The sequence below is a fragment of the Leisingera sp. SA32 genome (genome assembly GCF_056033425.1).
Map to the genome: position 1 here is coordinate 1 of NZ_JBVYHB010000017.1, position 57,289 is coordinate 57,289.

Consider the following 57,289-nt stretch of genomic DNA (forward strand, 5'->3'; position numbering starts at 1 on the left):
TGGAACGCCCCCACTGAAGTGGTCCACCTTTTGGGATAGAATTATCCCGTTTTCAGGAGGACGACGAGATGGCCGGCAAGCGAGAGAAGCCCGAAGATATCGTGCTGAAGCTGCGACAAGTTGAAGTGCTGCAAGGGCAAGGCAAATCAGTTCAGGAGGCCGTGCGGCAGATCGGAGTGACGGTTCAGACCTACTATCGATGGCGCAAGGAGTATGGCGGCATGAGCCGCGATCAGCTCAAGCGGCTGAAAGAGCTGGAAGCTGAGAATACCCGGCTCAGACGAGCCGTGTCGGATCTGACACTGGACAAGATGATCCTGGCCGAGGCCGCACGGGGAAACTTCTAAGCCCTTCCCGCCGCAGGCAGTGCATCAACCATGTGCAGCAAACCCTCAGCGTATCGGAGCGCAGGGTTTGCCGCACATTAGGTCAGCATCGCTCTACGCAGCGCAAGGTGCCCTGTGGTCTACCGGACGAAGCCCGGCTGACCGAGGACATCACCGCGTTGGCCGAAGAGTTTGGCCGCTATGGATATCGCATGATCACTGGGCTGCTGAACAACAGCGGCTGGCATGTAAATCACAAGCGCGTTGAACGGATCTGGCGGCAGGAGGGGCTTAAAGTCCCGCAAAAGCAACCCAAGAAAGGCCGACTTTGGCTGAATGATGGTTCCTGCGTCCGGCTGCGGCCGGAGCGCCCGAACCATGTCTGGTCCTATGACTTTGTTCAGGACCGAACCCACGACGGGCGGATCTTCCGCACGCTGAATATCATCGATGAGTTCACGAAGGAGGCGCTGGTGATCCGGGTCAAACGCAGGCTCAATTCAACGGATGTGGTCGACGCATTGACGGATTTGTTCATCCTACGCGGCCCGCCGGAATACATAAGGTCGGATAATGGTGCAGAATTTATTGCCAAGAAGGTGCGTGCCTGGATCGATGCCGTCGGTGCGAAAGCCGCATTCATCACCCCCGGCTCACCATGGGAGAACGGCTACTGCGAGAGCTTCAATGCCCGTTTCCGGGATGAGCTGCTCAACGGCGAGGTCTTCACCACGTTACGCGAGGCCCAGATCCTGATCGAACGCTGGCGGCGTCACTACAATACGGTCAGGCCCCACAGCGCCTTAGGATACCGGCCGCCAGCGCCCAAGAGCATTGTCCCGATAGACCAAAGGCCGACTATGCACTAACATTCAAACTGGACCACCCGATGGGGGCACACCAGAGCGCTTCAATGCGTGACCATATCTGAAACCCGCATGGACCGGGCCAGATACACAGAATTCATGACACTCCCTATCAGAAAGATCGAAGTTTTTTCTTCGTGCTGCGGATGATTGGCCAATGTTGATTTCGAGAAGCAGAAACGAAGTGGGCACAACGCAAACGCTAACCTTAGGACCACGCACAGGCTTGAAGCTGCCACGAGCGGCAGACGCGCAACAAACAGGAGGACCAACATGCTGCGCACGCTCCCCACGAAGACCCTGTCCGCAGAACCGCAAATTGCCATCACCCGCACATTCGTCGCCGAGCACGGAACCGCCCTGTGCAACGCCGCGGGCAGGATCGCCGGCGAGGCGGGAACAGCTCGCGTTCTGCGCCTCATGTCGATGCTGCGCGAGGCACCACGCCTCGACCGCACACTGCGCCACAGGTTGGTTGATCTTCACCGTCTGCTTTCATTGGACCCTGTCGTCGAGTCGAATGAACCTGACTTTTCGTCTTGGATCCTCCTCGACCCAGCCAGCGAGGAAGTCGAAGACCTCTGCCTGCTCACCGACCGACTCTATGATCTTTTGATCGACATCAGCGTTCTGGATGCGGAGTGGGAGAGACAGGCGCTTGATCTCCCGGCTCAGAAGGCCGCCTGACATGCGGAACCGGCCGCGTAGTGCGCGCGGCCGGCGACACTCTTCTGGGGCCACAGCGCAAGATGCCCGAGAGGAAAAGAGCATCGTTTCAGCGGTAGCATGAACAATAAATTGCCCCGCACGGCAGATTTCTTCTTCGTCTCTGAAAAGAACGACCAATGTTCTTTTCACCAGCACCACCACCAGCCTCTGCAACCGACTGAAAGGAACAAGCCCCCAAGGATCTCCCGAACGCAGCGATGATGACGCCGATGAATAGGCACGCCAGCACCGTTAACGCATGCAAGGGAGACAGACATGCTCAACACCAACACTACGAATATCAGCCAGGCCCGCTTTGATGCGGTCGCCGCGACCGAAAGGCATCTGCGCCGAAATGGTGCCAGTCTGTGCGATCTGCTCGACGCGCTTGACGATCCCGCGGGCTTCGAAGCGCTGTGCCGTCTGCATAGCGCCTTCAGCCATCCTTTTCCAGACGCGGATGCCGTCGAAGACGCGGTGCATGATATCACCCGCTTTCTTGCGGATCAGTCGCCATCCTCGCTCGACCGCATTGGATCCGAGCGCAGCTTCGCCGCGTCCGACATGGCGCGGTGGCATGGAGCGCGGATCAGCGAAATCCACGGGAGATTTCGCCATGCCGAATGATCTGCAGTGCGTGTTGCAGGTTGTTCGAGAAAAGCGACTTAGAGATTACCCTGGCTCATTCGGGCCAGAGCAAGATATTTGCGATATCACGCTCTGGCTGAACCAGAAGTTTCCCATATCGAAAGCGCGTTTGCTGGTTGATCGGCTTTACACTCAAAGCAGCCGCGAAATCTTAGGGCTTTCGGTCACCGGAATAGCCTCACAGTCCTTGTCGATGGCCCCAATCGCTTTGGAGGCCTTCCTGGCTTTGGGATATTCGATCCAGAAGGGGAGCGGAGATAGCTTTCGATGCCCCTCTTGTTTTGGGCGTCATTCAAAGCATGACGCAATCAAAGCCTTCGCACGCATCGAAAGCGCGCTACGCGCCCAGCGTTCACGATAGAAACACTGAAAAACGATATCAAAGGGCGGCGCGAGCCGCCCTTTTCTCGTTGCCACACCTGAACTGGGTTCAGGTCTTAAACTCAGGGTATGGTGTTGTGCTGATACGCCTCTTGATACTCGGGAGACTTCATCAAAGGTAGCCCAAGGATTGATCGGTCTGGCGTTGCGGCTGCACATTCGGATGGCTCTGGTGGACGGAAAAAACAAGAATGTTTTTTGGTGGCCACAACCCCGCCCCATATCCCCCCCTGACAGGCTCGAACGCCCATTTAGCCCATAAGGGGGCCTGAAACGCGAAAATCGGGCGTTTCCGCCCGATTGACCTTTTTTGCTTGCGAAATGGACATCTCAGCCCGGCCGATGGCTATTTATTGGTGGTCAGATCACATCTTGTCCCGCCCCCGATCAGCCGCACTTCGAATGGCCGCAGCTGCGGCAGGTCATGCAGCCTTCGACCATCTGCATGTCGAACTGGCCACAGCTGGGGCAGGCCTTGCCGCGCGGCAGGGTCAGGTTCACCACCTCGGCCGTGGGATCGGACTTCAGCCCCATGCCCTCGCCCTCCAGGAAGCCCGTCTTGACCAGGTGGGTCTCGATCACGCCGCCGATCGCCGCCAGGATCGACGGGATGTACTTGCCCTGCACCCAGGCGCCGCCGCGCGGATCGAACACCGCTTTCAGCTCCTCCACCACGAACGACACGTCGCCACCACGGCGGAACACGGCCGAGATCATCCGGGTCAGCGCCAGCGTCCAGGCGTAATGCTCCATGTTCTTGGAGTTGATGAAGACCTCGAAGGGGCGGCGGTGGCCGTTGATGATGATGTCGTTGATGGTCAGGTAGATCGCATGCTCGGAATCCGGCCACTTCAGCTTGTAGGTGTGGCCCTCCAGGCTCTGCGGGCGGTCCAGCGGCTCCGACATGTAAACCACCTCGGCGCCGTTCTCGTCCACGTCGGCCTCATGCGGCGCATCGGCGCTCTCGCCCGGCGCGGTGTCGGCGCTCTCGCTCACCGACAGGACCGACCCGGTCACGTCGTTCGGACGGTAGGTGGTGCAGCCCTTGCAGCCCTGGTCCCAAGCCTGCATGTAGACGTCCTTGAAGTCATCGAAGGAGATGTCTTCCGGACAGTTGATGGTCTTGGAAATCGAGCTGTCGATCCATTTCTGCGCCGCCGCCTGCATTTTCACATGCGCCGCAGGCGAGAGCGTCTGGGCGTTCACGAAATAGCCGGGCAGCTTGGCGTCATCGCCGAACTTCTCGCGGTACATCTGCACCGCGTAGTCGACCACTTCTTCCTCGGTGCGCGAGCCGTCCTTCTGCAGCACCTTGCGGGTGTAGGCATAGGCAAACACCGGCTCAATTCCCGACGACACGTTGCCCGCATACAGGGAGATGGTCCCGGTCGGCGCAATGGACGTCAGCAGCGCGTTGCGAATGCCATGCTCACGGATTGCATCGCGCACGTCTTCGTCCATGTTCATCATGTTGCCCGACGCCAGATACTTCTCTGCGTCGAACAGCGGGAAGGCGCCTTTTTCCTTGGCAAGGTCCACCGACGCCAGATAGGCGGCGCGCGCGATGCTGTGCAGCCATTCGTCGGTCTGACGCGCGGCTTCGTCGGTGCCGTATTCCAGCCCCAGCATCAGCAGCGCATCCGCCAGGCCGGTAACACCGAGGCCGATGCGGCGCTTGTTCTGGGCTTCCTGCGCCTGTGCGTCCAGCGGGAACTTGGACACATCCACCACGTTGTCCATCATCCGCACGGCGGTGGCGACCAGCTCCTGCATCGCCTCCTGGTCCAGATGCGCATTGGTCTCGAACGGGTCGGCCACCAGCCGCGCCAGGTTGATCGACCCCAGAAGACAGGCACCATAAGGCGGCAGCGGCTGTTCACCGCAGGGGTTGGTGGCGCAGATGTTCTCCACGTAGTTGAGGTTGTTGGCCTTGTTGATGCGGTCGATGAAGATCACGCCCGGCTCGGCATAGTCATAGGTCGCCTGCATGATCTTGTTCCACAGGTCGCGCGCCTGCACGGTGTGATAGACCTTGCCGTCGAACTGCAAATCCCAGGAGCCGTCTGCCTTGACCGCCTCCATGAAGGCATCCGTCACCAGCACCGACATGTTAAACATGCGCAGCCGGGCCGGGTCGGATTTGGCGGTGATGAAATGCTCGATATCCGGGTGGTCGCACCGCATGGTCGCCATCATCGCACCGCGGCGAGAACCGGCCGACATGATTGTGCGGCACATCGCATCCCAGACATCCATAAAGCTCAGCGGGCCGGAGGCATCTGCCGCCACGCCCTTCACATCCGCGCCGCGCGGCCGGATGGTGGAGAAGTCATAGCCGATGCCGCCGCCCTGCTGCATGGTCAGCGCCGCCTCTTTCAGCATGTCGAAGATCCCCGACATGCTGTCCGGCACGGTGCCCATCACGAAGCAGTTGAACAGCGTTACCTGCCGCGCGGTACCGGCACCAGCGGTGATCCGGCCTGCGGGCAGGTATTTGAAATCTTCCAGCGCGGTGTAGAATTTCTCTTCCCAGACATCGGGCTTCTGTTCGGCACGCGCCAGATCGCGCGCGATGCGCCGCCAGCTGTCCTCGACCGTCACATCGATCGGAGTGCCATCCGCCTGTTTGAAACGGTATTTCATATCCCAGATCTGCTCAGCGATGGGGGCGGCAAAGCGGCTCATGTGTCGATCCTTCGAGTCGTTCGGGCTTCATGCAGAATGGCTCCGCAACGGCTGCTCTTTCCGGGCACCGTGGCGAATCCATTTTGGGTTAAGGCTTACTTGCAGCAAGCGCGCAGGGAAACACAATACCTTGAAGTCAGCGATCCGTAAACTACTATATACGGACTAAGCTCTGGACGACTCTGTGGGGAACTTGTGGATAAGTACGTGAATCTCGTAAAGCTTTCGGTGGGCACCGAAAGTGTTGACAGCCTGATGGCCTGGCAAGAGGTGCGCCGCCGTGACCTGCCCGGCGGCCTGCCGCGCCATGTCACCCGCATGTGGCCCAAGCGCGAAGACGAGATCCTGAACGGCGGCTCAATCTACTGGGTCATCAAGGGCTTGATCCAGTGCCGCCAGCGCATCCTGCGGCTGGAGGAGCTGCGCGGCGAGGACGGCCTGCGCCGCTGCGCCATCGTACTGGACCCGGAATTGCACCGCACCCAGACCGCCCAGAAACGCCCGTTCCAGGGCTGGCGTTACCTCAAACCCGAGGACACCCCGGCCGATCTGCCCGCGGGCAAGAAACAGGAAGATCCCCTGCCCCCGGAGCTGTCTCAGGCTCTGGCCGAGATCGGAGTTATCTGAGACCTGCCGCCCCCCCCCTTGCGGCGGTCTCGCCAGCGCCGGGCGACAGCCCGGCGCCCGGCCCAACCGGGGGGATGCCATCTGTGATGGCACCCGCCCCGGGCGGGAGCGCCCCACCGAAGCGGATCTGGATCGACAAGGGCGGTCTCCCGGCCCTTTCGCAGGCATAATGGAGCCTGACGGCGTTGGGCCCGGCCCGCGCCTCGCGCGGCGCGGGTTGCCTCACGCATCCGGCCGCGTTGCACACCGCCGCCGGGGCAGACGGTCGCCCGCCTGCCCCGCAGCAGCCCGCCACATCACTTCAGCAGCGCCAGCAGCTCCTTGGCAGCCTCCTCGGAGGAGGCCGGGTTCTGGCCGGTGACCAGCTTGCCATCGACCACTACATAAGGTGCCCAGTCGTCGCCCTTCTGATACTCCGCGCCCTTGGCCCTCAGCATGTCCTCGACCAGGAACGGCACCACATCGGTCAGCCCCACGGCCTCTTCCTCGCCGTTGGTGAACCCCGCAACCTTGCGGCCCCGGACCAGCGACTGGCCATCGGCGGCTTTCACATGGCGGAACACGCCCGGCGCATGGCACACGGCACCAATGGGCCGGTCCGCGGCGGCGAAATCTTCCAGGATCTTGCGGCTGTTCGCATCCTCGGCCAGATCCCACAGCGGGCCATGGCCGCCGGGATAGAACACCGCGTCAAACTGGTCAGCCGAAACGGCAGAGAGTTTCTGGGTGTTCGCCAGCGCCTTCTGCGCGTCCTGATCCTGCTTGAACCGATGGGTGGCCTCGGTCTGGGCATCCTCGGTGTCTGATTTCGGATCCAGCGGCGGTTGGCCGCCCTTGGGCGAGGCGAGCGTGATCTCAGCACCGGCATCACGCAGCACGTAATACGGGGCGGCGAATTCCTCCAGCCAGAACCCCGTCTTTTCCCCGGTGTCCCCCAGCTGATCGTGCGAAGTCAAAACCATCAGAATCTTCATATCCTGTCCTTTCAGTTGAGGTGTCTCCACCCCAGCTAAGCCCCGGGAACAGAATTGGAAGCCGGACGCCCAAAAAAAGGGCGCCCGGCAAGCTCGTGAACCGGCGGACAGGCGCCTATCTTCGGCCTTCCAGCAGGTCCAGCAGCGTGTTCAACGCCGCCTTGTCCTCGGTACCGTATTTCGCCACCCGGCTGCGCCACAGGGTGGCTTGCGACTTCAGCACCAGCCCGTCACCCAGCAGTTTCAGGTGGTTGGCCCGCAACGTCTCACCGGTGGAGGTGATGTCGGCGACCATCTCGGCGGTCTCGTTCTTCACCGTGCCTTCGGTGGCGCCCTGGCTGTCGACCAGCTGGTAATCCGCCACACCCGCATCGGTCAGGAACTCGCGCACCAGACGGTGATACTTGGTGGCAATCCGCAGCCGGTGGCCATGCTGCGCGCGGAAGGCCGAGGCCGCCGCATCCAGATCGTCCAGCGTGTCCACGTCGATCCAGCATTGCGGCACCGCCAGCACCAGATCCGCATGGCCAAAGCCCAGCGGCGCCAGTTCCTCGACCTGCTGTTCGAACCGCGGCAGTTTTTCCTGCACCAGATCGGTGCCGGTGACGCCCAGGTGGATCCGCCCCGCCGCCAGCTCGCGCGGGATTTCCCCTGCCGACAGCAGCACCAGTTCCATGTTCGACACGCCTTCGACCGCGCCGGCATATTCCCGGTCCGAGCCGGTGCGCGACAGTGTCACGCCGCGTTTGGCAAACCAGTCGAATGTCTTTTCCATCAGCCGCCCCTTGGACGGCACGCCCAGCTTTAGGGTCATGCGCGGGCCTCCTCAAGCTGCACCATCAGATAGGGGCGCAGCACGCCGCCCACCGCCGGGATCTCCTCGCCCTGCCCCAGCTGCCGGGTCAGCGCATCATAGCGTCCGCCGCTGGCAATCGGCGGCAGGTCCGGGCGCGCCTCGGCATAGAAGCCAAAGACAAACCCGTCGTAATACTCCATCGAGGTGCGCCCGTAGGAGGCCTCGAAATCGAGGTTCTCCACGTCCACCCCGCGCGCCTTCATCGCCGCGGTGCGCGCGTCCAGCCGGTCCAGCGCAGGGTTGATCTGCGGCAGGTCCACCGCGATGTCGCGCATCTGCTCGGTGGCAAAGGGCACCGTTTCGCGCACCGCCATCAGCGCTTCCAGCGCCAACAGCTCATGCTCCGCAATCGGCGGTGCCTTGGCGTCGGCGCGCAACGCATCGACCCGCGCCTGCACCTCCGCCGCGCGGCGTTTGCCCAGGTGCGGCGCAGATCCGGTCAGGTCGCCCTCGGTCTCCAGCAGCTTCTTGCGGGTGTCCGGCACCGGGGTGCGGCCTGCAAAGCGGTCCAGCAACGCGCGGAAACGACGCGGCCGCCAGATGTGGCGCATCAGCGCCGCCTTGCGCTTGTCGGTGGTGTTCAGCCCCTGAACCGCAGCCATCAGGATGCCGATGTCACCGGTCGCCGCACGCAGCGGCAGGCCGCGCACCTGCAACGCAAACAGCGCAAACACCTCGGCATCTGCCGCCGCCGCATCGTCGCGGTCAAACACCTCATAGCCCACCTGAAGGTACTCATTGGGCCGTTCTGGATAATGCTCCTGACGCCGGAACACCTTGCCCGAGTAGGTGTAGCGTGCGGGCTCCGCCCCGTGACGCATATGCGCTTCGACCACCGGCACAGTGAAATCCGGGCGCAGCATCTGCTCGCCGCGCAGCGCGTCTGAGGTCACATAGGCGCGGCCTCGGATATCTTCGCCATAAAGGTCCAACAGCGTGCCCGCCGGTTGCAGCAGCGGCACGTCCACCACCTGCGCGCCCGCGGCCTCGAACCGCACCCGCAGCATGGCCGCCTTGGCCTGCACCCTTGCCTGTGCCGCGGCCTGGTCACTGTCCAAGTTGCGGGCCTGTATCAGGGATGTATCGGTCATCGTTCAGCCCTGCCCGTCCAGGATTTCACGCACCTTGGCCACCAGATCCGTGCGCGGGACCTCGAATTGGCTGGGGCGTTCCTTCCATTCTTCCAATGTGGCGTTTTCTGCGATCTTGGCACCAAGGATCAGATCCTTGATCTGCACCACGCCGTTTGCCTTTTCGTCGCCGCCCTCGATCACGGCCACCGGGGAGTTGCGCTTGTCCGCGTATTTCAGCTGGTTTCCGAAGTTCTTGGGGTTGCCCAGATAGACCTCGGCGCGGATGCCCGCGTTGCGCAGCTCTGCCACCATGGCCTGATAATCGGCCATCCGGGCGCGGTCCATGACCGTCACCACCACCGGGCCGCTCGCCTCCGCCGTCAGACGCCCCTTGGCGTGCAGCGCCGCCAGCAGCCGGTCAACCCCGATGGAGACCCCCACCGCAGGGACTTCCTGACCGGTGAAGCGCTTGACCAGCCCGTCATAGCGCCCGCCGCCGGAGACCGAGCCGAACTGCCGCTTGCGGCCTTTCTCATCCAGGATCTCAAAGGTCAGCTCCGCCTCGAACACCGGGCCGGTATAATAGCCAAGGCCGCGCACCACAGAGGGGTCGATCTCGATCCGGTCCTGGCCGTAGTTTCCGGCAGCCAGCAATTCGCCGATCTGTTCCAGCTCGGCAATGCCGTCCTGGCCCACCTTGCTGTCGCCCACGGCAGCGCGCAGGTTGGCAATGGTGCCCGCGGTCTCTGCCGCCTTGGAGGTGAGGAACGCCAGCACCGGTGCCGCCTGATCCTCCGACAGGCCCACCCCGTCGATATAGGCGCCAGAAGCATCCAGCCGCCCCCTGGTCAACAGCTCCCGCACGCCGGTCTCGCCCACCTTGTCGAACTTGTCGATGGTGCGCAGCACGTCATCGCGCTTGGCGTCGCCGTCCTCCAGCCCCATGGCCTCCAACACGCCGTTCAGAACCTTGCGGTTGTTTACCCGCACCAAATAGTCGCCGCGCGGAATGCCGACAGTTTCCAGCGTGTCCGACAGCATCGCGCAGATTTCCGCATCGGCCGCCATCGAGGACGTGCCAACGGTATCCGCATCACACTGATAGAACTGGCGGAACCGGCCCGGACCGGGTTTCTCATTGCGCCAGACCGGCCCCATCGCATAGCGGCGGTAAGGCGTCGGCAGATCGTTGCGGTGCTGCGCGTAAACCCGCGCCAGCGGCGCCGTCAGGTCATAGCGCAGCGCCATCCAGTCGCCGTTTCCATCATCCTCGGTTTCCTGCCAGGCAAACACACCCTCATTGGGGCGGTCCACGTCGGGCAGGAATTTTCCCAGCGCTTCCACGGTTTCCACCGCCGAGGATTCCAGCGCCTCGAAGCCGTAATGATGATACACACCCGCGATGGCCCGCAGCATTTCTGTCCGCTGGGTCACCTCCGCACCGAAATAGTCACGGAACCCCTTGGGCGTTTGCGCCTTGGGGCGGGGCTGTTTCTTCACTTTGGCCATCTGAGGCCTCCTCACGGGTAGCGGTTTCACTCGCGTCGCGGTCTAGCGGATGCAAGCCGTGGCGGCAAGAAGGAGCCGCGGCGCGGCGGGAAGGCAGACCGCAAGGGGGACAAAAAAACCGGCCCGCGGCACAGCCGCCTTCCTCTGGCAAAAACGATCGCCGTCAAAGCCCCGCGTGTTTTCCTGGAAAACCCGCGTCAGCGCCCCCAGCCCCCATGGACCCCGGGCCGGGCAGGCCCTATGACATTAGCGCACCGCACAGGAGACCTTTCATGCAGCATCTGGAAGAGCAAATCGCCCATCTGACCCGCAGCGTGGAGGAGATGAGCGACGTCATCGCCCATCAGCAACAGGAAATCGACGTGCTTACCCGCCGCGTCGCCATGTTGATGCAGCGCGAGGCCGGGCGCGAGCAGGAGGGCAGCGGCGGCGTGGTTCTTGGCGACGAACGCCCACCGCACTACTGACCCGGCTGCCCGGCCCGGCGCGGACCGGGTCCAACCGGACCCGTCCGGAGCGCCCAACGCGGCGCGGCGCGCGTACCACAACTCTCGCGAATACTTTGCGCGCGCGTAGAAACCGCTTGCGTCTTTGCCGCTCCGTCACGCACGTTGAGGCTGAATTAGCCTTGGCGAAAGGTTGCAAGTGTATATATGCGTTCGGGAAACGCACGGAGTTGGATGACAGTGGCGACAAGTAACGCAGATTTGGTACGCTTTTGGTTTGAAGAGGTCTGGTGTCGTGACAATGATGCCGTATTGCACGACATGTTTTCAGACGAAACCGAGGCCACCGGTCCGGTCTCCAACCTGATGGGTCAACAGTTCAGCGCCTCTGATTTTGTCAGCACGATGAAGGCGTTGCTGGGCGGCGCGCCGGAGTTCACCTTTCGCGTGTTCGAAGAAGCGGGGCCTTGGGTCATCACCTGTTTCGATGTGCATGTGACCAGCCATCCGCAACGCCCGCCCTTCGATTTTGACGGTCAGATGATCTTCAAAGTCGAAGACGGCAAGATCACCGCGATCCATTCCAGCCTGAATTACATCCAGCTGTTCGAGGGGCTGGGCCAGATGCCCCCCGACACCCTGCCCGTCTGTCTCAGCGGATCTGAACTGGTCTGGAAGTAACCCGGCAACCTTGCGGCGCGTCGCGGCAGGACGGCGGGCCGCCTGCCGTCAGATTTCCTCGACGTCCATCACCCCGTCCAGCGATTTCAACGCGCCTTTGATCTGCGGGTTGATTGGGAAAGGCTGGCCCAGCTCCATCTCCACATCGCCGGGCAGGCCGGGATCCTGCAAATACACGTAGATCTCCCCACGCGCGGCATTGCGGGCCGCCGTCCTTGCGTCCTCCAGCACCTGCGCCACGGTGTTCACCGCCCCGGCATCGTTCAGATAGACCCGCAGGCAGCTGCGCCCGGCGTCGGCGATGGCGCTGTCCACCGGCCCGACAGAGCGCACCAGCAGCTTCAGCTGGTCGCTTTCCATCGTCGCCTCGGCGGTGATGACCACCTTGGCACCGGTCTCCAGGTATTCGCGTGACTTTTCCAGCACATCGGAGAACAGCGTCACCTCATATGCGCCGGTAGGATCGCTGAGCTGGGCAAAGGCAAAGCGGTTGCCGCGCGCCGATTTGCGCTCCTGCCGGCCCGCGACCACGCCGCCCATCTTGGCCATGAACGGCCCGCGCTCAGCCTTGGCGGTGACCTCGTCCAGCGTCATCACCTTCTTGCGCTTGAGCGCCGGCATGTAGTCGTCCAGCGGGTGTCCCGACAGGTAGAAACCGATCGCCTTGAACTCCTCGCTCAGCCGTTCGGCGGGCAGCCAGTCGGGCACATTCGGCAGCCGCGGCTCCGGCAGATCCTCGCCCGCTTCGCCAAACAGCGACACCTGGTTGGAGTTACGCTGGTCATGCACCGCCGCCGAATAATCCACCAGGGGACCCAGCCCCTCAAACACCCGGCGGCGGTTGCTGTCGAGCTGGTCAAAGGCGCCTGCCCGCGCCAGCATCTCCAGCGGCCGTTTGCCGACCCGTTTCAGGTTCACCCGGCGGGCAAAATCGAACAGGGTTACAAAGGAACGCTCCTGGCCGCCCTCCCGGCGCGCCTCGGTTACCAGCCGCATCACGTCAACGCCGACGTTCTTCAGCGCGCCCAGCGCATAGACCAGCTCGCCGTTTACAACGTTGAAAGTCGCCAGCGAGCGGTTGACGCAGGGCGGCACATAATTCAGCCCCAGCCCCTTCTTTACCTCTTCAAAGTAGATCGCCAGCTTGTCGGTCAGGTGGATATCGCAGTTCATGACACCGGCCATGAACTCGACCGGGTGGTTCGCCTTCAGCCAGCCGGTCTGGTAGCTGACCACCGCATAGGCCGCCGCGTGCGATTTGTTGAAGCCGTAGTTGGCGAATTTTTCCAACAGGTCAAAGACCTCGCTGGCCTTTTTCTTGTCGACGCCATTTTCCGCCGCGCCCTTCTCGAACTTGGGGCGTTCGGCGTCCATCGCCTCCTTGATCTTTTTACCCATCGCCCGGCGCAGCAGGTCCGCGCCGCCCAGCGTGTAGTTCGCCATCACCTGGGCAATCTGCATCACCTGTTCCTGATAGACGATGATGCCCTGGGTCTCTGCCAGGATGTGGTCGATCAAAGGGTGCACCGACTGGATCTCGCGCTGGCCGTTCTTGACCTCGCAATAGACCGGGATGTTCTCCATCGGGCCGGGACGGTACAGCGCCACCAGCGCCACGATGTCCTCGATGCAGGTGGGCTTCATGCGCTTCAGCGCATCCATCATGCCGGTGGATTCCACCTGGAACACCGCCACCGTCTTGGCCCGCGAATACAGATCATAAGTGACCGTGTCATCCAGAGGGATGGCGTTGATCTCGTTCACCGCGCCTTCCGGCGGCTCATAGAGCTGGGTGCCGTCAGCAGCCACATGCAGGTCGCGGCCGGATTGTTTGATCAGGTCCACCGCGTTTTGAATCACGGTCAGCGTCTTCAGGCCCAGAAAGTCGAATTTGACCAGACCAGCCTGCTCGACCCATTTCATGTTGAACTGGGTGGCCGGCATGTCAGAGCGCGGATCGCGGTAGAGCGGCACCAGCGCGTCCAGCGGCCGGTCGCCGATCACCACCCCCGCCGCGTGGGTGCCCGCCGAGCGCAGCAAGCCCTCCACCTGCATGCCGTATTTCAGCAGCCGGTCAACAACCTCTTCATTCTCGGCCTCCTCGCGCAGGCGCGGCTCTTCTTTCAGACTGTCGGCGATCGACATCGGCTTGACGCCCTCGACCGGGATCAGCTTGGACAGCCGGTCCACCTGCCCATAGGGCATCTGCAGCACCCGGCCCATGTCGCGCACCGCCGCCTTGGACAGCAGCGCACCAAAGGTGATGATCTGGCCCACCTTGTCGCGGCCATATTTCTCCTGCACGTATTTGATGACCTCCTCGCGGCGGTCCATGCAGAAGTCGATGTCGAAGTCGGGCATCGACACCCGTTCCGGGTTCAGGAAGCGTTCGAACAGCAGGCTGTACCGCAGCGGGTCCAGGTCGGTGATCGTCAGCGCATACGCCACCAAGGAGCCCGCGCCAGAGCCCCGCCCCGGTCCCACTGGGATTTCGTGGTCCTTGGCCCATTGGATAAAGTCCGCAACGATCAGAAAGTAGCCGGGAAAGCCCATGCCCTCGATGATGCCGAGTTCGAAATCCAGCCGCTCCTGATATTCCTCGACGCTCACCGCATGCGGGATCACCGCCAGGCGTTTTTGCAGGCCTTCATTGGCAATGCGGCGCAGCTCGGCCACCTCGTCATCGGCGAACTTGGGCAGAATGGGATCGCGCCGATACGCCATGAAGGCGCAACGCCTGGCGATTTCCACCGTGTTTTCAATCGCCTCCGGCAGGTCAGCGAACAGCGCGACCATTTCTTCCTGGCTTTTGAAGTAATGCTGTGCGGTCAGACGGCGGCGCGGCTCCGCCTGGTCGACATAGGCCCCCTCAGCGATACAGATCATCGCGTCATGCGCCTCGTACATCTCCGTGTTGGGGAAGTAGACGTCATTGGTCGCAACCAGCGGCAACTCCATCGCATAGGCCATTTCCACATGGCCGCGCTCGGTCAGCTGCTCGGCCTCGGGCTGGCCGTGCTCGCCCGGGTGACGTTGCAATTCCACATACAACCGGTCCGCAAAGATCGTCTTAAGCCGCTGCATCAGCGCCTCTGCCGCCGGTCGCTGGCCCTGCCGCAAAAGCCGCCCCACCGGCCCGTCCGGCCCGCCGCTGAGACAGATCACGCCATCGCTATGCGCCGCCAGCTCCTCCGGGGTCACATGCGGCAGCTCGCCCCCCTCGCGCAGGTAGAGACAAGAGTTGAGCTTCATTAGATGCTCATAGCCGGTCTCGCTCTGCGCCAGCAGCACCAGCGGCGCAGGCGGTTTCGGACGTTCACCGGGCGCGGGCTCTGCATAGCGCAGATCGACCTGACAGCCGATGATCGGCTGCACCCCGGCACCGCTGGCCGTGACCGAAAATTCCAACGCCGAGAACAGGTTGTTGGTATCGGTCACCGCAATCGCGGGCATCTCGTGCTTCTTGCACAGGTCAGGCAGCTTTTTCAGCCGCAGCGCGCCTTCCAGCAGCGAATACTCGGTGTGGGTGCGCAGGTGAATGAATCGGGGAGAGCTGGTCATGCCGCTAAGCTATCCCATTGCCGCGCCGGGGTGAACGGGCCTTCTGCGCCCCGGTGCGATCAGCCGCTGCCCGCCGCGACGGACGATGAACACCTGCCAAAACCGCTGCGGTGGAAGCTGTATTTTATCCGATCTGTTGAAACTCTTTCGCGCGCGCCGCGGCAAGCCAGCGTGAAAATCTGGATAAAACGCATTCTTTATAACGCTCTAACCACTCAGGCGGCAATTTTCTTGCGCCGCGGACTGCCGGGCCGCAGCGGCAGTTTTTCTTGCTTTGACAAGGGGCTGCTCCCTAGGCTGAACTCAGCAAGCAATAATCAGCCCGCTCCTCTTCCTCGCCGCACCGAAGGGGGGCACTTCGGGTCAACAGGGACATGCGGAGGGTCCGGGGACGATGGTACATCTCTTACGGTCGCACACTGGCGCGGGTGGCTCCGCCGCCGGGCGAATTGCGGCACCAACGCCGCAGAGGTCTGGAAACACAGGCCAATCACGGCTGCCCTATTCCCAAGTGACAGATCAGGCGCTATGCCAGCCGCTGTTGAATCATCTGATTGCCTGCACCATTGCCGCAGCTTTGCCGCGCAAGCCCTGGCTGGGGCCAGGCCCGCGGTGGCAAGCGGCAGCAAGCCCCCCGTCGCATCCGCGGCAAGGTGAAGAACACGGATTGAGAGAGGACCGGCCCGCGTGACTGTACCCCTGCTAAGCCTGCAAGGCCTGACCAAGGCCTACCCCGGCGTTGTGGCCAATGACAGCGTATCCTTTGACATCGGCGAGGGCGAGGTTCACGCCCTGCTCGGCGAAAACGGCGCCGGCAAGTCAACGCTGGTCAAGATGATCTACGGGCTGGTGAAACCCGACAGCGGCCAGATGCTGCTGCGCGGACAGCCCTTTACCCCGGCCGAACCCCGCGCCGCGCGCGCCGATGGCATCGCTATGGTGTTCCAGCATTTTTCGCTGTTCGATGCGCTGAACGTGGCGGAAAACATCGCCCTGGGCATGGAAAACCCGCCGGAAATGCGCGACCTCGCCGCCCGCATCCGCGAGGTGTCGGAAACCTACGGGCTGCCGCTGGACCCGTTCCGCACGGTGGGCGATCTGTCCGCAGGCGAACGCCAGCGCGTCGAGATCATCCGTTGCCTGTTGCAGGACCCCAAGCTCCTCATCATGGATGAACCGACCTCGGTGCTTACCCCGCAGGAGGTGGAGATCCTGTTCAAGACGCTGCAGAAGCTGCGCTCCGAGGGCACCTCGATCCTGTATATCTCGCACAAGCTGGAGGAGATCCGCACCCTGTGCGATCACGCCACCATCCTGCGGCTGGGCAAGAACGTCGGCGAATGCACGCCCCGCGACACCTCGGCCCGCGACATGGCGGAAATGATGGTCGGAACATCGCTGCAGACGCCGCAACGCGGCAGCCGTGATTTTGGCGAGGTGGCGATGGCGATCACCGGCTTGTCGGTGGCTGCACCTTCGGCCTTTGGCACCTCGCTCAAGAATGTGCATCTGTCGGTGCGCAAAGGCGAAATTCTGGGCATCGGCGGTGTGGCAGGCAATGGCCAGGATGAACTGCTGAGCGTCTTGTCGGGCGAAGTTCTGTCCGCAGCCGACGCGGTCAAGCTGCACGGGCAGCCCATCGGCCGCCACGGCCCCACCGCGCGCCGCGCGCTCGGGGTGCTGGCAGCACCTGAGGAACGCCTGGGCCACGCCGCCGCTCCGGACATGAGCCTGACGGAAAATGCCATGCTGACCGGATCGGTGCGTGAAGGGCTGGAAAAGAACGGCTTTCTCGACTGGGGCAAGACCCGCGCGTTTGCCGAACGGATCATCCAGGCCTTTGACGTGCGCACGCCGGGGCCCGGCAATGCGGCGCGGTCGCTCTCGGGCGGCAACCTGCAGAAGTTCGTGATCGGCCGAGAGGTGCTGCAGAACCCGGAGGTTCTGGTGGTGAACCAGCCGACCTGGGGGGTTGACGCCGCCGCTGCCGCCGCCATCCGCCAGTCGCTGCTGGATCTAGCCGCCAAGGGCGCGGCGGTGATCTGCATCAGTCAGGATCTGGATGAGCTGATGGAGATCTCCGACAGTTTTGCCGCGTTGAATGAAGGTCGCCTGAGTGCCCCGCGCGAGGCCGCGGGCCTGACGGTCGAGGAAATCGGCCTGATGATGGGCGGCGCGCATGGCATGGAGGTGGCGCATGTCTGACGCCACCTGCTGCTTTCACGTCTCCCACCGCGGCGGCGCAGTCCGCTGCCGCGCAAGGCACATGAGTATTTTTGGAAAGATGAAACAGGGAGCCGCGCAATGATCCGGCTTGAGAAACGGCCGCAGCCGTCGCGGGCCTGGTCGCTGGCGACGCCGCTGGTGGCGGTGCTGGCAACGATGGTGTTTGGCGGGCTGCTGTTTGCGGCCCTCGGCAAACCGCCGGTGGAGGCGATCCGCACCATTTTCTGGGAACCGCTGTTCGGCGAGTTTTCCTTCTACTACCGCCCGCAGCTGTTGGTCAAAGGCGCGCCGCTGGTGCTGATCGCCATTGGCCTGTCACTGGGGTTCAAGGCGGGCATCTGGAACATCGGCGCCGAGGGGCAATACATCATGGGCGCCATCTTTGGCGCTGGTGCCGGGCTGGCGTTCTATCCGCTGGAGGCGGTCTACATCTTCCCGATCATGGTGATTGCCGGCGCGTTTGGCGGCTGGGCCTGGGCGATGATCCCGGCTATCCTGAAAACCCGCTTTGGCACCAACGAAATCCTCGTGTCGCTGATGCTGGTCTATGTGGCAGAGCAGTTCCTCGCCTCGGTTTCGCTGGGATTGCTGAAAAACCCCGAGGGCTTCGGCTTTCCCGGCTCGCGCAACCTGCAGGCCTATGAGAGCGCCTACAACGCCGAGCTGATCGTCGGCACCGGCATGCACTGGGGCGTGGTGGCCGCGCTGATCGCCGTGATCTTTGCCTATGTGCTGCTGAACCGGCACATGACCGGCTATCACATCCGCCTCACCGGCGAGGCGCCGCGGGCGGCCAAGTTTGCCGGCGTCAACCCGGCGCGGCTGGTGCTGTTCTGTCTTGGCATGTCCGGGGCGCTGGCCGGGCTGGCCGGCATGTTCGAGGTCTCCGGCCCCTCGGGCCAGATCTCCATCGATTTCAACGTCGGCTACGGCTTTACCGCAATCATCGTGGCCTTCCTTGGCCGTCTGCACCCGGTCGGCATCCTGCTGGCCGGCGGGCTGATGGCGCTGACCTACATCGGCGGCGACATCGCGCAGTCGAACCTGCAACTGCCTGCCGCAGCGATCCAAGTGTTCCAGGGGATGCTGCTGTTCTTCCTGCTGGCCTTTGACCTGCTCACCAATTTCCGCATCGCAATCGGCAAGCCGGAGGTCGCGTAACATGGATCTGTCTGCAATCAACCCGGTCCTGCTCATCGCCTCGCTGATGGTGGCGGCGACACCGCTGCTGCTGGCCGCCATCGGCGAGCTGGTGGTGGAGAAATCCGGCGTTCTGAACCTCGGGGTCGAGGGCATGATGATCGTCGGCGCCATCGCGGGCTTTGCCACCGCGGTGGAGAGCGGCTCGCCGCTCCTTGGTTTCATCGCCGCGGCTTTTGCCGGTTCGGCCCTGTCGGTGCTGTTTGCCATCCTGACCCAATTCGCGCAGGCCAATCAGGTCGCCTCCGGCCTGTCGCTGACGCTGTTCGGGCTGGGGCTGTCGGCGCTGATGGGCCAGTCCTATGTGGGGGTGAAGCCGCCGCAGATGGGTGACATCCATATCCCCCTGCTTAGCGATCTGCCGGTCATTGGCCCGATCCTGTTCGGCCATGACATCATCCTCTATTTCGGCATCGCGCTGACCGCGGCGGTGTGGTGGGTGCTGAAATATTCCCGCCTGGGTCTGGTGCTGCGCGCAGTGGGCGAGAACCACGAGGCCGCCCATGCGCTGGGGTACAAGGTGATCCGCATCCGCATTCTGGCGATCATGTTCGGCGGTGCCTGCGCGGGCCTGGGCGGCGCCTATATCAGCCTCATTCGCGTGCCGCAGTGGACCGAGGGCATGACCGCCGGCATCGGCTGGATTGCCCTGGCGCTGGTGGTGTTTGCCAGCTGGAAGCCGTGGCGCGCCTTGCTGGGTGCCTATCTTTTCGGCGGCGTCACCGTGGTGCAGCTTAATCTACAGGCGGCAGGCGTTGCCATCCCGGTCGAGTATCTGGCAATGTCGCCCTATCTGATTACGATCATTGTGCTTGTTATCCTTTCGGCCGACAAGAGCAGCGCACCCGCGTCGCTCGGTCGCAACTTCCATGCCTCCCGCTGATATGGCGGGCGGCACACAATCCCGCCCAGGGTCCTCTCCTGGGCGACACAACCAAAACGGGGAGTCCCAAACATGAAACTGACCAATCTTCTGACCAGCGCCGCTGTGGCGCTTGGCCTGGCCGCCGGCGCGGCCTGGGCCCAAGACAAGACCAAGGTGGGCTTTGTCTACGTCGGCCCTGTCGGCGATGGCGGCTGGACCTATGAGCATGACCAGGGCCGCAAGGCGGTCGAAGCCGAGTTTGGCGACAAGGTGGAAACCGTCTATGTCGAAAACGTTGCCGAAGGCCCCGACGCCGAGCGCGTCATCACCCAGATGGCGCTGCAAGGGGCGGATCTGATCTTCACCACTTCCTTTGGCTACATGGACCCGACCATCAACGTCGCCAAGAAGTTCCCGGACGTGAAATTCGAGCACGCCACCGGCTACAAGCGCGCCGAGAACGTCTCGACCTATTCCGCACGTTTCTATGAGGGCCGCGCGGTGCAGGGCACCATCGCGGGCCACATGACCGAGAGCAACATCATCGGCTACATCGGCTCCTACCCGATCCCCGAAGTGATCCGCGGCATCAACTCGGCCTATATCCACGCCAAGAAGGTGAACCCGGACGTCGAGTTCAAGATCGTCTGGGCCTTCACCTGGTTCGATCCGGCCAAGGAAGCCGACGCCGCCAAGGTGCTGATCGAACAGGGCGCCGACGTGATCCTGCAACACACCGATTCCACCGCGCCGCAAGCTGCTGCGCAGGCCGCAGGCAACGTGATCACCTTCGGCCAGGCCTCCGACATGGCGGAATACGGGCCCAAGCCGCGGGTCTCCTCGATCATCGACAACTGGGCGCCCTACTACATCGCCCGCACCAAGGCCGTGATGGACGGCACCTGGGAGTCGGTCGACACCTGGGACGGCATCGGCGCCGGCATGGTCGGTATCGGTGAAATCTCTGACGCGGTTCCTGCCGACGTGAAGAACGCCGCGCTGGAGCTCAAAGCCGCCCTGGCCGATGGCTCCTACCACGCCTTCACCGGCCCGCTGAAAAAGCAGGACGGCTCCGACTGGCTGGCTGAGGGGGAAGTCGCCGATGACGGCACCCTCGCGGGGATGAACTTCTTTGTCGAAGGCCTGGAAGGCGACATCCCGCAATAAGCCGTTCTGCGGCCCGAAACATCAAAAGGCCCGCCAATTGGCGGGCCTTTCTTGTTGCGGCCCCTGCGACGGGCCGCGGCACGGCCACGCGCCGTGCCTCAGGGGTAAGTCCTCAGGCGCAATGCACCGGAGCGGCCAGCCTGCGTACCTGCCCGCCGTCGCGCTGCGTCACCGCCGGGCCGGTTACCGTGCACCCCGAGATCTGCGCGGCATAGGCGGTGAGCTGCCGCAGCGCGGCACTGTCAGGCGCGCGCAACTCCGCCCTGGGCATGTTGATGGCGAACAGCACCGCAAAGCTGCTGCTGTCGATGGTGACGATGCGAAAACGGGTGTTCGCGCCTCCAAGACCGGTCTTGGCTGCATAGGGCCCCCTGCGCTCGTCTGTCTTGTAGGCGAGTGCGGCCTGGGCCGCTGCGGTGCCATTCAGCCGCTCGCCGCGGGCCTGGAAGCCTGCGGAATGTGCCACCAGCCAGGGCGCGCCGGTGCGGGTCTGATGCACGCCGGGGCGCATTGCGGCGCCGCCGTTCAGCGCCGCCTCGGCATTGGCCCGGTAGCGGGCGTCGGCAGCCCCGGTCGGGACACCGGCTGCATCACCGGATGCGGCGCCGGCGTCAACGCCGTAGCCTGCCCGCGTCGCGGTCCAGTAGTCCGGCTTTTGCGGCGCTCCGCAAGCTGCCAGCGCGGCAACCGCCGCGATCATCAGAAACTGTTTCATCGACACGCTCCATACCTGCCTGCGGGTTGCGGAGCGTGCTATCAGAAAAAGGGGGCGGCAATATGGCACTTGCCGCCGCGCGGGACCGGTCCGGCCGGGCCTCAGTGACCGCCGGAGAATACCAGCGTCTGCACCGGCATGAGTAGCATCTGGGCCCGCAGCAACAGCGCATGCACCAAGCCCACCGTGTCCACGGCATGCAGGAACAGCCACCTTCCGGTGCTCAGCTCCGGGTCATCCAGCAGGTCATGGTTGCTGGTATAGGCGTTGGCGATGCATGTGCTGCCCGGCGGAATGTCCTCCGCCTGGCCCTCGTACAGCGGCTCCATGAACACTGTCAGGGTGCCGGGTCGCTGGTTGTCCTGCGGGTCGCGCAGGCTGTCGCCCGGACGCACCTGGCCCGACGGGATCACGTCCTGCACAGCAACGACCACCATCGGGATGACGGTGAACGGCTTGGTCATGCAACCCATTTCGGCAAACATGCCGGGCTTGATGACATTGGCCGTCAACTGCCCGAAACCGGCGACGAACCGGTCGCGCTCGACAAACTCTGTCGGCACCAGAATACCGGCGGGCCGCAGGATCGGGTTGACGTAATCGCCCGGTTGCAGCCCGAACTGTTCCACCCGCCCGGCCACGCCGGCCCGCACGTCGGTCTTGTCCAGCTCCACCTGCGCCTGTTCCAGCGCGGCCTCGGCGCTGGCGCGCTGTGCCGGGATCAACACCTCGATCTTTTCGGTCACCGAGGCCTTGCCGGCCTCTGCGGCTTCCAGCTGGGCCTCCCGACTGGAAACCACGTTCTGCAACCTTTCGATTTCTGTCATCCGCACCGCGGTGGAGCCGCGGTCAAGGAGTTCGCGATTGCGCGACAGATCTTCCTGCGTCTGGGTCAGCGAAGCGGTTGCCTGCTGAATGCCTGCCTCCGCCGCGCGCAGCTCCACCCGTGCCAGGGCCAGCGAGGCATCAATTTCCGCAATGCGCCTCTGCGCGGTCGCCACCGCCGCCTTTTGGGTGGCATCGTCCAGCCGGAACAGCAGCTGCCCTGCCGCAACCTGCTCGTTGTTTTCCACCATCACGTCGACCACCCGTCCGCCGGTCTGCGGCAGGATGGTCACGGTGCGAAAGTAGGATGCAACGCTACTGGTCGCCGGGTGATAATAAAAGATCGCTGTAATCAGGGAAATGGTCAGCACGGCGCATCCGGTGATCCCCCAGCGCAGCTCATACCAAACAGAGAAAAAAGTGATCTCCTTGCCGAGGCGCTTGCCCTGGACAAAGCGGCGCACCAGAAAATCCGGCAGGATCGTCACCAAAGAACAAATGAGCAGTTCCAGCATCGCTCAGCCCTCAGTCCGGCGCTGGTGTTGCTTCAGCTCTTCCAGCGAGGCGGCTATCGACCACAGCGGTGTCAGGAAGTCCGGAACCCGAAAGGCCGCCAGCAGCAAAGCCGCCACCCAGAACAGATTGTTGTGTGTGAACAGCGCCAGCAAGGCCAGAATGCCGATGACCTGGAATTGCGCATGGTTATCGGTATGCGCCATTCTCTCGGGCAGCGCATGCAGCGTCAGATACAACGCGCCGATGCCGACCACCAGTAGCAATGTCAACACCACCATAAAGGTGAAGAACGGATCGCTGCCATCCGGGCCCGGCAAGAATGGGGGCACATGCCCCGTCGCCATCGGGTGTACGTCTGCTGTGGTCATCGGGCGCACCTCTTAAACTGAAAACTCTTTTACTAACCAATCTACAGTTGCACTCCCCATCAATCTGACAAAGCCTTTTATCGCGCGGCGCGGGAAACCCCTTTGCCTTGGGCAGACCGCGTGGCAGTGTCGCCGCATGACCAGAACCAAGCCTTTGACCGCCCCCGATGGATCCCCCGCCAGCCCGTTTGCCTTTGGTTGCATGCAGTTTGGCGGCCGCGCCGACGCGGCGCAGTCGGCAGCGATGTATGCCGCCTGCCGCGCCGCCGGGATCAACCATTTTGACACCGCCTGGCTCTATACCGACGGCCGCTCGGAACAGATCCTGGGCGAGCTGATCCGCGCAGAGCGCGACGCGCTGCTGATCGCCACCAAGGCGGGTTACACCGGTGGTGCAGGCGCCGCCAACATCCGCCTCCAGCTGGACGACAGCTGCCGTCGGCTGGGGCTGGAGATGGTCGATATTCTCTACCTGCACCGCTTTGATCCCGACACTGACCTGCGCGACACGCTGGCGTGTCTTGCCACACTGAAGGACGCCGGGCGGATCCGCTATGTCGGCCTGTCGAACTTTGCCGCTTGGCAGGTGATGAAGGCGCAGTTGCTGGGGCTGGAAACCGGTCTGACGGTGGATATCCTGCAACCGATGTATTCGCTGGTGAAGCGCCAGGCGGAGGTGGAGATCCTGCCGATGTGCGCCGATCAGGGCATTGCCGTCGCCCCCTATTCGCCGCTCGGCGGCGGGCTGCTGACCGGCAAGTATGCCAGCGGCGCAGGAGCCGGGCGGCTGCAAGAGGACAGCCGCTATGCTGCGCGCTATGGGCAGGGCTACATGCATGAAGCCGCCCGCGGATTGGCCACGCTGGCGGCGGAACAGGGCTGCGAAGCGGCGACATTGGCAGTGGCCTGGGCGGCGGCACATCCCAGCCGCCCGATGCCGATCATCTCGGCCCGCAACCTGGACCAGCTGCGCCCTTCGCTGGCGGCGCTGAAGTTTGACATGGGGGCCGATCTGTACCGCACCATCAGCGCGCTCAGCCCGCGCCCGGCACCCGCCACCGACCGGCTGGAAGAACAGGAGTAGCGACGTGCAGGATTTCATCATCATTGGCGGTGGCATGGCCGGCATCAGCGCGGCCGCCCGGCTGTCGGGCCTGGGCAGCGTGACCGTGCTGGAGCAGGAAGAAGCGCTGGGGTGCCACGCCTCAGGCCGCTCGGCGGCGATGTTCGAGGAAAACTATGGTCCGGCCCCAGTTGTTGCCCTCAGCCGGGCCAGTGCCGCACATCACCGCGCTGCCGGCTGCCTGTCGCCACGCGGCTTTCTGCTGCTGGGGGCCGCCGGGGAAGAGGCGGCGTTCGACCACGACCTAGAAGATCTGGGACTGGAAGAGATCAGCGCCACCGAGGCCCGCGACATGGTGCCGATCCTGCATCCCAAGCGCGTTGCCCGGGCGGGATGGCATGCCGATGCGCAGGATCTGGATGCGGACCGGCTGCTTCAGGGGTTTGCCCGCACGGCCCGCGCCAGTGGCGCGGTGATCCGCACCCATGCGCCGGTCACCGCCATCAGCCGCACCGCACAGGGCTGGCAGGTGACGGCGGGCCCCGAGATGTTTGCAGCCAGGCAACTCGTCAACGCGGCAGGCGCCTGGGCCGATCAGGTTGCGCGGTTAGCGTCAATTACGCCGATCGGCCTGCAACCCAAACGCCGCTCCATGGCCCGGCTGCCTGCGCCCGGCGGCCATGAGGTTGGCACCTGGCCGATGTTCATGGGCCCGAACGAGAGCTGGTACGCCAAGCCCGACGCGGGCAAGCTGCTGGTCTCTCCCGCTGAGGCCGACCCGGCAGAGCCACATGACGCCTATGCCGACGATATGGTGCTGGCCGAGGGCCTGGCCCGATACGAGGAACATGTGACCACCCCGGTGACGCGGGTGGAGCACAACTGGGCGGGCCTGCGCAGTTTTGTGCGCGACGGCGCGCTGGTGCTGGGGCCGGAGCCGGATCAGCCCGATTTCATCTGGTGCGCCGCGCAGGGCGGCTACGGCATCCAGACCGCCCCGGCCGCTGCGCAGCTGGTGGCGGATCTGGTGGCGGGCCGCACGCCAGAGCTGGACGCGGCGACGGTTGCGGCGCTGACACCGGGACGGCTGCGCTGATGGTGGTGCGTTCGGTCCCCGATGCCGCCTCGGTGGCGATGCCGCAGGACGGCAAGCTGTTTGCCCCGGCTTCGGCCCGCAATTGTGACGCGATCGGCAGCCTGCTGGCCGCGGTTGCGCCGCCCAAGGGCCGGGCACTGGAGCTGGCCAGCGGCACCGGCCAGCATGTGGTCGCCCATGCGGCCCGCCTGCCCGGCCTGATCTGGCAGCCGAGCGAAGTGGATGCCGCGCGCCGCGACAGTATCCGCGCCTATCTGCAGGAGGCCGAGCTGGACAACATCCTGCCGCCGATCGCACTGGACGTCACCGTGCCGGGCTGGGGCGCGCAGCAGGCCGGGCAGGATCTGATCGTGCTGGTGAACCTTTTGCATCTGATCAGCGAGGGCGAGGCGAAATGCCTGATCGCCGAGGCTGCCGCCGCGCTGGCGCCCGGGGGATGCTTTGTGGTCTATGGCCCATTCACCCGTGCCGGCGCGCTGACCAGCGAAGGCGATCAAAGCTTTGACGCCGCCCTGCGGGCCCATGACCCGGAGACCGGTTACAAGGATGATTTTGATGTGATCGACTGGCTGCATGGCGCCGGGCTGGAGCTGGCGCAGGCGGTGGAGATGCCTGCCAACAACCTGGCGCTGGTTGCGGATAAACCGCCTGCGTGACGGTCCGTTCCTATCGTCGACAGACAAAAAAAGAGGGGCCAGTGGCCCCTCTTTGCAGTGGTGGGTTAGTCCCACCAGCCTTCGTCAACAGACGGCATTTCTTCCAACTGCTCTTCGGTAAAGCGGGTGACGATCACGTAACGCTTGTCATCCACCGGGGTCAGGCGCATATCGCCCACCGGGATCATCACGTGCTTGTCGCCCACGTCCAGGAACCCGCCGATCTCGGCCACGACACCCACCATCTGACCGCTGCGGTCCAAGATGATGTCTTCGATTTCACCGATGTCGTTCCAGTCCGGACCAACGCCCTCCGACTCCCAGTTGCCCCAGGTATCTTCGTCCATCGGGCCGTTCAGCGTGTAGATGTCACCGCCGGTGATGTCGCGGGTGCGGATCAGGTTTTCGGAGTCCATATGCGTTTCCGCAAGTGCCGGTGCGGCAGCCATACCAAAGGCAAGGGCGATCGTCGCGAAGCGTTTCATAATGCGTTCTCCTGTTTTGTTATCTTCATCAAGAGAACGGGCCACGGTCCGGAAAGTTCCGCAAAAAGCTGGGAAATCTTGCAGTCGCATCGCGCAGCGCGGCGCAGGCCAATGAAAAAGCCCCGGCAACCGCGCCGGGGCTTTCTCTCTGTTCAAAGTCGGGATCAACCGTTCTGGCGGATGGTCTCGTTCTTTGGGTCATAGGGGCTGTCGCAGGTCACGACCGCATCCCACAGCTGGTCCTGCATCTTGACCTTCAGCCGGGTGCCTTCCACCGCCAGATCAGGTTTCACATACCCCATGCCGATGGATTTCCCGAAGGCCACCGAGTAACCGCCCGAGGTCAGACGGCCCGCACGGGTGCCATCTTCGGTGTAGAGCACCTCCCGTCCCCAGGGATCGGCATCGTCCGGCCCGTCGATCAGCAGGGTGCAGCACTTCACGCGGACGCCGGTCTGGATCAACTGCTCCTTGCCGTGGAAGTCCTTCTCCAGATCGACAAAGCGCGGCAGGTCGGCTTCCAGCGGGGTCGCGTCGCGGCCCAGCTCATTGCCGAAGGCGCGGTAGCTCTTCTCCTGGCGCAGCCAGTTCTGGGCCCGGGCGCCGACCAGCTTCAGCCCATGCTTCTCGCCAGCCTTCTCCAACAGGTCGAACAGGTAGTTCTGCATCTCGATCGGGTGATGCAGTTCCCAGCCCAGTTCCCCGGTGTAGGCCACGCGGATCGCATTGACCGGGCACATGCCCAGTTCGATCTGGCGCGCCGACAGCCAGGGGAAGCGCTTGTTCGACAGCGCGGTTTCGGGATCGGCATCCACGATCACCTCTTTCAGCACATCGCGGGATTTCGGACCTGCGATGGCAAAGACGCCCCATTGGGTGGTGACATCCTGGATCTCGATGTAACCGAACTCCTCCATCTTGTCCTCGGCCGCCTTGCGCAGGAAGTCGGCGTCATATTCCGACCAGGCACCGGCAGAGACAAGATAGTAGCTGTTCTCGCCGTTGCGCACGATGGTGTATTCGGTGCGCGTGGTGCCCGCCGAGGTCAGCGCATAGGTCAGGTTGATGCGGCCCACCTTGGGCAGTTTGTTGCAGGTGAACCAGTCCAGGAACTGGGTCGCGCCGGGGCCTTTGACCACATGTTTGGTGAAGGCGGTGGCGTCGATCAGGCCAACGCCTTCGCGGATCGCCTTGGCCTCTTCCACGGCGTATTGCCACCATTTGCCACGGCGGAAGGAGCGGGCGTCATGGTCAAAATTCTCCGGCGCATCGACGGGGCCGAAGTAGTTCGGGCGTTCCCAGCCGTTGACCCAGCCGAACTGTGCGCCGCGGGCCTTCTGGCGGTCATAGGCGGGGGCGGTGCGCAGCGGACGGCAGGCTTCGCGCTCTTCGTCGGGGTGGTGCAGGATGTAGACGTGCTCGTAGCACTCCTCGTTCTTGCGGGCCGCGAACTCGGTGGTCATCCAGTTGGAGGAGTAACGCTTGGGGTCGAGCGACGCCATGTCGATCTCGGCCTCGCCGTCCACCATCATCTGCGCCAGGTAGTAGCCGGTGCCGCCTGCGGCGGTGATGCCGAAGGAGAAGCCTTCCGCCAGCCACATGTTGCGCAGGCCGGGTGCCGGGCCGACCAGCGGATTGCCGTCGGGGGTGTAGCAGATCGGACCGTTGAAATCGTCCTTCAGGCCGCTTTCGGCGCAGGAGGGCACGCGCTCTGCCATTGCCATGTACTGGTCAGCGATCCGGTCCAGGTCCAGCGGGAACAGGTCGGCGCGGAAGCTGTCCGGCACCCCATGCTCAAAGCGCGCGGGCGCGCCGTGCTCGTAGATGCCGAGGATCCAGCCGCCGCGCTCTTCGCGGGCGTAGGATTCGTTGTCGGCGTCGCGGATCACCGGGTGCTCGGGATTGCCCGCTTCGCGCCATTTGACCAGTTCGGGGTCCTGATCCATGACGATGAAGGTATGCTCGACCGGGATCGCCGGCATCTTGATGCCCAGCATCTTGGCGGTGCGCTGCGCGTGGTTGCCGGAGGCGGTCACGACGTGCTCGGCGGTGATCACCACTTTCTCGTCGGACTCGACCAGGTTGCCACCCTTCTCGATCATCTTGGTGCAGGTGACTTCCCAATGGGTGCCGTTCCAGTGGAACGCGTCGGCCTGCATCTTGCGCACGATCTCGACGCCGCGCTGACGGGCGCCCTTGGCCATCGCCTGGGTCACGTCGGCGGGGTTAATATAGCCGTCCTCGGTGTGGTAGATCGCGCCCTTCAGATCAGAGGTTTCGATCAGCGGCCAGCGTTCCTTGATCTGGTCAGGGGTCAGCCACTCGTAGGCCACGTCGCAGGTCTCGGCGGTGGAGGCATAGAGCATGTATTCGTCCATGCGCTCCTGCGTCTGGGCCATGCGCAGGTTGCCGACCACGGCAAAGCCTGCGTTCAGGCCGGTCTCTTCCTCCAGCGTCTTGTAGAAATCAACGGAGTACTTGTGGATGTGGGTGGTCGCATAGGACATGTTGAACAGCGGCAGAAGGCCGGCTGCATGCCAGGTCGAACCGGAGGTCAGCTCGTCCCGTTCGATCAGCATGACATCGTCCCAGCCAGCCTTGGCCAGGTGATAGGCAATCGAGGTGCCGACGGCGCCGCCGCCCACAACAAGTGCTTTGACTTGGGTTTTCATTCTCCGGCTCTCCAGCGTTATGAGATTCTTGCAAATGGTTATGCCCAAGCGCGCCCGGCGGCGCGAAATCCAGCCGACGCAAAAACAGCCAAAACCGACCTTGCGCGCCAGACGGGGCAGGTTTCTGCCGGAAAACCGCGCCAACGGGCTGTTTCACACGGATTTTCATCCCTACCACGCATAATAAAGGGGGCGTCTGCCCCCGTTTCCGCCCCTGCTGCACCGGTCGGTTGCGATCAGCAGTCGGCAACAGTGCCGCGACGCACGCAAATGGGTGTTGGCACTTCTTCCTGCGGGGCGGGCTGGGCCTCGGCCAGTTGCTCGCTGCGGCCCAGCAGGCTTTTGCCGTAGCTTGCGACATCCTCCCAGGCAGAGCTGTCACCGTCGCCGCGGGCTGCCTTGGCGGCACGGGCGCGGGCAAAGCGGTCCTGTACGATGGTGCCGTAATCCGTGGCGCTCAGATCTCCCCAGCCCAGTCCGGAATCGCGGGTCTGAATGTAGTAATCCGCACCAACCACGACCTGCGTGCTGCACAAGAGAATGCTTGCGGCCTTTTTCAATCCCATGAGAGCTCCCCGGATCCATCGTTGCGCCACGCCCAGCCCACATCAGGATGCAGCGCAAAATTGCGGCGCTTTGCGGGCAATTCCTCGCTGGATCGGCACAATTGCCGCTATCCGGTCAAGGCCCCTGCCCTGCCGGTTGCTGTGCTGTGCCATGTCAGCCTGTATCTGTCTTGCGGATCGTCAGCGTAAAGATGGCGGCGCCGCCACAGGGGCGGAGGCGGGACGGGCGTATCCGCCCGCACGCTAAACGTTGTCTCTGCGTGCCCCGGTCAGAGGGCCCTGTTCCTGTGTGCCGGGGGTGTCAGGCCCGGCAGTGATCGCGATCCATGACACCCTGCCACACCCGCCTTTACATGCGGTGTCAGCGGCGTACGGCGGTGGCGCAACACGCAGGCGGGGCGCAGTCAGCCACCGGCGCGCAGTGCGTATTTTGGGAAAGATGACGGCACGTTCGTCCTTTCATCTTTCTCCAAATGCTCAAATTCAAACATCGGCCCGCAGCGCCAAGGCCTGCGACCCTATCGGTCAGATTTCCAGAATTTTGCCGGGGTTCAGGATGTTTTCCGGGTCGAGAGCCGCCTTGATGGCCGCCATGTAGCGGGTCGTCTCGCCCAGTTCCTTGTGCAGATAGGGGCGTTTGCCCTGGCCGATGCCATGTTCGCCGGTGCAGGTGCCCTGCATCGAGATTGCCATCTCGTTCAGCCAGCCGATATATTCATCCGCCTTTCGCCGTTCCTCGGCGTTGTCCATGTCGATCAGCAGCAGCGCGTGAAAATTGCCGTCGCCCACATGGCCCACCATCGGTGCCAGCAGGCCCAGGTCTTCGGCTTTCTGCCGCGCCTCAGCGACGCATTCCGCGAGCCGCGAGATCGGCACGCAGACGTCGGTGGAAATACCCTTGGCGCCGGGGCGCAGTTGCAGGCTGGCCCAATACATGTCGTGCCGCGCCTGCCACAGCTTGTTGCGTTCCTCTGCGGTGGAGGTGGCGGCGATGTCGAAACCGCCGAACTCCTCAGCGATGGAGGCAAACATATCGCTCTGTTCCACCACCCCCGCATCGGAGCCGTGGAATTCCAACAGCAGCAGCGGCGTTTCCGGCAGCTCCAGCCCGGAATAGGCATTGGCGGCACGCACGCTGAGGTCGTCCAGCAGCTCGATCCGGGCCACGGGGATGCCGTATTGGATGGTCATCATCACGGCGCGGCAGGCATCATCCACCGTGCGAAAGGCACAGCGGGCGGAGCGGATCGCCTCCGGGATGCCCTGCAATTTCAACGTCAGTTCGGTGATCAGCCCCAAGGTGCCCTCGGAGCCGACCAGCAAGCGGGTCATGTCATAGCCGGCCGAGGATTTCTTGGCCCGCTGCGCGGTGCGGATGACGCCGCCGTCGGCCATCACCGCCTCCAAGCTGAGGACGTTGTCTTTCATGGTGCCGTAGCGCACCGCGTTGGTCCCGGAGGCGCGGGTGGCGGCCATGCCGCCAAGCGAGGCGTTGGCGCCGGGATCAATCGGAAAGAACAGCCCCTGGTCGCGCAGGTGGGTGTTCAGCTGTTCGCGGGTCACGCCAGGCTGCACCACCACGTCCAGATCCTCGGCGTGGACCTCCAGGATCTTGTCCATACGCATCATGTCAACGCAGATGCCGCCCGCGGGCGCATTCACATGGCCCTCCAGCGAGGTACCGGTGCCGAAAGGGATCACCGGCACACCGTATTCGGCGCAGATCGTGACGATCTCGGCCACTTCTTCGGTCGTGGTGGGAAAGGCCACCGCGTCAGGCGCCTGGTTGGTGATCCAGGTGGTGGTGTGGCCGTGCTGCTCGCGAATCGCCTGGCCGGTTTGCAGCCGATCGCCCAGACGGTCCTGAAGGGCGCCGATTGCGGCGCGGATCCCGGCCTCGTTGCGGGGCAGTGATGTAGCTTGGACCATGGGAGGGGGCTCCTTGGATGTTGGTGGGCATGCTTATCAATTTGCAGGCACTATAGGTGGCCGCGCGCGGGGCGCAAGGCTTGTCCCAGGTCGCGCGGCTGCCGCCCGGCCCAACGGCCGGGCAACCGGATCAGCCGCCCAGGGCGATGCCTTCGCGGCGGGGATCGGCGGCGCCTTTCAGCCCCTCGCCGATTTCGATCGCGTGCAGGCCGGAGGTGAGATCGCGGGCGTTCACCTTGAACCCCATGCCCTCCAGCGCTTCGGCCTGGGTTTCGGCACTTGTGCCCGCCTCCAGATCATAGGTGCCGAAGCGGTTGACCAGATGCGGCAGCGCCAGCGCCGCCTGAATGTCCATGCCCCAGTCCGCCCAGGCGATGATGGATTTTGCCACATAGCCGATGATCCGGCTGCCACCAGGCGAGCCGATGGCAAGCACTGGTTGCCGATCACGCAGCAGAATCGTTGGCGCCATCGAGGAGCGCGGCCGCTTGCCCGGCTCCAGCCGGTTTGCAATTGGCACGCCGTCGCGGTGGCTGCGGAAGGAAAAATCCGTCAGCTCGTTGTTGAGGAGAAACCCATTTGTCATCAAGCGCGAGCCAAAGGCGTTCTCGATCGTCGTGGTCATCGACAACACGTTGCCATAGCTGTCCACGATCGAGAGATGCGACGTCGAGGGCAGCTCGATCGACTCGTCATCCGCCAGCAGCAGCGCGTGGTCGAATTCGGGCGTTCCCGGCGCGACCTCCGGCAGTGCATCGTCGCCTTGCAGCAGCTCGGCGCGGGAGGCGAGGTAATCCGCGGCCACCAGCCCCTGCACGGGCACCGGCACATAATCGCTGTCGGCCATGTAGCGGCCGCGGTCGGCAAAGGCGAGGCGCGAGGCATCGCCAATCAGCCGCCAAGCCTCGGCGCTGTCGGCGCCCATGGCGGCCAGGTCATAGCTGTCGAGCATGCCCAGGATTTGCCCCACGGTCAGCGCGCCAGAGGACGGCGGCCCCATGCCGCAGGCCTCAAATTCGCGGTACTTCGCGCAGACGGCGGGACGCTCGCGCACGTGGTACAGCGCCAGATCCACGGTCGATAGCACGCCGGGATTGCCAGCCGCCGTCTGGACGGTGCGGCTGATGTCAGCAGCAATCGGACCGGTGTAGAAGGCCGCCGCGCCGCCTGTGGCCAGGGCGCGCAGGGTGGCGGCGTAGTCGGGGTTCAGCAAGGTGTCGCCTGCCTGCAATGGCGCGCCGCCGGGCAGGAAATAAGCCGCCGTGGGGGCGAAACGGCCCAGCCGGTCAGCGTCGCCCTCGACCAGACCGGCCAGACGCGGCGAAACGGCAAAGCCGTTCTCGGCCAGTTGGATGGCCGGTTCGAACAGCGAAGGCCAGTTGGCGCGGCCCCAGCGCCGGTGCGCGGCCTCCAGCAGCGCCGGCGTGCCGGGCGTGCCGACGGAGCGACCGCCAACAACCGCATCATAGAATTTCAAGGGCGCGCCGTTTTCGTCCTGAAACAGCGTCGGCGTGGCCGCCAGCGGCGCGGTTTCGCGGGCGTCCAGCGTGGTCAGCTCGCCACTGGCGGCGTCATACCAGACCAGAAAGGCACCGCCCCCCAGCCCAGAGGACTGCGGCTCCACCAGCCCCAGCACCGTCTGCACCGCCACCATCGCATCCGCCGCAGTGCCGCCTGCGCGCAGGATGCGCGCGCCCGCCTCGACCGCATGGGGATTGGCGGCGGCCACCATCCAGTTGTCGCCTTGCACGGCGCGGCCTTCGGCCTTGGCGGCCAGGGCCTCTGCCACCTCGGTCGAGATTGCTTCAAACGCGCCGGAGGTCGCGGCCTCGGGCGCGACCGCATCGGCGGCTTCCTGCGCGAAGCCGGGCGCGGCGACAAGACCGGCGCAGGCCAGAACGAAATGCTTCATCTAAAATCCTCCCTTGAAACCGTGCTGCCGCCGGGCGCCTTTTCTAGAGCATCGACGGCACCACCTGATCCGGCGGCCGGTGGCCGTCCTCGAATGTCTTGATGTTCAGCAGCACCTTCTCGCCCATCTCGATCCGTCCCTCCAGGGTGGCGGAGCCCATATGCGGCAAGAGCACCACATTGGGCAGCTCGCGCAGGCGCGGGTTGATGTCGGTGCCGTGTTCATACACATCCAGCCCGGCACCCGCGATCTCACCGGCGCGCAGCATCCGGGTCAGCGCATGTTCGTCGATCACCTCGCCGCGCGACGTGTTGACGATCACGCCGGAGGGTTTCATCAGCTTGAGCCTGCGCGCATTCAGCAGGTGAAAGGTGGACGGCGTCGACGGGCAGTTGACCGAGATGACATCCATCCGCGCCACCATCTGGTCAAGGCTCTCCCAATAGGTGGCCTCCAGCTTTTCCTCGATTTCGGGGCGCAGGCGACGACGATTGTGGTAATGCACCTGCATGCCGAAGGCAGCGGCGCGTTTGGCCACGGCCTGACCGATCCGGCCCATGCCAAGGATGCCGAGCCGCCGCCCGGCGATGCGCCCGCCCAGCAATGCGGTCGGCGCCCAGCCCTGCCAGTCGCCCTTCTGCATCACCGCCAGCCCCTCGGGCAGGCGGCGTACCACGGCCATGATCAGCGCCATGGTCATATCGGCGGTGTCATCGGTCAGCACGCCGGGGGTGTTAGACACCAGGATGCCGCGCTGGCGGGCGGTGGCGACGTCGATATGGTCCACCCCGGCGCCATAATTGGCAATCAGCCGCAGCCGATCACCGGCCTGGCCCAGAAGGCCCGCGTCAATGGTGTCGGTCACGGTCGGCACCAGCACGTCGGCATCTTTCAGCGCCGCTGCCAGCGCGCTGCGGCTCATAGGGGTGTCATCCTCGCGCAGGCGCACATCAAACAGTTCGCTCAGCCGGGTTTCCACTGGTTCCGGCAACCGTCGCGTAACGACAACACTCAGTCGATCTCTTGGCACTTGCGCTCTCCCTTGGGCATTTCAATTCCTGCGCCTGCATGGCATCGTGGCGCAGGACGCAGGCGGGCACAAGAACCCAAGCGCCTCCGGCTGTCGCGGGATGGGAAAAATCCTCCGCAGATCGCCGGGCAGAGCGAGACCGGGCATCAACGGCAGTACAAATGACAAAGGCAGACAGAAGCGTGACACTTGCGGCACATGTAGCCCGTCGGCTGGCAGCGGCGGCCCTGGCGGTGACACTGGCGGTGACCACCTGTGCCGCCGAGACCCGCGGCCCGGTCACCAACCTGCCGCTGCCGCGCTTCGTGTCGATGAAGGCGGCCAAGGGCAACGTGCGCCGCGGGCCTTCGCTCAGCCACAAGATTGACTGGGTGTTCAAACGCCGCGGCATGCCATTGAAGATCACCGCCGAATACGGCCACTGGCGAAGGGTGCAGGACCGCGACGGTTTCGGTGGCTGGGTGCATTACGCGCTGCTGTCGGGGGTGCGCACGGTGCTGGTCGAGGAAGACATGCTGACCGTCCACACCCGCCCCGACAGTCAGGCTCCGGTCAATGCCGCCTTTGAGCTGGGCGTGGTGGCCCGGCTGGGCGAGTGCCAGCCTGACTGGTGCAAAATCTCCGCCGGCGGCTACAGCGGCTGGGCGCCCAAGAAAAAGCTCTGGGGCGTCGCCCCGGATGAGCTGCGCGAGTAATCCGGCCCGACAGGCTTATTCATCGTTCTCTAAATACTCCGGGGTGACTTGAGCCATCGGCCCAAGAGGGGCCGCGCCCCTCCCCCCCCCTGGCCTGTCGACCTGCAACCGCCGCGGCAATCCGCCCGCCGCCCGGATGCGCCAGACCATTGCACCCGCAGCAATGGTGTTTTACATGGGGGAACATCCATCGCTGTCACGGTCGGACCGATCCCCGTCATCGCCCCCGTCTCGACAGCACCGGCCCTACCCTCTTCGGCGCGGGATTCCGCGCTGACGTCATCATCAAACCTCCGAATTTCTCTGAAAGGTTGTGGAACATGGCAGAAAACTCAAAGCCCGACGTATTGTATACCATTGTAGACGAAGCGCCCGAACTGGCCTCGGCATCTTTCCTGCCGATCATCCGCAAGTTCGCCGCCGCCGCCGGTGTGACCGTCGGCACCAAGGATATTTCGCTGGCCGGCCGCATCATCGCGACCTTCCCGGAAAACCTGACCGAGGCGCAGCGCCAGAGCGACGACCTGGCCGAGCTGGGCCAGCTGGTGAAAACCCCGGACGCCAATGTCATCAAGCTGCCCAACATTTCCGCCTCGGTGCCGCAGCTGACCGCAGCCATCAAGGAACTGCAGGGTCAGGGCTATGACATCCCGAACTATCCCGAGGAGCCGAAGACCGACGCCGAAAAGGACGTCCGCGCGCGCTATGACGCCATCAAGGGCTCGGCGGTGAACCCGGTTCTGCGCGAAGGCAACTCCGACCGCCGCTCTGCCAAGGCGGTGAAGAACTTTGCCCAGAACAACCCGCATTCGATGGGCGACTGGTCGTCCGACAGCAAGACCAAGGTCTCGTCGATGCCGGGCAACGATTTCTACGCAAACGAGAAATCCGCCACCATCACCGCCGATCAGGCAGGTGATGCCAAGATCGAATTCGTCGCCAAGGACGGCTCGGTCACCGTGCTGAAAGAGACCTGGCCGCTGGACACGGGCACCGTGGCCGATGCCACTTTCATGTCCGCGCGCGCGCTGGATGCCTTTCTGGGTGAGGCGATCGCGGACACCAAGTCCGACGGTACCATGTTCTCGCTGCACCTGAAGGCCACCATGATGAAGGTCTCCGACCCGATCATCTTTGGCCATGCGGTCAAGGCCTGGCTGGCGCCGGTGTTCGAGAAATACGGCGCCGAGCTGGATGCGCTGGGGGTGAACCCGAACTCCGGACTGGGCGACCTTTTGGAGCGCGTCAAGGACAACGCCGACATCATGGCTGCCATCGACGCGGTGCGCGCCGAGCGTCCCGACATGTATATGGTCGACAGCGACAAGGGCATCACCAACCTGCATGTTCCGTCTGATGTGATCATCGATGCCTCGATGCCCGCGGTGATCCGCGCCGGCGGCAAGGGCTGGGACCAGGACGGCAACAAGGGCGACACCAACTGCGTGATCCCCGACCGCTGCTATGCCTCTGTCTATGATGAGACCATCAACTTCTTCAAAGCCAACGGCGCGCTGGACGTGACCACCGCAGGTGCGGTCGCCAACGTCGGTCTGATGGCACAGAAGGCCGAGGAATACGGCTCGCATCCGACCACGTTCGAAGCCCCCGCAGCGGGCACCATCCGCATCGTGCTGGCCAACGGCGACACGCTGCATTCACACGACGTCGAGACAGGTGACATCTGGCGCGCCTGCACGGTGAAGAAAGCCCCGATCGAGAACTGGATCGAGCTGGCGATGGACCGTCAGCGCCTGACCGGCTCCGAGGCGATTTTCTGGCTGGACGAAAACCGCGCCCATGACGCCGAGCTGATCAAATACGTGAAGCCCGCGCTGGAGAAGGCTGGCGTTGCCGACAAGTTCAAGATCCTGGCACCGCGCGAAGCCACCCGCCAAAGCCTGGAGACCATCACCGCAGGCAAGGACAGCATCGCCATCACCGGCAACGTGCTGCGCGACTACCTGACCGACCTGTTCCCGATCCTGGAGCTGGGCACCAGCGCCAAGATGCTGTCGATCGTCAAGCTGATGAACGGTGGTGGCCTGTTCGAGACCGGCGCCGGTGGTTCGGCTCCGAAACACGTGCAGCAGCTGGTCGAGGAAAACCACCTGCGCTGGGATTCGATGGGTGAATTCTGCGCCCTGGGGGAATCGCTGAAGTTCCTCGCCGACAGCAAGGGCAACAACAAGGCCGGCGTGCTGGGCACCGCGGCCGAGGACGCAACGCAAGGCATCCTCGACAACAACCGGTCGCCCTCGCGCAAGGTGGGCCAGCCGGACAACCGCGACAGCCACTACTGGTTCGCCCGCTACTGGGCAGAGGCACTGGCAACGCAAGAAGAGGACGCCGAACTGGCCGAGCATTTCGCCCCGATCGCCAAGGAGCTGGCCGACAAGGAAGCCCAGATCCTCGCCGAGCTGGCAGCGGCGCAGGGCGGCGCGGCCGACATCGGCGGCTATTATCACCCCAGCGCAGAGCTGAAGGCCAAGGTGATGCGCCCTTCGGCCACGCTGAACGCGATCATCGACTGATCCGGGCGGCACCCGCCGCTGCAAAAACAAAGAAAACGCCCGGAGCCTGGCTTCGGGCGTTTTTTTGTTGTTGTTTCCCGGCGTCGCCGCCGGGAGGGGGCAGGATCAGAAATCCTGCCACATGTCGCGGGCCGCGTTGCCTTCTGCCGCCGGGACGGCAGCCGGGGCCGGCGCCAGCTCCACATCCCAGTCGTCATCGCCATGGGCGGTGGGCGCAGCCGGAGCCGCGGTCATGGCCGCACGCGGGGCGGCCGGGGCGGCCGTTCTGGCGCTGTTGCCGCCGGGGATCTTGAAGTGGGCAACCATCTCCGACAGTTTGGTGGCGTCGGTCTTCAGCATGTGGCCCGCTGCGGTGGCTTCTTCCACCATGGCGGCGTTTTGCTGGGTTACCTGGTCCAGCTGTGTCACACCGGTGTTGATCTCATGCAGGCCGGTGGACTGTTCCGCCGCCCCTTCGGCAATGCCGGACACCAGCTGCGAGATGTGGCTGACCTGCGAGACGATGCTTTGCAGCGCCTCACCCGCCTTGCCGACCAGATCCACACCGCGCTCCACCTGCTGGGAGCTGTTGCCGATCAGGGTCTTGATTTCCATTGCCGCATCCGAGGAGCGCTGCGCCAGGGCGCGCACTTCGGAGGCAACAACCGCAAAGCCGCGGCCGGCTTCGCCCGCCCGGGCCGCCTCGACGCCCGCGTTCAGGGCCAGAAGGTTGGTCTGGAACGCGATGTCATCAATCACCGAGATGATCTGGCTGATGTGGGTCGAGGACTGCTCGATCTCGGTCATGGCGGCCACGGCGCTTTGCACCACCTCACCGCTGGTACGCGCCTCTTCCTTGGCCTCGTCCATGGTGGCCTCGACGCTGCGCGCGCCTTCGGCGGCGGATTTCACGCTGGCCGTCAGCTCATCCAGCGCGGCGGCGGTCTGTTCCAAGGTTGCCGCCTGGCTCTCCGTGCGGTGCGACAGGTCATCAGAGGCCTGGCTGATTTCCTCGGCGCCGCTGCGGATGCTGGCGGCCGCAGCCACCACCTGTTCGACGGTGCCGCTGAGGGTCTGCGCGGTGGTGTTGAAGTCCTTGCGCAGCTGTTCGTATTCTTCTGGGAAGGCCTCGGTAATCTGTGCGGTCAGGTCGCCCTGCGACAGCACCGACAGCTTGCCCCGCAGAGTGTCCACCACACGGCTACGCACCTGGTCCAGCTCTTTTTGCTCTTCCTCCAGCTCGCGCTGGCGGATCAGGGCGGTGCGGAACACGTCCAGGGTGCGGGCGATCTCGCCCAGTTCGCTGCGCGACTCGGTCGAGGGGATCTCGCTTTCGGTGTCGCCTTCGGCCATCGCCTGCATGCGGTCCTTCAGCGCGCCCAGCGGGCCGGTGACACCGCGGGTGACGAAAAACGCGCCCAGCGACAACAGCAGCAGGCTGACCACCATCACCACGATGGCCTGGTTGCGCATGGCCGCTATGTCGGCCTCGATGTCGGCGACATAGGCGCCGGTGCCGATGATCCAACCCCAGGGTTTGAACGCCTGCACATAGCCGATCTTGGCTTCCATCACATCAGAGTTGGGTTTCTTGAAGTAGTAGGTCAGATCACCGGCCCCTTGGCTGGCGGCGATCTTCTCCAGTTCGACAAAGACGTTCATGCCCTTGACGTCCTTGTAGCCGGCCTGGTTGGTGCCGACCCAGTCGGGCACAACCGGGTGCGCCTGCACGGTGATGTCGTGGTCGAACACGAAGACATAGCCCGACTCGCCGAACCGCAGCGCGGTCAGACGCTCGCGGCCGATCTCGCGGGCGTTCTCGGGGGTGAAGCGGCCATCCGCCACGCCTTGTTCGAGGTCGTGCAGCAGGCTGATCGCTGCATCGGTGACATTGTGCAGCTCGCTTTTGCGCATGTCATAGGCGTTTTGTGTGACCTGAGTCAGAATCAGAACTGTCAGGGCCGCGGTCATGGCAAGAGCGAGCAGCGCGAGCGCGTAGATCCGCACAGGCAGGCGGTACAGGAAAGCTGGCATTGTTACAGGGTCCTTTTATTGGGCCATTTGCCAAAGCTTTAGTCACAGCTTCCTAAAAAAGTCCTAGCCTTGGCATCCCATTTAAAATTGCCCTGATTTTGCGCTGCCTTATCGGGGGCTTGCGGCACCGAACATAATGACTGCAACGGGTGGTGGGCGGCTGGCGCGATGGGTCTGGCGCCAGGGCCCTGCCTCAACCCGGTGCCGATTCGCCGACCGCGGCCAGCGCCCAGGCCTCCAGCGCATCCAGATCCGGGCCCGCCGCCGTGGCGATACCACCGGCGAATTCCTGGAAAGGCGCGACGTTCAGCCTGTTGACGCCGGAGAGCACGGGAATGCCCATCGCCAGCGCCTCGCCGATGACCGGGCGCATGCCGCGGCCGTCGGCCTCGTGCTTGCCGAATTTGTTGACGATCAGCAGCTGCGGCGGCGGCGCCGATTGCAGCGCCGCGGAGACCAGCCCCACCGCCTGCTCCAGCGCCTCGGGGTTCAGACGGCAGCCGCGCGACCCAGCGCCCAGCGACTGCGAAATGCGGATGGTGCCGCCCTCCGGCAGCACCCGCACATCCATGTCGCACAATTCGCTGTCGTGGCATTCCACATTGGTCTGCACGATGCCGCCCAGACGGATGCCGCGGGCCTGCAGGCGCTCGGCAAGGGCGCTCAGCAAACGGTCGGTGGCACCGCGGTCCTCGGTCATCACATAGGCGAGTTGCATGGGTCGTGTTCTCCGGTGTCGTGCTGCTCCATAGGTGGGGATAAGGCTGTCAGGGTCAAGCCCGGTTGGCAGCGGGGCATGGCAGCGCGAGGACCTCAGAACAGGAAAGGGCACCGCAGCGGGTGCCCTTTATCTGTTGCCCGGCGACGTCTGACCGGATCAGAGCCCCAAGGCGCGGCGGCGGTCCTCGGCGAACCCTTGCACGATGCGGTCGGCAATCAGCGCCAGAATGGCCATCGCCGCCCCGGCAGAGATCCCCAACCCCACATCCGCCTTGCCCAGCGCCAGATAGATCGACTGACCCAAACCGGTGGTGCCGATCAGCGCCGCGATCACCAGCATGGCAAAGGCATAGAGGATGGTCTGGTTCAGCCCCAGCAGGATCGACGGCGCGGCATAGGGCGCGCGCACGTCCCGCAGCATCTGCCAGCGGGTCGCGCCAGAGGCGGTCGCGGCCTCGATCATCTCGGCCGGGGTCTCCGTCAGCCCGTGGCGGGTGTAGCGGATCATCGGCACGATGGCATAGGCGACGATCGCCAGAAAGGCCGAGAACTCACCGATCTGGAACACCATCAGGACCGGGATCAGGAAGACGAACAACGGGATCGTCTGCAGCATGTCGCAGACCGGGCGCACCACGCGCCACACGGTCGGGGACAGTGCCGAGGCCAGCCCGATGCCGCCGCCCAGAAGCGTGCAGGCAAAGACCGCAGCGCCCGACAGGTACAGCGACAACAGCGCGCGCTCCCACAGGCCGGAAACCAGGATGGTGGTGAGCAGCACAACCGTCAGCAGCGCCAGCCCCCGCCCGGCCGCGACGAACGCCAGCGCGGCTGCGCCCGCCAGCACGAAGGGCCAGGGCAATTGCGCGATGCCGGTCTCCAGCATGCCCGCCGCAATCAGCAGCCCCAAGCCCAGCGCAACATGGCCGCGCAGAGCGCAGACCAGCCCCAGGGCGGCACCGGCGGCAAAGAGACCCGCGCTCATCCACGGGGTCCAGGCAAAGCCCCAGGTGAAGGGCAGCACCGCCTGGTCCAGCCCGATCCTCAGCGGCAGCAGCACGTAGAACATCACGGTGTTCTTCAGCGCCGTCAGCGCCTCGGCATTGGCGGTGGTAAAGCTCGACAGCGCGGCATCGACGCGGTCGGCCACCGGGTTGAACAGGGTGTAATCATCCACAGCCCCAAGGCTGCCATGGAACAGCACGGTAACCAGCAGGCCCACCGCCAGAATGGCCCAGGCCACGCGCGGATCATGGCGCTGGCGGCGGTCCTCGGTCAGGGTGGCGCTCATCCGGTCGATCAGGATGGCAAAGATCACGATCACCAGCCCCGCCAGCAGGCTTTGACCAAACTGTGCCTTGCGCATGGTCAACAGAACCTCCCAGCCGATGTCGTCAAAGCCGCCGATCACGGCGGCGATGATGACCATCGACAGCGCCGCCATCAGACATTGGTTGACGCCGACCATGATCTGCCGTCCGGCAGAGGGGATCTCGCATTGAAACAGCTGTTGCAGGCCGGTGCCGCCGGACATGATGGCGGCTTCCTTGATCTCGGGCTCGACACGCTCCAACCCCAACAGCACATTGCGGGCCATCGGCGGCGCCGCATAGATGGCGGAGGCGATCAGCCCCACCACCGGACCAAAGCCGAACAGCAGCAGCAAGGGGGTGAGATAGGCGAAGGTCGGCACCGTCTGCATCACGTCCAGCACCGCCTGCACGGGCCTGCGGACACGGGGAAATTCATTCGCCAGGATGCCGATGCTGCCGCCGATCAGCAGCGCCAGCGGCACGGAGACGGCGACCAACGCCAGCGTGTTCATGCCCTCAGCCCAATAGCCGGAAGCCAGCACGAAGCCCAGTCCCACCACCGCCATCAGCGCCATGCGCAACCCGCCAAGGATCCAGCCCAGCGCGGTCGTGGCGGCGACCAACAACGGCCAGGGCGTGTGGCCGAGGGCTGCATTCGCAGCCTGCATCGGGTAGGACAGCAGCGCCGAGAACGCGCGCGCGGCGGGTTTAATCAGCCGCAGCCCCCACTCCATCGCCGCGCCAACCCAGTCGGTTGCGGGCATCACCCAGCGATCGGGAAAGACCACGAGCCAGGGGGCTACCCCCTCCAGCGCCAGACACAGCGCCCCAATCGTGGCTGCAAACAGCGCCGCACAGGCGCCCCTGGTCAGCGGGGTCATGGCTGCTCCACCTGTAGCGCAGCGGCCAGATCGGCGGGGTTGACCACGCCCACCAGCCGACCATCAGGCGCGCGTACCGGCACGGGTTCATACAGTTCCATGCAGCGCGCCAGTGCGGCGTCCAGCGTCATATCCTGGCGCAGGCCGGGATCGTCGGCCCCATGCACCAGCCCAGCCCCGGTCTGCATGACCGATCCCACCCGGGCATGCTGGCCCTTGGCCACATCGCGAGAGAATTCACGCACGTAATCATCCGCAGGGCGCAGCACGATGTCAGCCGGCGTGCCGATCTGCACGATGCGGCCATCGCGCATGATGGCAATGCGGTCCGCGAGCTTCAGCGCCTCGTTGATGTCATGGGTGATGAAGACGATGGTGGTTTTCAGCTTGGCCTGGATCTCCAGAAATTCATCCTGCAACTGCCGCCGGATCAGCGGGTCCAGCGCCGAAAACGGCTCATCCAGAAACCAGACCGAGCAATCCGTCACCAAGGAGCGGGCAATGCCGACGCGCTGGCGCTGGCCACCGGACAGCTCGCGCGGGTAGTGGCGCTCCCGCCCTTCGAGGCCGACCAGCTCGATCACCTCCTGCGCCTTGGCCATGCGCTGTTTCTTTCGCACCCCCTGCACCCGCAGCGGATAGGCGACGTTTTCGATCACGGTCATATGCGGGAACAGGCCAAAGTGCTGGAACACCATGCCCAGTTTCTTGCGGCGCAGGTCGATCAGTCGCTTGGGACTGGCCTCGACGATGTTTTCACCGTCGATGCGAATTTCGCCGCCGGTGGGGTGCAGCAGATGCGAGATGCAGCGGATCAGCGTCGATTTGCCGGACCCGGACAGCCCCATGATAACAAACAGCTCCCCCTCCTGCACATCGAAGGAAACATCCTGCACCGCAGGCACCAGCCCATTGGCGCGCAGATCATCCGCAGCGGCCTGCGCGGTGTCATGCTGCGACAGCGCCTGTTTCAGGGCGCTGTCGGCGGTGTTGCCAAACACCTGCCAGACCTTCCGGCAGGTGATGGCAGGCGTGTCGGAACCGCTCACCGGGTCTGGCTCAGTTGGTGGCGGCGTCGACAACCGGGCGCCACTTGTCCTCGTTCGCGGCCATCCAGTCGGCGACCACCTCTTCGACCTTGCCGCCATCCACGTCGATCGCGCCCATCATCGGTTGCTGGTCCTCGACGGCCAGGGTGTAGTTCGACAGGATCTCATAGGCGGCGGGCCAGGTTTCGTCCATGCCAGCCCAGGCAGCCTTGAAAATGCGCGAGGGCGAGAAGTCGCAATCGTTCACCGCATCGGGGTTCGGCCCCCAGGCGGGATCGGAGAAGCAGGCGTCCTCGCCCGGCGGCAGATCGACAAATTTCACGTCATAGGCCGACATCGCCCAATGCGGCTGCCAGAAGGTCAGCAGCAGCGGCGTCTTGCGTTCGGTGGCGGCGCGCAGCTCGACAATCAGCGCGGCCTCGGAGCCTGCGGGCACTGCCTTGAACGGCAGGTCCAGTCCTTCCATGCGGTCAGCACCGGGCGTGCCCCAGTCGGCGGGATAGTCCACGAGGCGGCCCTGCGGCAGGGTTTCGGCGGTGGCAAACTGCATCGCACAGTCGCGCAGCGCCTCCCAGGCCGGCAGGCCGGGGCAGAGTTCAGCCACATGCGCAGGATAGGCGATGCCTTCGCGGGCGTTCAGCTCCAGGTCGCCGAGTTCGACCACGGTGCCTTCCTCGATTTTCTTGGCGTATTCGTCGGAGACGTTGGAGGACCAGATTTCCAGCGTCGCGTGGATGTCGCCGTCGGCAATCGCCTGAAACTGGTTCAGCATGCCGGCCGAGACATATTCCACCTCATAGCCCGCCGCCTTCAGCATCTCACCGGCGATGCGGGTGGTCACGTGCTGGCCGGTCCATTCGTTCAGCGCCAGCTTGATCGGCTTGGAGGTGTCGCCCAGCTCCGCCGCCGAGGCGATGCCGGCTGCGACGGTCAATGTTGCGGCACCCAGCGCCAGCGCATATCGCTTGAAGTTCATCCTAATACTCCCTGTCATGTCAGAGCGCTGCCCGAGACCCGGTTCTAGCGCTGTTATTGGACCCGCGCGGGTCATGGCGCCGGTCTGCCCCTGCGACGGGGCCATGTCTGCCAACTTGCGCCGATAGGGCCAAGTGTGGCGGCTGATACTGCAAGTATTTGAACCTATTACGTCACTTTGTCGAGCAAATGCGGCATCCATGGCAAATTTTCCTGATCCAGCGATCAGGTTTTTAACTTGTGAATCAACCTCATGCGCCCGCCCGCCGCAAAAACAGCGCCCCCGCCCAGGGCAGAGACGCTGTCGTGGCACAGCTGAACATCCAGCCTGTGCAACTGCGGAGCAGATCAGCTGCGGCCAGCACCCAGTGCGGCCTCGACGATCGGCATCCATTTGGCGCGGTTCACCGCCAGCCAGCCGCGGGCCGCGCCCTGCACGGTTTCGCCGCGGACATCTACCAGGGCAATCAGCGGTTGCTGGTCCCAGATGCTGAGCTGATAGTTTTTCAGGATCTCATGCGCGGCCGGCCAGCGTTGCTGCAAACCCGACCAGGCTGCCTTGACCACACCGCCACGATTGAAATCGCAGTCGCCCGTCGCGTTCGGGTTCGGCCCCCAGGCCGGGTCGCTGTGGCAGGCAGGCTCTGGCTTGGGCAGGCGCACGAATTGCAGCGCGTAGGAGGACATTGCCCAATGTGGCGCCCAGAAGGTGGCGATCACCGGGCGGCGGTCCTCATAGGCCTGCTGGAAGGTTTCGATTATCGCCGCTTCGCTGTCCGCGGCGACCACATCAAAGGGCAGATCCAGCGCGCGGATCCGGTCCGCGCCGGGCGAGCCCCAGGTTTCCGGGTAGGCTAGGTAGATCCCACGCTCTGCCTTGCCGTCGGCCGAGAAAATGCCCGCACAGTCGCGCAGCGCCTCCCAGCTGGGCAGACCGGGGCACAACTGCGCCACGTAAGGCGGCACCACCACGCCATTGCGCGCGTCCAACCCCATTTCGCCCAGGTTGGTCAGCTCCCCGGTCTCAACCAGATCAGAATATCCGTCCGGATCGCTGCTGGTCCAGATTTCGACCATCGCGTGCAGGTCACCGTCTGCGATTTCGCGATAAAGCGCGGATTGATCCGCTTCGACATATTCCACCGTGTAGCCTGCGTGTTCCAGCATGCCACCAACAATGTAGGTCGACAGCTGCTGGCCGGTCCAGTTGTTCAGCGACAGGCGGATCGGTGTCGCCCGGTCTCCCATCTCCAGCGCGTTGCCCCCGACAGGCATGGCCAGCGCCAGCGCGGCCGCGATTGCCCTGAGTTTCATTGGCGTCACTCCCGTACAGCCCTTCGTCGATTGCCGCCCGCAGGCGCTCTCGACCCGGCATAGCAGCGGCACCTTGACAAAGATTAACATGCGCCCGGAGGCGGCGCGTATTCACGCTGGAAAACGCTTAAAACTCGCCCGAAACGCGTATTTCGCGCCGCGTGCGCCGCAAACCGTCAGCGGGCCTTGCGGGCCAGCAGCAAGACCGGATCGTAGGTCAGCGGCAACTGGCCGTCGGCGCCAAAGCGGGCGCGGTAGCGTTCCTCGAAATTGCGCAGCTGGCGGCGGCTCCAGCCTTGTTGCGCATGGCCGTTCACGCCGGTCTGACGCAGGTGTTTTAGAAGCGGCATCGCGCCGTCAAAATGCAGCACCTGCGGTTGCTGCTCCAGCGCCAGAAGCTCCAGTCCCTGGGGCAGCACCGCGGGCCAGTCAGGGGCATCCAGATAGCTGGGGGCGGCGGCGGCTGAGCCAAGCGCCGCAAGCTCGTGAAAGTGGCGGCGGCCAAAGCCGGACAGCAGCAACCAGCCCCCCGGCGCCAGATGATCCCTGAGCCGCACAAGCAGGGTCGGCAGGTCGGCAATCCATTGCACGGTGGAGGCGGAGGCGATCAGTTCCAGCTGCGGCGGCAACGCCAGGGTTTCGATCGCCCCGGCGGCAAAGCGCGCCTGCGGCCGATCCTGTGACGACACCGCCGAGAGCGCCATCTCCGCCTCTGGCACCAGATCGTTCAGCAACAGCTGACCCAGCCGGAAACGCTGGCCGAGCCGGGCGGTCAGATGGCCCGTGCCGCAGCCGAATTCCAACGCGGTGTCAAAGCGTTGCGGTGCGCCGCCTTCGGCCAGCAACTGCGCCAGCCGCGCCGCGATCCGGGCCTGAACCGAAGCCGCGTGGTGATAGCTGCCCAGCCCGCGACGAAAGCTGTGGCGGATGCGGGACTGATCGGGAAGGCGCGCGCTGATGTCTTTCATTGCAACAGGGCCTCCCACGCGGTGAACCTGTCGAACGGCGCATGTGGCGCGTCGAGGGTGCGGGTCGGCTGCCCCTCCCAGGCGCGTGCCAGATTGGCCGGCGGAAAGATCTTGTCGGCGGCGCTGATCCAGATCCGGTCGAATTCCATCCACGGTGCGTCGCCACGGGCCTCGACCGCGCACAGCTCTGCCCGGCGCGCGGCGACATCCAGCGGATGGGCCGCCTGCGGCGCGCCAAAGACGCGGGTCAGGAACTGCTGGAAACTGCCGGCATCGAGGGTATCCACGGTGCGGCGGAAGATTGCGGGGGGAATGCCGGTGCTTCGGCTGACCGGGGAGAGGCTGCCGTTGATCGCCACCTTGCGGCGGAACGGATCGGCGCGCCCCTGCTGCCAATGGGCATAAGACGCCACGCCGAAGGACCAGGCCAGCAGGCTGACGCGGTCGTAGCCGGACAGGTCCGGCAGGTCGGCGTTCAGATCGGTATAATCGCTGGCAAACAGAATATCCTGCGGGCCGGTGAGATGGTCAAAGACCTGCGGCCCGACGGCCCAGCCGCCGAACACGACGATCAGGTCACGGTTCTGCCCGGCGGCACCACCGGCCATTGCCCGTCCCCGGGCGGGCGTTTCTTGCCCCCCCGCGGACGGGCAATGCCCCTGCGCCTGTTTCAGCCAGCGGAAATCCACCGCCTACAGCTCCCGTGCCAGCCGCAGCATGCCAGCGGTGATCTCGCTCAGCTGCTCGGGCGTGGTGATGAAGGGCGGCATGGTATAGATGTTGTGGCCGAAGGGGCGCAGGAACACGCCCATGTCATGCGCCCGCGCGTGGGCCGCATCTGCCGACACCCGGTGCTTCATTTGGATCACGCCGATCGCGCCCAGCACCCGCACGTCCGCCACATTGGGCAGATCTCGCGCCGGGGCCAGTTCGGCCTGCATCTGCGCGCTGAGCGCCGCCACCCGCCCGCGCCAGTCCTGCCCGGTCAAAAGATCCAGCGAGGCCTTGGCCGCGGCGCAGGCCAGCGGATTGCCCATATAGGTCGGCCCGTGCATGAACAGGCCGGGATTGCCGCCGCCGATGCCTGTCGCCACGCGGTCGTTGGTCAGGGTGCAGGCAAAGGAGATATGGCCGCCGGTCAGCCCCTTGCCCAGACAAATGATGTCGGGTTCAACGGTGCAGAAATCGGTGGCAAACATCTGACCGGTGCGGCCAAATCCAGTGGCAATCTCGTCAAAGATCAGCAGGATGCCCAGCTCATCACAGAGGGCGCGCGCCTGGTTGAGGTATTCGGGGTGGTAGAAATACATGCCCCCTGTGCCCTGCACCACGGGTTCCAGGATGAAGGCGGCGATCCTGTCGGCATTGGCCTCCAGCACCGCGCGCAAGTTCCCCAGGCCGTTTTGCGCCGGATCGTCGGTCCAGTCCTGGTCCAGTCTGACCGGCGGGCGCGGCACGAAATGCTGCACGCTCAGCGCCCCCTGGAACAGGTGGTGCATGCCGGTGTCGGGGTCGCAGACGCTCATCGCCTTCCAGGTATCGCCATGATAGCCGGAGCGGATGGTGGCGAATTCCTGCCGTTGCGGCTGGCCGATGGCGTGCTGATACTGCACCGCCATTTTCATCGCCACCTCAACCGAAACCGAGCCGCTGTCGCAATAGAAGATGCGCGTCAGGCTGTCCGGTGTGATCTCCAGCAGTTTGCGGCCCAGGTCGATGGCCGGATCATGGGTCAGCCCGCCGAACATCACATGTGGCAGGGTGTCGAGCTGGTCGTGGATGGCCTGGGTGATCGCCGGATTGCGATGGCCGTGCATCATGCACCACCAGGACGACATGGCGTCGATCAGCCTTGTGCCATCGTCAAGCGTGATGTGTACGCCCTCGGCCTCGCGCACCACAAAGGTGGGGCCGGGTTTGGTGACGTTGGTGTAGGGGTGCCAGAGGTGCTGCTGGTCGAATTCCAGCTGGGTGAGGTCAGATGCGCTCATGCCGGGTCCTCCTCCTGCGCCAGCGCCTCGCGGATCAGGTCCAGGTTGATGTTCTCGGCAAAGGCGGTGGCCAGTGCGTCCGAGCCCTCCTGGGGGCGGGCGGCGGCCGGGCCCCCTGCGTCGGTGCCGGGCCCCGGTGCGCTGCGCAGAGCCTCGACAAAGGGCAGCCGCCCCAGGTGCGCCGCCTTGCCGAACTGGCAGATGGTTTCCTCAACCTCCGGCTCCGGGTTGCCGATGAAGGCGACGCCCACCACCTCGCAGTCCGCATCGCGCAGGGCCTTCAGCGACAGGAGCGTGTGGTTGATCGTGCCCAGCTGGGTGCGCGCGCAAAGGATCACCGGCGCCCCCCAGCGCGCGATCAGGTCCAGATACAGCTCCCGCCGGTTCAGCGGCACCATCAGACCGCCCGCGCCCTCTGCCACCAGAACGCCGTCGGCGTCCGGCAGTTGCAACGTCTCGGTGTCGATTTCCGCCTCCTCGGCCTCAGCCGACAGATGCGGCGAGGCGGGCAGCTGCAAGAGATAGCCCTCCGGCAGCGCCGGGCGGCCGGACAGACGGGTGACGATCTGGCTGTCGGTTTCCTCCTCCAGCCCCGATTGCACGGGTTTCCAGTAGGTGGCCTCCAGCGCCTGCACCAGCCCGGCCGAGAAGATGGTCTTGCCGATACCGGTGTCGGTTCCGGTCACGATCAGCGTGTTTTTGGGCGTCATGGACGTGTCTCCAATTCGCGGGCGAGGTCTTCGAACATCGCAGTGATGACCCCTGCCCAAGTATTCAAAGTGATCGACAGCCGCAGCCGCGAAGTGCCGCGCGGCACCGTGGGCGGGCGGATGCCGCGAATGTCATAGCCGCGCGCCTGCATCGCCGCGGCCAGCGCCATGGTGCGCTTGTCGTCGCCGATCAGCACCGGCAGGATCTGGCTGTCAAAACCGTCCAGCCCGCACAGGCGCTTTGCCTCGCCTTGGGCATGGGTGATCCCGGCCCACGCCTGTTCGCGGCGAGCGGGATTCTGGCGCAACTCTTGCAACGCGGCACGCACGAGGGCGGCGTTCAGCGGCGAGGGCGCGGTGGCAAAGATAAAGCCCCGCGCCTTGTTGATGAGGGTGTCGATCAAAACCCGCTGGCCGCAGATCAGCGCGCCGGAGGCGCCCAGCGCCTTGCCGCAGGTGTGCAGGGATAGGACGTTGGGGCGGTGGGCGATGTCATGCGCCAGCCCGCGCCCCATATCGCCGAACACACCGGTGGAATGCGCCTCGTCGACCACCAGAACAGCGCCCTCGGCATCCGCCAGCGTCATCAGGGGCTCCAATGGGGCAAGGTCGCCGTCCATGGAATAGACGGCCTCCACCGCGATCCAGACTTGCCCCGCACCGCCTGCGGCGCGCCAATCTTGCAGCACCCGTGCTGCGTCGTCGGCATCGCTGTGGGCAAAGCTGCGGGTCTCGGCCCGGCCCAGCCGCATGCCGTCATGGGTGCTGGCGTGGATCAGCGCATCATAAAGCACCAGATCGCCCTGCTGCGGCAGGACGGAGAAGATCGCCTGATTGGCGGTGAAGCCGCCGCCCATGAACAGCGCCGCCTCCGTGCCGAAAAAGTCGGCCGCCTCGGCCTCCAGCCGCTGATGCTCGGCGTCGTTGCCGCGCAGCAGGCGCGAGCCACCTGCCCCCACCGGTACGCCGCGCGCCAGCGCGTCTGCGGCGGCGGCGCGCAGCACCTCGCTGCCCGCCAGCCCCAGATAGTCGTTGGAGGCAAAGTCATGCCCCTCCCGCGGCATCAATTGCCGGTAGCGCCCGCGATTGCGCAGCGCCTCCAGCGATCTTTCATGCCGTGGAAAGGCGCCCGCCATCAGCGGCTGCCGTCGCAGCCCACGGCCATCGCGGTGATGCCCAGACGGTCGAACAGCTGCTGGTCCTTGTCTTCCTCGGGGTTGTCGGCGGTCAGCAGCGTGTCGCCCACGAAGATCGAGTTGGCACCGGCAAAGAAGCACATCGCCTGCATCTCGTCCGACATGTCGGTGCGGCCTGCGGAGAGGCGCACGTGGGATTTTGGCATCAGGATGCGAGCCAGCGCCACCGAGCGGACAAACTCGATCGGGTCCAGTTTTTCGACGTTCGCAAGCGGCGTGTCGGCGATCGGGATCAGCATGTTGACCGGCACCGAATCCGGGTGTGCCTCCAGCGTGGCCAGCGCCAGCATCATGTCGATGCGGTCCAGCTGCTGCTCGCCCATGCCGACGATGCCACCGGAACACACCTTGATCCCCGCCTCGCGCACCCGGTTCAGGGTGTCGATGCGGTCGGCGAATGTGCGGGTGGTGATGATCTCGGAGTAATAGCGTTCGGAGGTGTCGATGTTGTGATTGTAGTAATCCAGACCCGCGTCGCGCAGGCGGAACACCTGTTCTTCGTCCAGCATGCCCAAGGTCATGCAGGTTTCCATGCCCAGATCCTTGACGCCCTGCACCATCGCCTCCAGTGCGGCCATGTCGCGGTCCTTGGGCGAGCGCCAGGCAGCACCCATGCAATAGCGCGTCGCGCCGCCTTCCTTGGCCTTCTTCGCCTCGGCGATCACCCGCTGCACTTCGATCAGTTTGGAGGCCGACAGCTGCGCGCCGTTGCGCGCCGACTGCGAGCAATAGGCGCAGTCCTCGGCGCACCCGCCGGTTTTGATGCTGAGCAGTTTGGATTTCTGCACCTGGTTGGGGTCAAAATACTGCCGATGGACGCTGTGCGCCTGAAACAGCAAGTCCATGAAGGGCTTGTTGTAGATCTCTTCCGCTTCTTCGCGGGTCCAGTCGGTCCGGATGGGTGCAGCGTCCAGCATGCTGTCTCCTGTGCTCATGTCCCTGCCATGCGCGGATGGCGTTGGCGATTTTTATAGATAACTTTGCCACCCCCGATCAAGCGCCAATGCCCAAACGCAGCAATTTGCCACCGAGCCACTGCGCGCCTGATCGTAATTAGCTGGTATTAATAACAAATAATAATCTACAAAAATTCAGGTTGACGCGCTGCCCGGCTCTGCCTACCCCTAAAGTCACGCAGGGGAGTCCCGCCAAGGGGACTGAGAGGTGGACAGGTGCGGGGCAACCCGGACCGGTGAAGCGACCCTTTGAACCTGACCCAGTTGATACTGGCGTAGGAAGCTAGGCGCGCTTGGCCACGGGGGATGTACAGCCCCGCTTGCCCTGCGATGACTGAACAAGGGGGCCGTACACCCTCTGTTTCCCAGCCAAACCTCATCTGGTGTCTTTTCCAAGTTTAGGCTTCGAGGAGCACCAAAATGAACGTCCCCAATCCCAAGATCACCACAGGCGCATTGCCCGCATCGCGCAAGATCTACGTGCCCGGCGCGGTCCACAAGGACATCCGCGTGCCAATGCGCGAGATCGCGACCCACCCCACCGCGGGCGAAGATCCGCTGCCGGTCTATGACAGCTCCGGCCCCTATACCGACCCGGACGTGCTGACCGACATCCGCCAGGGTCTGCCGCAGCTGCGCCGCCAGTGGATTTTGGACCGCGGCGATGTCGAGGCATACCAAGGCCGTGATGTGAAGCCCGAGGACAACGGCTTTGTCGAGGGCGACCGGCTGGTGGCTGAGTTTCCCGTGAAACCCGCCCCCTTGCGGGGCAAGGATGGCGCGGCGCCGACGCAGCTGGCCTATGCCCGCGCCGGTATCATTACGCCGGAAATGGAATACGTCGCGATCCGCGAGAACCAGCTGCGCGAGCTGTCGCCCTGCCACGCGGCGCGCGACGGCAATGATTTCGGCGCCAATATCCCGGACTACGTGACGCCGGAATTCGTGCGCTCGGAAATCGCCGCCGGCCGCGCCATCATCCCGGCCAACATCAACCATCCCGAGATTGAGCCGATGATCATCGGCCGCAACTTTCTGGTGAAGATCAACGCCAACATGGGCACCTCCGCCGTCACCTCCTCGATGGAGGAGGAAGTGGACAAGCTGGTCTGGGCGATCCGCTGGGGCGCGGACACCGTGATGGACCTGTCGACGGGCCGCAACATCCACAACACCCGCGAATGGATCGTGCGCAACTCCCCCGTGCCGATCGGCACCGTGCCGATCTATCAGGCGCTGGAGAAGGTGAACGGCATTGCCGAGGACCTGACCTGGGAAGTGTTCCGCGATACGCTGATTGAACAGGCGGAACAGGGTGTCGATTACTTCACCATCCACGCGGGCGTGCGGCTGCACATGGTGCCGATGACGGTGGAGCGCGTGACGGGGATCGTGTCGCGCGGCGGCTCGATCATGGCGAAGTGGTGCCTGCATCACCACAAGGAGTCGTTCCTGTATGAGCATTTCGAGGAAATCTGCGACATCTGCCGCCAGTATGACGTGTCGTTCAGCCTTGGCGACGGTCTGCGCCCCGGTTCCATCGCCGACGCCAACGATGAAGCACAGTTTGCCGAGCTGGAGACCCTGGGCGAGCTGACCAAGATCGCCTGGGCCAAGGACTGCCAGGTGATGATCGAAGGGCCGGGCCATGTTGCCATGCACAAGATCAAGGAGAACATGGACAAGCAGCTGGAGTGCTGCCACGAGGCGCCCTTCTACACCCTTGGCCCGCTGACCACCGACATCGCGCCGGGTTATGACCACATCACCTCCGGCATCGGGGCGGCGATGATCGGCTGGTTCGGCTGCGCGATGCTGTGTTACGTGACGCCCAAGGAACACCTGGGCCTGCCCGACCGCGACGACGTGAAAACCGGGGTCATCACCTATAAAATCGCGGCCCATGCTGCCGACCTCGCCAAGGGGCTGCCGGGGGCGCAGCGCCGCGACGATGCGTTGTCCCGTGCCCGTTTCGAGTTCCGCTGGGAGGATCAGTTCAACCTGTCGCTGGACCCGGAAACCGCACGCGAGTTCCACGACCAGACCCTGCCAAAAGAGGCGCATAAGGTGGCGCATTTCTGCTCCATGTGCGGGCCGAAGTTCTGCTCCATGCGGATCAGCCACGACATCCGCGCCGAGGCCCAGAAAGAGGGCATGGAGGCCATGGCCGCCAAGTTCCGCGAAGGCGGTGAGCTGTATGTGCCTGCCGCTGTTATCACCGCGGACCCCGCGGAATGATAACCATCGCAGGCGCGGGCCTTGCTGGCCTCGCCTGCGCCCATGAGCTGGCGCAGCGCGGGGCAAAGGTCACAGTCTATGAGCGGGGGGAGACCCCCGGTGGCAGCAGCGTGGCGCGCTATGCCGGCGGCATGCTGGCGCCCTGGTGCGAGCGCGAAAGCGCCGAAGCAGAGGTGGTGACCCTCGGCAGCCGCGCCTTCGGCTGGTGGGCCAAGGTGACACCGGTCCACCGGCGCGGCACGCTGGTGGTAGCGCCAGCCCGCGACCGGGCAGAGCTGACCCGCTTTGCCCGCCGCACCAGCAACCACCGCAGCCTTGACGGCGCACAGGTGGCAGAGCTGGAACCGGCGCTGGCCGGGCGGTTTGGACACGGGCTGCTGTTCGAACAGGAGGCGCATCTGGACCCGCGCCGCGCCCTGCGCGACCTGACGGCCAAGGTGCAGGCGCTGGGGGTGGAGATCCGCTGCGGCGCCCCGGCCCCGGCCCGCGTCACGCTGGACTGCACCGGCATGGCAGCGCCCTTGGCATCCTTGCGCCCGGTGCGGGGTGAAATGGCGATCCTGCAGTGCCCGCAGGTCCAGATCCGCCGCACCCTGCGCCTGCTGCATCCGCGGATGCCGCTGTATCTGGTGCCGCGCGGCGAAGGTCTGTTCATGATCGGCGCCACCATGATCGAGAGCAGCTCAGACCGCCCTGTCACGCTGCGGTCTCTGGCGGAGCTCCTGAACGCCGCCTACACGCTCCACCCCGGGCTGGGCGAAGCCAGCGTGGTGGAGACCGGCGCAGGCCTGCGCCCGGCCTTCGCCGACAACCTGCCGCGGCTGACCGAACAGGACGGCACGCTGTACCTCAACGGCCTCTACCGCCACGGGTTTCTGCTGGCGCCCGCCATGGCGCAGCTGGCCGCAGACCGCCTTTTACCGGAGACATCAGATGAAGATCATCGTGAACGCCAAACCGCATGAGGTCGCGGCGACCGACCTCCAGTCCGCGCTGGACGAGCTGGGCTTTGCCTCCTCGGCTGTGGCAACCGCTCTGAATGGCAGCTTTGTGGCCCGCGCCAAAAGGGCGGAGGTGACATTGGCCGAGGGCGACCGGCTGGAAGTGCTGGCGCCGATGCAAGGAGGCTGAGATGCAAGTCTACGGAACCGAGATTCCCTCGCGGCTGCTGCTCGGCACCGCGCAATACCCATCGCCCGCCGTGCTGGCAGAGGCTGTGAAATCAAGCGGCACCGGGATCATTACCGTGTCCTTGCGCCGTGAAACCGCCGACGGCTCGGGCGCGGGGTTCTGGGACAGCCTGCGCGCCATCGGCTGCCGCATCCTGCCCAACACCGCCGGTTGCCACACGGTGCAGGAGGCGCTGACCACCGCCCGCATGGCCCGCGACCTGTTCGGCACCAACTGGATCAAGCTGGAGGTGATCGGCCACTCCGACACCTTGCAGCCGGATGTGTTCGGACTGGTCGAGGCTGCGCGCATCCTCAGCGCCGAAGGCTTTCAGGTCTTTCCCTACACCACCGATGATCTGGTGGTGGGTGAGCGTCTGCTGGAGGCCGGTTGCGACGTGCTGATGCCCTGGGGCGCGCCCATTGGCTCGGGCCAGGGCCTGCGCAACCCGGACGGCCTGCGTGCGATGCGGGCGCATTTCCCTGATGTGCCGCTGATTGTCGATGCCGGCATCGGGCGACCCTCGGATGCGACGCAGGCGATGGAACTGGGTATGGATGCGGTGCTGTTGAACACGGCTGTGGCCAAGGCGGGCGATCCTGCCACGATGGCGCGGGCCATGGCGCTGGCTGTTGACGCGGGCCGCGCCGGATACCTCGCCGAGCCGATGGAGCGGCGCGACATGGCCGTGCCCTCGACGCCTGTGCTGGGGCTGGCCGAACTGAACATGACGGAGACCGCGTGATGGAGCGTTTCTACCTGATCGTTGGCCATGTTGGCCGACTGGAGCTGTTGGTGCCGCAGGGGGCCAAGCTGGTGCAGCTGCGCATCAAGGACGAACCGGAGGCGGAAGTGCGGCGCCAGATCGCGCGCGCCCGCGACTTCTGCGCGGTGCATGACGCGCAGCTGGTGGTGAACGATTACTGGCAGGCGGCGTTTGATCTGAATTGCAACTTCGTTCACCTGGGTCAGGAAGACATGGAGACGGCGGATTTCGCCGCCCTGCGCCGCCGCGGTGTCCGCTTTGGCCTGTCCACCCACGACGAGGCAGAGCTGGAGCGCGCGCTGTCCCATGACCCGGCCTATGTGGCGCTGGGTCCGGTCTATCCGACGCTGCTAAAGCAGATGAAATGGGCGCCGCAAGGGCTCGAGCGGGTGACGCGCTGGAAAAAGATGGCGGGCAAAACGCCGCTGGTGGCGATCGGCGGGCTGACGCCCGAGCGCCTGCCCGGCGTGTTCGAGGCCGGTGCCGACAGCGCGGCGGTGGTGACGGACATCCAGCTGGCCGCCGACCCGGAGGCCCGCACGCGTGAATGGGCCGAGGCCTGCCGCGCATGAGCCGCTACGCCCGCCAGATGATCCTGCAGGAGTTCGGCGCCGACGGCCAGGCGCGGCTTGCGCGCGCGCATGTGCTGGTGGTCGGGGCTGGCGGGCTGGGCTGCCCGGTGCTGCAATATCTGGGCGGCGCAGGTGTTGGCCACATCACCATCATGGATGGCGATGTGGTGGCGGAAAGCAACCTGCACCGGCAGGTGCTGTACAGCATGCAGGACATTGGCCAGCTGAAGGCCGAGGCCGCGAAAGCGCATCTGCTGGCCGCCAATCCGGCCCTTGAAGTCACAGCGCTGGTGCAGCCGCTCGACGCCGCCAATGCTGCCGCTCTGGTGCAGGCTGCGGATCTGGTGGTGGATGCTGCCGACAGTTTTGCGGTCTCCTACATTCTGTCGGACACTTGTCTGGCGGCAGGCAAGCCGCTGATCTCGGCCTCGGCGCTGGGGCAATCCGGCTATGCCGGCGGGTTTTGCGGCGGTGCGCCATCCCTGCGCGCGGTCTTTCCCGACCTGCCCGCCCACGCCGCCACCTGCGCCACGGCTGGGGTAATGGGGCCTGCGGTCGGCCTTATCGGCGCCTTGCAGGCGCAGCTGGCGCTGAAG

The 57,289-nt window shown here is 64.6% G+C and carries 49 protein-coding genes and 1 riboswitch (1 of these 50 cut by a window edge); of the genes, 22 read left to right on the forward strand and 27 right to left on the reverse strand.

The window, feature by feature from the left end:
* The first annotated feature begins 68 nt into the window (after positions 1–68).
* The 4 genes from AC0IPL_RS18580 (at position 69) to AC0IPL_RS18595 (ending at position 2,909) form a co-directional block, all read left to right on the forward strand.
* Positions 69–1,195, forward strand: a protein-coding gene (locus AC0IPL_RS18580) for an IS3 family transposase (RefSeq protein WP_474275345.1) whose coding sequence is annotated in 2 segments (ribosomal slippage) — positions 69–333 and positions 333–1,195 — 1,128 coding nt in all. Because the reading frame shifts where the segments join, the coding sequence is not laid out codon by codon here.
* 270 nt (positions 1,196–1,465) lie between these two features.
* Positions 1,466–1,879 (forward strand): hypothetical protein, encoded by a 414-nt coding sequence (locus tag AC0IPL_RS18585; protein ID WP_474276453.1) that lies wholly within the window; start codon positions 1,466–1,468, stop codon positions 1,877–1,879.
* 297 nt (positions 1,880–2,176) lie between these two features.
* A complete protein-coding gene (locus AC0IPL_RS18590) occupies positions 2,177–2,527 on the forward strand; it encodes a hypothetical protein (protein WP_474276455.1) in 351 nt (116 codons plus the stop codon).
* Positions 2,517–2,909 (forward strand): hypothetical protein, encoded by a 393-nt coding sequence (locus AC0IPL_RS18595; RefSeq protein WP_474276458.1) that lies wholly within the window; start codon positions 2,517–2,519, stop codon positions 2,907–2,909. Before AC0IPL_RS18590 ends, AC0IPL_RS18595 begins: the two co-directional genes overlap by 11 nt.
* 407 nt (positions 2,910–3,316) lie before the next feature.
* Here AC0IPL_RS18595 and AC0IPL_RS18600 read toward each other — a convergent pair whose 3' ends face one another.
* Positions 3,317–5,614: an adenosylcobalamin-dependent ribonucleoside-diphosphate reductase gene (locus AC0IPL_RS18600; protein ID WP_474276460.1), complete on the reverse strand. Its 2,298-nt coding sequence runs from the start codon at positions 5,612–5,614 to the stop codon at positions 3,317–3,319.
* A 195-nt stretch (positions 5,615–5,809) separates the two neighbouring features.
* On the opposite strand from AC0IPL_RS18600, the gene AC0IPL_RS18605 reads away from it, so the two are divergent.
* The gene (locus tag AC0IPL_RS18605; RefSeq protein WP_474276461.1) at positions 5,810–6,241 is read left to right on the forward strand and encodes a DUF1489 family protein; all 432 of its coding nucleotides are present in this window, start codon (positions 5,810–5,812) and stop codon (positions 6,239–6,241) included.
* A gap of 296 nt (positions 6,242–6,537) precedes the next feature.
* Here AC0IPL_RS18605 and AC0IPL_RS18610 read toward each other — a convergent pair whose 3' ends face one another.
* The 4 genes from AC0IPL_RS18610 to hisS all read right to left on the reverse strand — a co-directional run bounded on the left by AC0IPL_RS18610 (position 6,538) and on the right by hisS (position 10,653).
* On the reverse strand, positions 6,538–7,215 hold the full coding sequence (locus AC0IPL_RS18610; RefSeq protein ID WP_474276464.1) for a type 1 glutamine amidotransferase domain-containing protein: 678 nt from the start codon (positions 7,213–7,215) through the stop codon (positions 6,538–6,540).
* A 115-nt stretch (positions 7,216–7,330) separates the two neighbouring features.
* A complete protein-coding gene (gene hisG / locus AC0IPL_RS18615) occupies positions 7,331–8,029 on the reverse strand; it encodes an ATP phosphoribosyltransferase (RefSeq protein WP_474276466.1) in 699 nt (232 codons plus the stop codon).
* Positions 8,026–9,162, reverse strand: coding sequence for an ATP phosphoribosyltransferase regulatory subunit (locus AC0IPL_RS18620; RefSeq protein WP_474276468.1), 1,137 nt, complete (start codon positions 9,160–9,162; stop codon positions 8,026–8,028). The genes hisG and AC0IPL_RS18620 overlap by 4 nt, the downstream gene beginning before the upstream one ends.
* 3 nt (positions 9,163–9,165) lie before the next feature.
* Positions 9,166–10,653 carry a histidine--tRNA ligase gene (hisS, locus tag AC0IPL_RS18625; RefSeq protein ID WP_474276470.1) on the reverse strand — a complete coding sequence of 496 codons (1,488 nt, stop codon included), beginning with the start codon at positions 10,651–10,653 and terminating at the stop codon, positions 9,166–9,168.
* A gap of 272 nt (positions 10,654–10,925) precedes the next feature.
* On the opposite strand from hisS, the gene AC0IPL_RS18630 reads away from it, so the two are divergent.
* Both AC0IPL_RS18630 and AC0IPL_RS18635 read left to right on the forward strand, forming a co-directional pair.
* Complete coding sequence (locus tag AC0IPL_RS18630; protein WP_474276472.1) at positions 10,926–11,120, forward strand: SlyX family protein; 195 nt, start codon at positions 10,926–10,928, stop codon at positions 11,118–11,120.
* Positions 11,121–11,333: 213 nt separating this feature from the next.
* A complete protein-coding gene (locus AC0IPL_RS18635; protein ID WP_474276475.1) occupies positions 11,334–11,780 on the forward strand; it encodes a nuclear transport factor 2 family protein in 447 nt (148 codons plus the stop codon).
* A gap of 48 nt (positions 11,781–11,828) precedes the next feature.
* Here AC0IPL_RS18635 and dnaE read toward each other — a convergent pair whose 3' ends face one another.
* On the reverse strand, positions 11,829–15,341 hold the full coding sequence (gene dnaE, locus AC0IPL_RS18640; protein WP_474276477.1) for a DNA polymerase III subunit alpha: 3,513 nt from the start codon (positions 15,339–15,341) through the stop codon (positions 11,829–11,831).
* Positions 15,342–16,028: 687 nt separating this feature from the next.
* On the opposite strand from dnaE, the gene AC0IPL_RS18645 reads away from it, so the two are divergent.
* From AC0IPL_RS18645 to AC0IPL_RS18660, 4 genes are all read left to right on the forward strand, one after another.
* Positions 16,029–17,546 (forward strand): ABC transporter ATP-binding protein, encoded by a 1,518-nt coding sequence (locus tag AC0IPL_RS18645; RefSeq protein WP_474276479.1) that lies wholly within the window; start codon positions 16,029–16,031, stop codon positions 17,544–17,546.
* 99 nt (positions 17,547–17,645) lie between these two features.
* Positions 17,646–18,728 carry an ABC transporter permease gene (locus tag AC0IPL_RS18650; protein WP_474276481.1) on the forward strand — a complete coding sequence of 361 codons (1,083 nt, stop codon included), beginning with the start codon at positions 17,646–17,648 and terminating at the stop codon, positions 18,726–18,728.
* Between the two features lies 1 nt (position 18,729).
* Positions 18,730–19,650, forward strand: a complete 921-nt coding sequence (locus AC0IPL_RS18655; protein ID WP_474276483.1) for an ABC transporter permease — start codon at positions 18,730–18,732, stop codon at positions 19,648–19,650.
* 72 nt (positions 19,651–19,722) lie between these two features.
* The gene (locus AC0IPL_RS18660) at positions 19,723–20,799 is read left to right on the forward strand and encodes a BMP family ABC transporter substrate-binding protein (protein WP_474276485.1); all 1,077 of its coding nucleotides are present in this window, start codon (positions 19,723–19,725) and stop codon (positions 20,797–20,799) included.
* Positions 20,800–20,911: 112 nt separating this feature from the next.
* Here the strand turns inward: AC0IPL_RS18660 and AC0IPL_RS18665 are convergent, their stop codons facing one another.
* The 3 genes from AC0IPL_RS18665 to AC0IPL_RS18675 all read right to left on the reverse strand — a co-directional run bounded on the left by AC0IPL_RS18665 (position 20,912) and on the right by AC0IPL_RS18675 (position 23,223).
* On the reverse strand, positions 20,912–21,514 hold the full coding sequence (locus AC0IPL_RS18665; RefSeq protein WP_474276487.1) for a hypothetical protein: 603 nt from the start codon (positions 21,512–21,514) through the stop codon (positions 20,912–20,914).
* Positions 21,515–21,615: 101 nt separating this feature from the next.
* Positions 21,616–22,854 (reverse strand): HlyD family secretion protein, encoded by a 1,239-nt coding sequence (locus AC0IPL_RS18670; RefSeq protein ID WP_474276490.1) that lies wholly within the window; start codon positions 22,852–22,854, stop codon positions 21,616–21,618.
* A 3-nt stretch (positions 22,855–22,857) separates the two neighbouring features.
* Positions 22,858–23,223 carry a hypothetical protein gene (locus tag AC0IPL_RS18675; protein ID WP_474276492.1) on the reverse strand — a complete coding sequence of 122 codons (366 nt, stop codon included), beginning with the start codon at positions 23,221–23,223 and terminating at the stop codon, positions 22,858–22,860.
* A 136-nt stretch (positions 23,224–23,359) separates the two neighbouring features.
* On the opposite strand from AC0IPL_RS18675, the gene AC0IPL_RS18680 reads away from it, so the two are divergent.
* The 3 genes from AC0IPL_RS18680 to AC0IPL_RS18690 are packed head-to-tail and all read left to right on the forward strand — an operon-like array spanning position 23,360 to position 26,038.
* The gene (locus AC0IPL_RS18680) at positions 23,360–24,307 is read left to right on the forward strand and encodes an aldo/keto reductase (protein ID WP_474276494.1); all 948 of its coding nucleotides are present in this window, start codon (positions 23,360–23,362) and stop codon (positions 24,305–24,307) included.
* Between the two features lie 4 nt (positions 24,308–24,311).
* On the forward strand, positions 24,312–25,382 hold the full coding sequence (locus AC0IPL_RS18685; RefSeq protein WP_474276497.1) for an NAD(P)/FAD-dependent oxidoreductase: 1,071 nt from the start codon (positions 24,312–24,314) through the stop codon (positions 25,380–25,382).
* Entirely contained in the window at positions 25,382–26,038 is a 657-nt protein-coding gene (locus tag AC0IPL_RS18690; protein ID WP_474276499.1) for a DUF938 domain-containing protein, read from the forward strand. Before AC0IPL_RS18685 ends, AC0IPL_RS18690 begins: the two co-directional genes overlap by 1 nt.
* Before the next feature lie 65 nt (positions 26,039–26,103).
* On the opposite strand, the gene AC0IPL_RS18695 is transcribed toward AC0IPL_RS18690, so the two are convergent.
* The 6 genes from AC0IPL_RS18695 to AC0IPL_RS18720 form a co-directional block, all read right to left on the reverse strand.
* Complete coding sequence (locus AC0IPL_RS18695) at positions 26,104–26,523, reverse strand: PRC-barrel domain-containing protein (RefSeq protein ID WP_474276501.1); 420 nt, start codon at positions 26,521–26,523, stop codon at positions 26,104–26,106.
* Positions 26,524–26,687: 164 nt separating this feature from the next.
* Entirely contained in the window at positions 26,688–29,195 is a 2,508-nt protein-coding gene (locus AC0IPL_RS18700; RefSeq protein WP_474276503.1) for a GcvT family protein, read from the reverse strand.
* Between the two features lie 236 nt (positions 29,196–29,431).
* Complete coding sequence (locus AC0IPL_RS18705; protein WP_474276505.1) at positions 29,432–29,761, reverse strand: hypothetical protein; 330 nt, start codon at positions 29,759–29,761, stop codon at positions 29,432–29,434.
* Between the two features lie 525 nt (positions 29,762–30,286).
* On the reverse strand, positions 30,287–31,690 hold the full coding sequence (locus AC0IPL_RS18710; RefSeq protein WP_474276507.1) for an FAD-binding oxidoreductase: 1,404 nt from the start codon (positions 31,688–31,690) through the stop codon (positions 30,287–30,289).
* A 130-nt stretch (positions 31,691–31,820) separates the two neighbouring features.
* Positions 31,821–33,602: a gamma-glutamyltransferase gene (gene ggt / locus AC0IPL_RS18715; protein ID WP_474276509.1), complete on the reverse strand. Its 1,782-nt coding sequence runs from the start codon at positions 33,600–33,602 to the stop codon at positions 31,821–31,823.
* Between the two features lie 43 nt (positions 33,603–33,645).
* The gene (locus tag AC0IPL_RS18720; protein WP_474276511.1) at positions 33,646–34,632 is read right to left on the reverse strand and encodes a 2-hydroxyacid dehydrogenase; all 987 of its coding nucleotides are present in this window, start codon (positions 34,630–34,632) and stop codon (positions 33,646–33,648) included.
* Between the two features lie 161 nt (positions 34,633–34,793).
* On the opposite strand from AC0IPL_RS18720, the gene AC0IPL_RS18725 reads away from it, so the two are divergent.
* Both AC0IPL_RS18725 and AC0IPL_RS18730 read left to right on the forward strand, forming a co-directional pair.
* Positions 34,794–35,327, forward strand: a complete 534-nt coding sequence (locus AC0IPL_RS18725; protein ID WP_474276513.1) for an SH3 domain-containing protein — start codon at positions 34,794–34,796, stop codon at positions 35,325–35,327.
* Between the two features lie 320 nt (positions 35,328–35,647).
* Positions 35,648–37,861, forward strand: a complete 2,214-nt coding sequence (locus AC0IPL_RS18730) for an NADP-dependent isocitrate dehydrogenase (protein WP_474276515.1) — start codon at positions 35,648–35,650, stop codon at positions 37,859–37,861.
* Positions 37,862–37,966: 105 nt separating this feature from the next.
* Here the strand turns inward: AC0IPL_RS18730 and AC0IPL_RS18735 are convergent, their stop codons facing one another.
* The 12 genes from AC0IPL_RS18735 to bioB form a co-directional block, all read right to left on the reverse strand.
* Complete coding sequence (locus AC0IPL_RS18735; RefSeq protein ID WP_474276517.1) at positions 37,967–39,874, reverse strand: methyl-accepting chemotaxis protein; 1,908 nt, start codon at positions 39,872–39,874, stop codon at positions 37,967–37,969.
* 193 nt (positions 39,875–40,067) lie between these two features.
* Positions 40,068–40,592: a DUF2478 domain-containing protein gene (locus AC0IPL_RS18740; RefSeq protein WP_474276519.1), complete on the reverse strand. Its 525-nt coding sequence runs from the start codon at positions 40,590–40,592 to the stop codon at positions 40,068–40,070.
* Between the two features lie 159 nt (positions 40,593–40,751).
* A complete protein-coding gene (locus tag AC0IPL_RS18745) occupies positions 40,752–42,788 on the reverse strand; it encodes an ABC transporter permease (RefSeq protein ID WP_474276520.1) in 2,037 nt (678 codons plus the stop codon).
* Positions 42,785–43,837, reverse strand: a complete 1,053-nt coding sequence (locus AC0IPL_RS18750; RefSeq protein WP_474276523.1) for a quaternary amine ABC transporter ATP-binding protein — start codon at positions 43,835–43,837, stop codon at positions 42,785–42,787. Before AC0IPL_RS18750 ends, AC0IPL_RS18745 begins: the two co-directional genes overlap by 4 nt.
* Before the next feature lie 10 nt (positions 43,838–43,847).
* Positions 43,848–44,813, reverse strand: coding sequence for an ABC transporter substrate-binding protein (locus AC0IPL_RS18755; RefSeq protein ID WP_474276525.1), 966 nt, complete (start codon positions 44,811–44,813; stop codon positions 43,848–43,850).
* Between the two features lie 347 nt (positions 44,814–45,160).
* Positions 45,161–46,126, reverse strand: a complete 966-nt coding sequence (locus tag AC0IPL_RS18760) for an ABC transporter substrate-binding protein (RefSeq protein WP_474276527.1) — start codon at positions 46,124–46,126, stop codon at positions 45,161–45,163.
* Positions 46,127–46,302: 176 nt separating this feature from the next.
* Positions 46,303–47,094 (reverse strand): methyltransferase, encoded by a 792-nt coding sequence (locus AC0IPL_RS18765; RefSeq protein WP_474276530.1) that lies wholly within the window; start codon positions 47,092–47,094, stop codon positions 46,303–46,305.
* Positions 47,091–47,702, reverse strand: a complete 612-nt coding sequence (locus tag AC0IPL_RS18770) for a pimeloyl-ACP methyl esterase BioG family protein (protein ID WP_474276532.1) — start codon at positions 47,700–47,702, stop codon at positions 47,091–47,093. The genes AC0IPL_RS18765 and AC0IPL_RS18770 overlap by 4 nt, the downstream gene beginning before the upstream one ends.
* A gap of 84 nt (positions 47,703–47,786) precedes the next feature.
* Positions 47,787–49,085 carry an adenosylmethionine--8-amino-7-oxononanoate transaminase gene (bioA, locus tag AC0IPL_RS18775; RefSeq protein WP_474276534.1) on the reverse strand — a complete coding sequence of 433 codons (1,299 nt, stop codon included), beginning with the start codon at positions 49,083–49,085 and terminating at the stop codon, positions 47,787–47,789.
* A complete protein-coding gene (bioD, locus tag AC0IPL_RS18780; protein ID WP_474276536.1) occupies positions 49,082–49,795 on the reverse strand; it encodes a dethiobiotin synthase in 714 nt (237 codons plus the stop codon). Before bioD ends, bioA begins: the two co-directional genes overlap by 4 nt.
* Positions 49,792–50,931 carry an 8-amino-7-oxononanoate synthase gene (locus AC0IPL_RS18785; RefSeq protein ID WP_474276538.1) on the reverse strand — a complete coding sequence of 380 codons (1,140 nt, stop codon included), beginning with the start codon at positions 50,929–50,931 and terminating at the stop codon, positions 49,792–49,794. Before AC0IPL_RS18785 ends, bioD begins: the two co-directional genes overlap by 4 nt.
* On the reverse strand, positions 50,931–51,908 hold the full coding sequence (gene bioB / locus AC0IPL_RS18790; protein WP_474276540.1) for a biotin synthase BioB: 978 nt from the start codon (positions 51,906–51,908) through the stop codon (positions 50,931–50,933). Before bioB ends, AC0IPL_RS18785 begins: the two co-directional genes overlap by 1 nt.
* Before the next feature lie 209 nt (positions 51,909–52,117).
* A riboswitch (TPP riboswitch) is annotated at positions 52,118–52,246 on the forward strand.
* A 121-nt stretch (positions 52,247–52,367) separates the two neighbouring features.
* Between bioB and thiC the strand changes: the two genes are divergently transcribed.
* The 6 genes in view from thiC to AC0IPL_RS18820 are tightly spaced (at most 1 nt apart) and all read left to right on the forward strand, a layout consistent with a single transcriptional unit that may run on beyond the window.
* Positions 52,368–54,185 (forward strand): phosphomethylpyrimidine synthase ThiC, encoded by a 1,818-nt coding sequence (gene thiC / locus AC0IPL_RS18795; RefSeq protein WP_474276542.1) that lies wholly within the window; start codon positions 52,368–52,370, stop codon positions 54,183–54,185.
* Positions 54,182–55,150, forward strand: a complete 969-nt coding sequence (locus AC0IPL_RS18800) for an FAD-dependent oxidoreductase (RefSeq protein WP_474276544.1) — start codon at positions 54,182–54,184, stop codon at positions 55,148–55,150. Before thiC ends, AC0IPL_RS18800 begins: the two co-directional genes overlap by 4 nt.
* Positions 55,119–55,316 (forward strand): sulfur carrier protein ThiS, encoded by a 198-nt coding sequence (gene thiS / locus AC0IPL_RS18805; protein ID WP_474276546.1) that lies wholly within the window; start codon positions 55,119–55,121, stop codon positions 55,314–55,316. The genes AC0IPL_RS18800 and thiS overlap by 32 nt, the downstream gene beginning before the upstream one ends.
* Position 55,317: 1 nt before the next feature.
* Positions 55,318–56,100: a thiazole synthase gene (locus tag AC0IPL_RS18810; RefSeq protein WP_474276548.1), complete on the forward strand. Its 783-nt coding sequence runs from the start codon at positions 55,318–55,320 to the stop codon at positions 56,098–56,100.
* Entirely contained in the window at positions 56,100–56,693 is a 594-nt protein-coding gene (locus tag AC0IPL_RS18815; protein ID WP_474276550.1) for a thiamine phosphate synthase, read from the forward strand. Before AC0IPL_RS18810 ends, AC0IPL_RS18815 begins: the two co-directional genes overlap by 1 nt.
* Positions 56,690–57,289 carry the 5' portion of a ThiF family adenylyltransferase gene (locus AC0IPL_RS18820; RefSeq protein WP_474276552.1) on the forward strand. It continues 372 nt past the right edge of the window, so 600 of the gene's 972 nt are visible here — the first part of the coding sequence; the start codon lies at positions 56,690–56,692; its stop codon lies off the right edge, out of view. Before AC0IPL_RS18815 ends, AC0IPL_RS18820 begins: the two co-directional genes overlap by 4 nt.

Bases quoted from the DNA above. Each gene is read 5' to 3' on its own strand.
- AC0IPL_RS18785 (WP_474276538.1), bottom strand. From the start codon at position 50,931: ATGGCGGGCGCCTTTCCACGGCATGAAAGATCGCTGGAGGCGCTGCGC.
- AC0IPL_RS18665 (WP_474276487.1), bottom strand. From the start codon at position 21,514: ATGAAACAGTTTCTGATGATCGCGGCGGTTGCCGCGCTGGCAGCTTGC.
- bioA (WP_474276534.1), bottom strand. From the start codon at position 49,085: ATGAGCGCATCTGACCTCACCCAGCTGGAATTCGACCAGCAGCACCTC.
- AC0IPL_RS18670 (WP_474276490.1), bottom strand. From the start codon at position 22,854: ATGCTGGAACTGCTCATTTGTTCTTTGGTGACGATCCTGCCGGATTTT.
- AC0IPL_RS18735 (WP_474276517.1), bottom strand. From the start codon at position 39,874: ATGCCAGCTTTCCTGTACCGCCTGCCTGTGCGGATCTACGCGCTCGCG.
- AC0IPL_RS18590 (WP_474276455.1), top strand. From the start codon at position 2,177: ATGCTCAACACCAACACTACGAATATCAGCCAGGCCCGCTTTGATGCG.
- AC0IPL_RS18740 (WP_474276519.1), bottom strand. From the start codon at position 40,592: ATGCAACTCGCCTATGTGATGACCGAGGACCGCGGTGCCACCGACCGT.
- AC0IPL_RS18690 (WP_474276499.1), top strand. From the start codon at position 25,382: ATGGTGGTGCGTTCGGTCCCCGATGCCGCCTCGGTGGCGATGCCGCAG.
- AC0IPL_RS18710 (WP_474276507.1), bottom strand. From the start codon at position 31,690: ATGGTCCAAGCTACATCACTGCCCCGCAACGAGGCCGGGATCCGCGCC.
- AC0IPL_RS18705 (WP_474276505.1), bottom strand. From the start codon at position 29,761: ATGGGATTGAAAAAGGCCGCAAGCATTCTCTTGTGCAGCACGCAGGTC.
- AC0IPL_RS18595 (WP_474276458.1), top strand. From the start codon at position 2,517: ATGCCGAATGATCTGCAGTGCGTGTTGCAGGTTGTTCGAGAAAAGCGA.
- AC0IPL_RS18730 (WP_474276515.1), top strand. From the start codon at position 35,648: ATGGCAGAAAACTCAAAGCCCGACGTATTGTATACCATTGTAGACGAA.
- AC0IPL_RS18635 (WP_474276475.1), top strand. From the start codon at position 11,334: ATGACAGTGGCGACAAGTAACGCAGATTTGGTACGCTTTTGGTTTGAA.
- ggt (WP_474276509.1), bottom strand. From the start codon at position 33,602: ATGAAGCATTTCGTTCTGGCCTGCGCCGGTCTTGTCGCCGCGCCCGGC.
- bioB (WP_474276540.1), bottom strand. From the start codon at position 51,908: ATGCTGGACGCTGCACCCATCCGGACCGACTGGACCCGCGAAGAAGCG.
- thiC (WP_474276542.1), top strand. From the start codon at position 52,368: ATGAACGTCCCCAATCCCAAGATCACCACAGGCGCATTGCCCGCATCG.
- AC0IPL_RS18675 (WP_474276492.1), bottom strand. From the start codon at position 23,223: ATGACCACAGCAGACGTACACCCGATGGCGACGGGGCATGTGCCCCCA.
- AC0IPL_RS18610 (WP_474276464.1), bottom strand. From the start codon at position 7,215: ATGAAGATTCTGATGGTTTTGACTTCGCACGATCAGCTGGGGGACACC.
- AC0IPL_RS18770 (WP_474276532.1), bottom strand. From the start codon at position 47,702: ATGGCCGGTGGTGCCGCCGGGCAGAACCGTGACCTGATCGTCGTGTTC.
- AC0IPL_RS18650 (WP_474276481.1), top strand. From the start codon at position 17,646: ATGATCCGGCTTGAGAAACGGCCGCAGCCGTCGCGGGCCTGGTCGCTG.
- AC0IPL_RS18620 (WP_474276468.1), bottom strand. From the start codon at position 9,162: ATGACCGATACATCCCTGATACAGGCCCGCAACTTGGACAGTGACCAG.
- AC0IPL_RS18800 (WP_474276544.1), top strand. From the start codon at position 54,182: ATGATAACCATCGCAGGCGCGGGCCTTGCTGGCCTCGCCTGCGCCCAT.
- AC0IPL_RS18745 (WP_474276520.1), bottom strand. From the start codon at position 42,788: ATGACCCCGCTGACCAGGGGCGCCTGTGCGGCGCTGTTTGCAGCCACG.
- AC0IPL_RS18585 (WP_474276453.1), top strand. From the start codon at position 1,466: ATGCTGCGCACGCTCCCCACGAAGACCCTGTCCGCAGAACCGCAAATT.
- thiS (WP_474276546.1), top strand. From the start codon at position 55,119: ATGAAGATCATCGTGAACGCCAAACCGCATGAGGTCGCGGCGACCGAC.
- bioD (WP_474276536.1), bottom strand. From the start codon at position 49,795: ATGACGCCCAAAAACACGCTGATCGTGACCGGAACCGACACCGGTATC.
- AC0IPL_RS18655 (WP_474276483.1), top strand. From the start codon at position 18,730: ATGGATCTGTCTGCAATCAACCCGGTCCTGCTCATCGCCTCGCTGATG.
- AC0IPL_RS18695 (WP_474276501.1), bottom strand. From the start codon at position 26,523: ATGAAACGCTTCGCGACGATCGCCCTTGCCTTTGGTATGGCTGCCGCA.
- AC0IPL_RS18630 (WP_474276472.1), top strand. From the start codon at position 10,926: ATGCAGCATCTGGAAGAGCAAATCGCCCATCTGACCCGCAGCGTGGAG.
- AC0IPL_RS18755 (WP_474276525.1), bottom strand. From the start codon at position 44,813: ATGAACTTCAAGCGATATGCGCTGGCGCTGGGTGCCGCAACATTGACC.
- AC0IPL_RS18680 (WP_474276494.1), top strand. From the start codon at position 23,360: ATGACCAGAACCAAGCCTTTGACCGCCCCCGATGGATCCCCCGCCAGC.
- AC0IPL_RS18810 (WP_474276548.1), top strand. From the start codon at position 55,318: ATGCAAGTCTACGGAACCGAGATTCCCTCGCGGCTGCTGCTCGGCACC.
- AC0IPL_RS18760 (WP_474276527.1), bottom strand. From the start codon at position 46,126: ATGAAACTCAGGGCAATCGCGGCCGCGCTGGCGCTGGCCATGCCTGTC.
- AC0IPL_RS18725 (WP_474276513.1), top strand. From the start codon at position 34,794: ATGACAAAGGCAGACAGAAGCGTGACACTTGCGGCACATGTAGCCCGT.
- AC0IPL_RS18700 (WP_474276503.1), bottom strand. From the start codon at position 29,195: ATGAAAACCCAAGTCAAAGCACTTGTTGTGGGCGGCGGCGCCGTCGGC.
- dnaE (WP_474276477.1), bottom strand. From the start codon at position 15,341: ATGACCAGCTCTCCCCGATTCATTCACCTGCGCACCCACACCGAGTAT.
- AC0IPL_RS18815 (WP_474276550.1), top strand. From the start codon at position 56,100: ATGGAGCGTTTCTACCTGATCGTTGGCCATGTTGGCCGACTGGAGCTG.
- hisG (WP_474276466.1), bottom strand. From the start codon at position 8,029: ATGACCCTAAAGCTGGGCGTGCCGTCCAAGGGGCGGCTGATGGAAAAG.
- hisS (WP_474276470.1), bottom strand. From the start codon at position 10,653: ATGGCCAAAGTGAAGAAACAGCCCCGCCCCAAGGCGCAAACGCCCAAG.
- AC0IPL_RS18765 (WP_474276530.1), bottom strand. From the start codon at position 47,094: ATGAAAGACATCAGCGCGCGCCTTCCCGATCAGTCCCGCATCCGCCAC.
- AC0IPL_RS18660 (WP_474276485.1), top strand. From the start codon at position 19,723: ATGAAACTGACCAATCTTCTGACCAGCGCCGCTGTGGCGCTTGGCCTG.
- AC0IPL_RS18600 (WP_474276460.1), bottom strand. From the start codon at position 5,614: ATGAGCCGCTTTGCCGCCCCCATCGCTGAGCAGATCTGGGATATGAAA.